Origin of the sequence: Streptomyces sp. NPDC057010 (assembly GCF_042673805.1) — a bacterium.
In the GTDB taxonomy this organism is placed as follows: domain Bacteria; phylum Actinomycetota; class Actinomycetes; order Streptomycetales; family Streptomycetaceae; genus Streptomyces.
Map to the genome: position 1 here is coordinate 14992 of NZ_JBHUSC010000039.1, position 53122 is coordinate 68113.

The 53122-nt window shown below is 71.4% G+C and carries 46 protein-coding genes; 21 read left to right on the forward strand and 25 right to left on the reverse strand.

Annotated elements, in window-relative coordinates:
- Positions 1–151 precede the first annotated feature (151 nt).
- The 7 genes from ACFTXQ_RS26700 to ACFTXQ_RS26730 all read right to left on the reverse strand — a co-directional run bounded on the left by ACFTXQ_RS26700 (position 152) and on the right by ACFTXQ_RS26730 (position 11076).
- The gene (locus ACFTXQ_RS26700) at positions 152–1198 is read right to left on the reverse strand and encodes an ABC transporter ATP-binding protein (RefSeq protein WP_382644971.1); all 1047 of its coding nucleotides are present in this window, start codon (positions 1196–1198) and stop codon (positions 152–154) included.
- The gene (locus tag ACFTXQ_RS26705) at positions 1191–2246 is read right to left on the reverse strand and encodes an ABC transporter ATP-binding protein (RefSeq protein WP_382644973.1); all 1056 of its coding nucleotides are present in this window, start codon (positions 2244–2246) and stop codon (positions 1191–1193) included. The genes ACFTXQ_RS26700 and ACFTXQ_RS26705 overlap by 8 nt, the downstream gene beginning before the upstream one ends.
- A gap of 13 nt (positions 2247–2259) precedes the next feature.
- Positions 2260–3225, reverse strand: coding sequence for an ABC transporter permease (locus ACFTXQ_RS26710; protein WP_382644975.1), 966 nt, complete (start codon positions 3223–3225; stop codon positions 2260–2262).
- The gene (locus tag ACFTXQ_RS26715; RefSeq protein ID WP_382644977.1) at positions 3218–4162 is read right to left on the reverse strand and encodes an ABC transporter permease; all 945 of its coding nucleotides are present in this window, start codon (positions 4160–4162) and stop codon (positions 3218–3220) included. The genes ACFTXQ_RS26710 and ACFTXQ_RS26715 overlap by 8 nt, the downstream gene beginning before the upstream one ends.
- 93 nt (positions 4163–4255) lie before the next feature.
- Positions 4256–5875, reverse strand: a complete 1620-nt coding sequence (locus tag ACFTXQ_RS26720) for an ABC transporter substrate-binding protein (protein ID WP_382644979.1) — start codon at positions 5873–5875, stop codon at positions 4256–4258.
- 451 nt (positions 5876–6326) lie between these two features.
- On the reverse strand, positions 6327–8231 hold the full coding sequence (gene typA, locus ACFTXQ_RS26725; protein WP_382644981.1) for a translational GTPase TypA: 1905 nt from the start codon (positions 8229–8231) through the stop codon (positions 6327–6329).
- Positions 8232–8565: 334 nt separating this feature from the next.
- On the reverse strand, positions 8566–11076 hold the full coding sequence (locus tag ACFTXQ_RS26730; RefSeq protein ID WP_382644983.1) for an ABC transporter family substrate-binding protein: 2511 nt from the start codon (positions 11074–11076) through the stop codon (positions 8566–8568).
- Positions 11077–11420: 344 nt separating this feature from the next.
- Between ACFTXQ_RS26730 and ACFTXQ_RS26735 the strand changes: the two genes are divergently transcribed.
- The 7 genes from ACFTXQ_RS26735 (at position 11421) to ACFTXQ_RS26765 (ending at position 21320) form a co-directional block, all read left to right on the forward strand.
- A complete protein-coding gene (locus ACFTXQ_RS26735; RefSeq protein ID WP_382644985.1) occupies positions 11421–11642 on the forward strand; it encodes a hypothetical protein in 222 nt (73 codons plus the stop codon).
- Between the two features lie 125 nt (positions 11643–11767).
- Positions 11768–12592, forward strand: a complete 825-nt coding sequence (locus tag ACFTXQ_RS26740) for a hypothetical protein (protein WP_382644987.1) — start codon at positions 11768–11770, stop codon at positions 12590–12592.
- 1 nt (position 12593) lies between these two features.
- Positions 12594–14492 (forward strand): fumarate reductase/succinate dehydrogenase flavoprotein subunit, encoded by a 1899-nt coding sequence (locus tag ACFTXQ_RS26745; protein WP_382644989.1) that lies wholly within the window; start codon positions 12594–12596, stop codon positions 14490–14492.
- Positions 14492–15268 (forward strand): succinate dehydrogenase/fumarate reductase iron-sulfur subunit, encoded by a 777-nt coding sequence (locus ACFTXQ_RS26750; RefSeq protein WP_382644991.1) that lies wholly within the window; start codon positions 14492–14494, stop codon positions 15266–15268. Before ACFTXQ_RS26745 ends, ACFTXQ_RS26750 begins: the two co-directional genes overlap by 1 nt.
- 64 nt (positions 15269–15332) lie before the next feature.
- On the forward strand, positions 15333–18365 hold the full coding sequence (locus ACFTXQ_RS26755; protein ID WP_382644993.1) for a protein kinase: 3033 nt from the start codon (positions 15333–15335) through the stop codon (positions 18363–18365).
- Positions 18366–18420: 55 nt separating this feature from the next.
- Positions 18421–20559: a TPM domain-containing protein gene (locus ACFTXQ_RS26760; RefSeq protein WP_382644994.1), complete on the forward strand. Its 2139-nt coding sequence runs from the start codon at positions 18421–18423 to the stop codon at positions 20557–20559.
- A 41-nt stretch (positions 20560–20600) separates the two neighbouring features.
- Positions 20601–21320, forward strand: coding sequence for a PspA/IM30 family protein (locus ACFTXQ_RS26765; RefSeq protein ID WP_382644996.1), 720 nt, complete (start codon positions 20601–20603; stop codon positions 21318–21320).
- Positions 21321–21429: 109 nt separating this feature from the next.
- Here the strand turns inward: ACFTXQ_RS26765 and ACFTXQ_RS26770 are convergent, their stop codons facing one another.
- The 7 genes from ACFTXQ_RS26770 to ACFTXQ_RS26800 form a co-directional block, all read right to left on the reverse strand.
- A complete protein-coding gene (locus tag ACFTXQ_RS26770) occupies positions 21430–24039 on the reverse strand; it encodes a SpoIIE family protein phosphatase (RefSeq protein ID WP_382645048.1) in 2610 nt (869 codons plus the stop codon).
- Between the two features lie 158 nt (positions 24040–24197).
- Positions 24198–24626, reverse strand: coding sequence for an ATP-binding protein (locus ACFTXQ_RS26775; protein ID WP_382644998.1), 429 nt, complete (start codon positions 24624–24626; stop codon positions 24198–24200).
- Between the two features lie 153 nt (positions 24627–24779).
- Entirely contained in the window at positions 24780–25187 is a 408-nt protein-coding gene (locus tag ACFTXQ_RS26780) for a (deoxy)nucleoside triphosphate pyrophosphohydrolase (protein WP_382645000.1), read from the reverse strand.
- 27 nt (positions 25188–25214) lie between these two features.
- Positions 25215–25400: an SPOR domain-containing protein gene (locus ACFTXQ_RS26785; protein WP_030029543.1), complete on the reverse strand. Its 186-nt coding sequence runs from the start codon at positions 25398–25400 to the stop codon at positions 25215–25217.
- A 534-nt stretch (positions 25401–25934) separates the two neighbouring features.
- On the reverse strand, positions 25935–26687 hold the full coding sequence (locus ACFTXQ_RS26790; protein WP_382645002.1) for a GntR family transcriptional regulator: 753 nt from the start codon (positions 26685–26687) through the stop codon (positions 25935–25937).
- 137 nt (positions 26688–26824) lie between these two features.
- Complete coding sequence (locus ACFTXQ_RS26795; protein WP_382645004.1) at positions 26825–27997, reverse strand: DUF4190 domain-containing protein; 1173 nt, start codon at positions 27995–27997, stop codon at positions 26825–26827.
- Positions 27998–28145: 148 nt separating this feature from the next.
- Positions 28146–29738, reverse strand: coding sequence for a S8 family peptidase (locus ACFTXQ_RS26800; RefSeq protein ID WP_382645006.1), 1593 nt, complete (start codon positions 29736–29738; stop codon positions 28146–28148).
- Between the two features lie 241 nt (positions 29739–29979).
- Here ACFTXQ_RS26800 and ACFTXQ_RS26805 point away from each other — a divergent pair, with 241 nt between their 5' ends.
- From ACFTXQ_RS26805 to ACFTXQ_RS26815, 3 genes are all read left to right on the forward strand, one after another.
- Complete coding sequence (locus tag ACFTXQ_RS26805; RefSeq protein WP_382645008.1) at positions 29980–31092, forward strand: pyridoxal-phosphate dependent enzyme; 1113 nt, start codon at positions 29980–29982, stop codon at positions 31090–31092.
- A 442-nt stretch (positions 31093–31534) separates the two neighbouring features.
- Entirely contained in the window at positions 31535–32353 is an 819-nt protein-coding gene (locus tag ACFTXQ_RS26810) for an isocitrate lyase/phosphoenolpyruvate mutase family protein (RefSeq protein ID WP_382645010.1), read from the forward strand.
- A 53-nt stretch (positions 32354–32406) separates the two neighbouring features.
- Complete coding sequence (locus ACFTXQ_RS26815; RefSeq protein ID WP_382645012.1) at positions 32407–33342, forward strand: EamA family transporter; 936 nt, start codon at positions 32407–32409, stop codon at positions 33340–33342.
- Positions 33343–33394: 52 nt separating this feature from the next.
- On the opposite strand, the gene ACFTXQ_RS26820 is transcribed toward ACFTXQ_RS26815, so the two are convergent.
- From ACFTXQ_RS26820 to ACFTXQ_RS26835, 4 genes are all read right to left on the reverse strand, one after another.
- On the reverse strand, positions 33395–34186 hold the full coding sequence (locus tag ACFTXQ_RS26820) for a trypsin-like serine peptidase (RefSeq protein WP_382645014.1): 792 nt from the start codon (positions 34184–34186) through the stop codon (positions 33395–33397).
- A complete protein-coding gene (locus tag ACFTXQ_RS26825) occupies positions 34183–35277 on the reverse strand; it encodes an alpha/beta hydrolase (RefSeq protein WP_382645016.1) in 1095 nt (364 codons plus the stop codon). Before ACFTXQ_RS26825 ends, ACFTXQ_RS26820 begins: the two co-directional genes overlap by 4 nt.
- Positions 35278–35449: 172 nt before the next feature.
- Positions 35450–36628, reverse strand: a complete 1179-nt coding sequence (locus tag ACFTXQ_RS26830) for an alpha/beta hydrolase (RefSeq protein WP_382645017.1) — start codon at positions 36626–36628, stop codon at positions 35450–35452.
- 144 nt (positions 36629–36772) lie between these two features.
- The gene (locus ACFTXQ_RS26835) at positions 36773–37210 is read right to left on the reverse strand and encodes a MarR family winged helix-turn-helix transcriptional regulator (RefSeq protein WP_382645019.1); all 438 of its coding nucleotides are present in this window, start codon (positions 37208–37210) and stop codon (positions 36773–36775) included.
- A 78-nt stretch (positions 37211–37288) separates the two neighbouring features.
- Between ACFTXQ_RS26835 and ACFTXQ_RS26840 the strand changes: the two genes are divergently transcribed.
- Positions 37289–38296, forward strand: coding sequence for an SMP-30/gluconolactonase/LRE family protein (locus tag ACFTXQ_RS26840; RefSeq protein ID WP_382645021.1), 1008 nt, complete (start codon positions 37289–37291; stop codon positions 38294–38296).
- A 22-nt stretch (positions 38297–38318) separates the two neighbouring features.
- Here the strand turns inward: ACFTXQ_RS26840 and ACFTXQ_RS26845 are convergent, their stop codons facing one another.
- From ACFTXQ_RS26845 to ACFTXQ_RS26860, 4 genes are all read right to left on the reverse strand, one after another.
- A complete protein-coding gene (locus tag ACFTXQ_RS26845) occupies positions 38319–38996 on the reverse strand; it encodes an ABC transporter ATP-binding protein (protein WP_382645023.1) in 678 nt (225 codons plus the stop codon).
- Between the two features lie 70 nt (positions 38997–39066).
- Complete coding sequence (locus ACFTXQ_RS26850) at positions 39067–41211, reverse strand: hypothetical protein (protein ID WP_382645025.1); 2145 nt, start codon at positions 41209–41211, stop codon at positions 39067–39069.
- A gap of 131 nt (positions 41212–41342) precedes the next feature.
- Entirely contained in the window at positions 41343–41630 is a 288-nt protein-coding gene (locus tag ACFTXQ_RS26855; protein WP_382645026.1) for a lactococcin 972 family bacteriocin, read from the reverse strand.
- 279 nt (positions 41631–41909) lie between these two features.
- Positions 41910–43088, reverse strand: a complete 1179-nt coding sequence (locus ACFTXQ_RS26860) for a S8 family peptidase (RefSeq protein ID WP_382645028.1) — start codon at positions 43086–43088, stop codon at positions 41910–41912.
- Between the two features lie 191 nt (positions 43089–43279).
- On the opposite strand from ACFTXQ_RS26860, the gene ACFTXQ_RS26865 reads away from it, so the two are divergent.
- From ACFTXQ_RS26865 to ACFTXQ_RS26885, 5 genes are all read left to right on the forward strand, one after another.
- Positions 43280–43924: a hypothetical protein gene (locus ACFTXQ_RS26865; RefSeq protein ID WP_382645030.1), complete on the forward strand. Its 645-nt coding sequence runs from the start codon at positions 43280–43282 to the stop codon at positions 43922–43924.
- A 25-nt stretch (positions 43925–43949) separates the two neighbouring features.
- The gene (locus ACFTXQ_RS26870) at positions 43950–44531 is read left to right on the forward strand and encodes a Uma2 family endonuclease (RefSeq protein ID WP_382645032.1); all 582 of its coding nucleotides are present in this window, start codon (positions 43950–43952) and stop codon (positions 44529–44531) included.
- Between the two features lie 158 nt (positions 44532–44689).
- Positions 44690–44953, forward strand: a complete 264-nt coding sequence (locus ACFTXQ_RS26875) for a type II toxin-antitoxin system RelE/ParE family toxin (RefSeq protein ID WP_382645034.1) — start codon at positions 44690–44692, stop codon at positions 44951–44953.
- A gap of 247 nt (positions 44954–45200) precedes the next feature.
- Positions 45201–45470 (forward strand): type II toxin-antitoxin system Phd/YefM family antitoxin, encoded by a 270-nt coding sequence (locus tag ACFTXQ_RS26880; protein ID WP_019434848.1) that lies wholly within the window; start codon positions 45201–45203, stop codon positions 45468–45470.
- Entirely contained in the window at positions 45463–45726 is a 264-nt protein-coding gene (locus ACFTXQ_RS26885) for a type II toxin-antitoxin system RelE/ParE family toxin (protein WP_171153185.1), read from the forward strand. The genes ACFTXQ_RS26880 and ACFTXQ_RS26885 overlap by 8 nt, the downstream gene beginning before the upstream one ends.
- A 133-nt stretch (positions 45727–45859) precedes the next feature.
- On the opposite strand, the gene ychF is transcribed toward ACFTXQ_RS26885, so the two are convergent.
- The gene (gene ychF / locus ACFTXQ_RS26890) at positions 45860–46948 is read right to left on the reverse strand and encodes a redox-regulated ATPase YchF (protein WP_382645036.1); all 1089 of its coding nucleotides are present in this window, start codon (positions 46946–46948) and stop codon (positions 45860–45862) included.
- Between the two features lie 135 nt (positions 46949–47083).
- On the opposite strand from ychF, the gene ACFTXQ_RS26895 reads away from it, so the two are divergent.
- Positions 47084–47599, forward strand: a complete 516-nt coding sequence (locus ACFTXQ_RS26895) for a DUF6542 domain-containing protein (protein ID WP_382645038.1) — start codon at positions 47084–47086, stop codon at positions 47597–47599.
- Here the strand turns inward: ACFTXQ_RS26895 and ppgK are convergent.
- Positions 47596–48351 carry a polyphosphate--glucose phosphotransferase gene (gene ppgK / locus ACFTXQ_RS26900; protein WP_382645040.1) on the reverse strand — a complete coding sequence of 252 codons (756 nt, stop codon included), beginning with the start codon at positions 48349–48351 and terminating at the stop codon, positions 47596–47598. The genes ACFTXQ_RS26895 and ppgK overlap by 4 nt on opposite strands.
- Positions 48352–48372: 21 nt before the next feature.
- Positions 48373–49365 (reverse strand): 4-hydroxy-3-methylbut-2-enyl diphosphate reductase, encoded by a 993-nt coding sequence (locus ACFTXQ_RS26905; protein ID WP_382645042.1) that lies wholly within the window; start codon positions 49363–49365, stop codon positions 48373–48375.
- An 86-nt stretch (positions 49366–49451) separates the two neighbouring features.
- Between ACFTXQ_RS26905 and ACFTXQ_RS26910 the strand changes: the two genes are divergently transcribed.
- From ACFTXQ_RS26910 to ACFTXQ_RS26925, 4 genes are all read left to right on the forward strand, one after another.
- Entirely contained in the window at positions 49452–50831 is a 1380-nt protein-coding gene (locus ACFTXQ_RS26910; protein ID WP_382645049.1) for an APC family permease, read from the forward strand.
- Positions 50832–50905: 74 nt separating this feature from the next.
- A complete protein-coding gene (xseA, locus tag ACFTXQ_RS26915) occupies positions 50906–52120 on the forward strand; it encodes an exodeoxyribonuclease VII large subunit (RefSeq protein WP_382645043.1) in 1215 nt (404 codons plus the stop codon).
- Between the two features lie 45 nt (positions 52121–52165).
- A complete protein-coding gene (locus ACFTXQ_RS26920; RefSeq protein ID WP_382645044.1) occupies positions 52166–52387 on the forward strand; it encodes an exodeoxyribonuclease VII small subunit in 222 nt (73 codons plus the stop codon).
- A 108-nt stretch (positions 52388–52495) separates the two neighbouring features.
- Positions 52496–53086 carry a malonic semialdehyde reductase gene (locus ACFTXQ_RS26925; RefSeq protein ID WP_382645046.1) on the forward strand — a complete coding sequence of 197 codons (591 nt, stop codon included), beginning with the start codon at positions 52496–52498 and terminating at the stop codon, positions 53084–53086.
- Positions 53087–53122: the final 36 nt, after the last annotated feature.

A 53122-nucleotide genomic window follows, 5' to 3' on the forward strand; every position in this document is an offset into this window, starting at 1 on the left:
GCCCCCCGCCGGGGGGGGGGCGCGGGGCCCCGCCCCCCCCCCCCCCGCAGCGGCGCCGCACACGTCCACGGTCCCCGCGGGAAACGGCAGGGCGCCCGGCACCGGAGGATTCCGGTGCCGGGCGCCCTGAACGCCGTACGGCGAGGGGGGATCAGACCGCCAGAACGGCCTTCTCCTCCGCGAAGTGGCACGCCGACTCGTGCGCGGCCGGGCTGCTCACGCCCTGGAACCGCGTCGGGATCGCCAGCACCGGCTCCTCCGTGGCGCACTTGTCCTGCGCCTTCCAGCACCGGGTGCGGAACCGGCAGCCCGACGGCGGGTTGGCCGGCGAGGGCACGTCACCGGTGAGGATGATGCGCTCGCGCCCTTCCCGAACCTCCGGGTCCGGCACCGGCACGGCGGAGAGCAGTGCCTGCGTGTACGGGTGGGTCGGGTGGTCGTAGATCTCGGCGTCGGAGCCGATCTCGGCCATCTTGCCCAGGTACATGACGCCCACGCGGTCCGAGATGTGCCGGACGATCGAGAGGTCGTGCGCGATGAAGACGTAGGACAGGTTGAACTCGTCCTGCAGCTTCCCCATCAGGTTGATGACCTGCGCCTGCACCGACACGTCGAGCGCGGAGACCGGCTCGTCGCAGATGATGATCTCCGGGTTGAGCGCGAGGCCGCGGGCGATGCCGATGCGCTGGCGCTGGCCGCCGGAGAACTGGTGCGGGTAGCGGTTGATGTACTCGGGGTTGAGGCCCACGACGTCCAGGAGTTCCTGGACCTTGCGGCGCCGGTCGCCCTTGGGAGCCACCTCGGGGTGGATCTCGAAGGGCTCCCCGATGATGTCGCCGACCGTCATGCGCGGGTTCAGCGAGGTGTACGGGTCCTGGAACACCATCTGGATGTTGCGGCGGACGGCCTTGAGGGCCTTGCCGGACAGCTTGGTGATGTCCTGGCCCTTGTAGAAGACCTCGCCGGCGGTGGCCTTCTCCAGGCTCATCAGCAGCTTGGCGACGGTGGACTTGCCACAGCCGGACTCGCCGACGATGCCGAGGGTCTCGCCCTGGTAGAGGTCGAAGGAGACCCCGTCGACGGCCTTGACCGCGCCGACCTGCTTCTTGAACAGGATTCCCTGGGTCAGCGGGAAGTGCTTGACCAGGTTGCGCACCTGGAGGATCGGCTCGCCCTTGGGCTTGGTGAGCTCAGCCATGGATCTGCTCCTTCCAGAAGTGGCACGCGCTGCCGCGGCCGGGCAGCTCGGTGCCGTCCTGCTCGGTCACCTGGTGCAGGACGGGAACGTCCGTGCGGCAGATGTCCTGCGCCTTGGGACAGCGCGGGTTGAAGGCGCAGCCCGAGGGGATGTTGAGCAGGTTGGGCGGCAGGCCCTTGATCGCGTAGAGCTCCTGGCCCTTCTGGTCCAGGCGCGGGATCGAGTCGAGCAGGCCGCGGGTGTACGGGTGCGCGGGGCGCTTGTAGATCTCGTGAACCGGGGCGTTCTCGACGATCCGGCCGCCGTACATGACGGCGATCTTGTCCGCGACGTCGGCGACGACGCCGAGGTCGTGGGTGATCAGGATCAGGCCCATGTTCATCTCGCGCTGGAGCTCCGCGAGGAGGTCCATGACCTGGGCCTGGACCGTCACGTCGAGAGCCGTGGTGGGCTCGTCGGCGATGATCAGGTCGGGCTCCAGGGCCATCGCCATGGCGATCATGATGCGCTGGCGCATACCGCCGGAGAACTGGTGCGGGTAGTCGCCCACGCGCGCCTTGGCGGCGGGGATCTTCACCCGGTCCATGAGCTCGACGGCCTTGGCCGTGGCGTCCTTCTTCGACATGCCGCGGTGCACGCGGAACATCTCGCCGAGCTGGGCGCCCACCGTGTGCACGGGGTTCAGCGAGGACAGCGCGTCCTGGAAGATCATGGCGATCTTCTGGCCGCGGACCTTGCGGAACTCCTCGGCCGGGAGCTTGAGCAGGTCGGTGCCCTGGAACAGGATCTCGCCGGACGGGATCTTGCCCGGGGGCATGTCGAGGATGCCCATGATGGCCTGCGCCGTGACGGACTTGCCCGAGCCGGACTCGCCGAGGACGGCGAGGGTCTCGCCGGCGTTCACGGAGTACGAGACGCCGTTGACGGCCTTGGCGACACCGTCGCGGGTGTGGAACTCGACGTGCAGGTCGCGCACTTCGAGCAGGGGGGTCCCCTCGGGCGCCGAGCGGGGCGCGGGGACGGTCGAGGTCTTGTCGATGATGGTCAACGTACGCCCTTCCTCAGCGCAGCTTCGGGTCGAGGGCGTCGCGCACCGCGTCGCCGACCATGATGAACGCGAGCACGGTGATGCTCAGCGCGGCGGCCGGGAAGAGGAGCACGTGGGGTGCCTGGAGCCAGCGGTCCTTGGCATCGCTGACCATGAGGCCCCAGGAGATCTCCGGCGCCTGGACGCCGATGCCGAGGAACGACAGGGCCGCCTCGGCGGAGATGTACACACCGAGGCTGATCGCGCCGACCACGATGACGGGGGCGACGGCGTTCGGCAGGATGTGCCGCAGGGTGATGCGCAGGGTGCCGGCGCCGAGGGCGCGGGCGGCGACCACGTAGTCGTTGTTCTTGTTCTGCAGCACCGAGGACCGCATGATGCGGAAGATCTGCGGCCAGCCGAGGGTGGCCAGCACGACCGCGACGGTCCAGGCGTTGCCCTTGCCGAGGCCCGACATGATCAGCATGCCGCCGAGGAGCAGCGGGATGGCGAAGAAGATCTCGGTGAAGCGGGACAGGACGCTGTCCACGAAGCCTCCGGCCCAGCCGGCCAGCAGGCCGAGCAGACCGCCGACGATCAGCACCAGGCTGGTGGTGACCGTACCGACGATGACCGAGTTGCGGGCGGCCCAGATGGTACGGGTGTAGACGTCGCAGCCCTGGATGTCGAAGCCGAACCAGTGGTCGCCGCTCGGCGCCTTCAGGGAGTCCTGGAGCTGACAGGCGCCGGCCGCGAACGGGCTCCCGGAGGTGAACCAGCCGGGTACGGCCGACAGGACGAGCAGGAACAGCACCACTGCGGCGCCGATCAGGAAGATGGGATTGCGGCGCAGGTCCGAGACGGCGTCCGACCAGAGGCTGGCCTCGCGGTCCTTCTTGGGCTTCTTGCCCCCGCCCTGGGCGACCGTGCCGCTCGCGGAGGGAGCTCCGGCGGTCTGGGTGTCGGTCAACTCATCCCCCACCGTAGTTGTGTCACGCATAGCGGATCCTCGGGTCGAGCACGGCGTAGAGCATGTCCACGATCAGGTTGGCGACGAGATACACGATGATCAGGAGCGAGACGACGCCCACGATCACGGTGCCTTCCTTGCGGTAGACCGACTCGGCCAGCAGGCCGCCGATCCCGTGGATGTTGAAGATCTTCTCCGTGATGACCGCGCCGCCCATCAGCGAGCCGAGGTCGGCGCCGAGGAAGGTGACGATCGGGATGAGCGCGTTGCGCAGCGCGTGGTTCACGACGACGCGGCGGCGCGGCAGGCCCTTGGCGGTCGCGGTGCGCACGTAGTCGGAGCGCATGGTCTCCATCAGGCTGGTACGGGTCAGTCGTGCCACGTACGCGAGCGAGGTCGAGGCGAGCACCAGCGCGGGGATGAGGTAGGCGATGAGCCCGTCGTTCTCGTTGAAGGAGACCGGGAACCAGTCGATGCCCCACTCGGTCTTCAACTTCACGCCGAGGGCCAGCTGGAGCACGAAGCCGCTGACGAAGACGGGGATGGAGATGACCAGCAGCGTCGAGAGGAGGACGAGCTGGTCGAGGAACTTGCCCCTGCGCAGCGCGGCCATGATGCCGGCCACCACGCCGATGACGGCCTCGATCAGGAAGGACATGAGGGCGAGGTTCACCGTGTACGGGAAGGCCTCGGTGATCTTGTCCCAGACGGAGCGCCCGGTCAGGGTCTCGCCGAAGTTCCCCTGGAACAGGTTGGTGATGTAGTTCCAGTACTGCGCGAGGAAGGAGTCGTCGAGGTGGTACTTCTCGCGCAGCATCGCCGCGACGAGCGGGTCGGCCTTCTTCTCGCCGGCCAGTGCCTGAATCGGGTCACCGGGGAGCTTGAAGGACAGCCAGTAGATAAGGAACGTGGCACCGATCAGAACAGGGATCGCCTGTATGAGTCGGCGGATGAGGTAGCGGCCCATCAGACCTCCAGCAAGAGCAGGGGGAAAGGGCAGGCAGACGGAAACCTGATTCCGTCTGCCCGCCCCCGGGTTCCCCTTAAGTGAAGAGGGGTGTTAGTTGAGCTCGACCTTGGCCAGGTCCATGCGGCCCTGGGCGTCGACCTCGACGTTCTTCACGGACTTGGAGTAGGCCGAAGAAGACATGTAGGTGAAGACGGGGATGTACGGCAGGTCCTTGACGAGGATGTCGTCGGCCTGCTGGTACAGCTTCAGGCCCTCGGCCGCGTCGGGGGCCTGGTCGGCCTTGGCGAGGAGCGCCTCGAAGTCCTCGTTCACGTAGTGGCCGTAGTTGGAGCCCTGCTCGATCGCGACCTTCGAGAAGATCGGACGGAGGTAGTTCTCCATGGCCGGGTAGTCCATGACCCAGCCCATACGGAAGGCGCCCTTGTACTTCGAGGCACCCAGGTCGTCGAGCATCTCGCCGAACTTGGTGAACGGCTTGGCGGTGACCTCGACGCCGAGGTTCGTCTTCAGCTGGTTGGCGACGGCCTCGATCCACTCCTTGTGGCCGCCGTCGGCGTTGTAGCCGAGCTCGATCTTGTTGCCGGGGACGCCGCCCGCCTGGGTGAAGAGTTCCTTCGCCTTGGTCGGGTTGTACTGGCCGGAGTCGCCGAGCGCACCCTTGCGGTAGCCCGGGATGATCGGGCTGACGAAGTCGTCGGCCGGCTTGCGGGTGTTGTTGAAGATGGTCTTCGTGATGGCGTCCCGGTCGATGGCCATCGAGATCGCCTTGCGGATCTCGACCTTGCCGAACGCCTCGGGGTTCTGCGCGAGCGGCAGGCCGATGTAGCCGACGCCGGACTCGGGCTTGTAGATGTAGCGGTCGCCGAACTCCTGCGAGACGCTGGCCATCGCGGAGACGGGGAGCTTGTCCGTGATCTGGATGGTGTCGGCGCGCAGGTCGTTGTACGCCGTGTCCAGGTTGTCGTAGATCCGGAAGGTGACGCCCTCGAGCTTGGCGCGACCCTCGGCCGGGTACTTGTCGTACCGCTTGACCTTGATCTGCTTGTTGTGCTCCCAGGCACCGTCCATCTGGAAGGGGCCGTTACCGATCGGCTTCTCGCCGAACGCCTTCGGGTCCGCCTCGAACGCCTTCGGCAGCGGGTAGAAGGCGTTGTAGCCGAGCATCGTCTTGAACTGCGAGAAGGCTTCCTTCAGCGTGACGGTGAAGGTCATCTCGTCGACGATCTTGAGGCCCTTGAGCTCCTTGGCGGTGGGCTTCTTGTCCTTGCCCGGCGCCAGCTCCTCGGAGCCCTCGATCTTCGAGAAGAACGGCATGCCCTCGGCCGCGTTCTCCTGGTTGGCACCCCAGTTCCAGGCGCGGACGAACGACTGCGCGTCGACCTTCTCGCCGTTGTGGAAGGTGAAGCCGTCCTTGACCTTGATGGTCCAGGTCTTCGAGTCGGTCGTGTTGATCGACTCGGCGGCCGCCAGCTGGACCTCGTTGGTCTTGTTGTCGTACGAGACCAGCGCGGTGAAGACCGCGTTCAGGACCTCGGCGCCCTCGGACTCGGCGGTGTTCTGACCCACCAGGCCGTGCTGGGGCTCACCGAGCTGCACGGTGATGTTGCCGCCGCCGCTCTTGGCGTCGTCCTTGCCGGTACCACAGGCCGTGGCGGCCATCGCCACGATGACGGCACCCGCGACCCACTTGGCGCTCGTTGCTCCGCGCATGGGTATTTGCCTCCTCAGGAGTCACTGTCGATACGTGAAGGGCCCGGCGCCCGCTGACACCCCTGACAGCGAATTCCGGCCCCATCGTGTGTGCTCGTGAGTCGGCGCTCCCCACAGCGCGTGACCCATTGACCCGAGCTCAATGGAGCCATCCTCAGGGACGCCCAGACCGTAAACCACACTTAAGTGGTCTCGTTTTCACAACATCACCCCATGCCGAAAACCCGAAATCCGGACAAACGGATAGGAGACAGACACGTGCGAAACGGACGGTTAGCTCAACTTCCGGTGCGTCACGGTCGGTATGCGGACACCAGAACGCAACAATCCGCTTGACAAAAGCGAACAGCCCCTCCGGTCACGGACTCCGTGACGGGAGGGGCTGCTGTGCTCTGAGAGGTTTCGGCCAACCCAGCCGCCGCCCTAGCGGCGACTGGGCCCAAGCCGGGTACTACTTCGCGGACTTGGCGCGCGACGCGGTGCGCGAGCGCTCCTTCTGGTCCAGGACGACCTTGCGGATGCGGACGGCCTCCGGCGTGACCTCGACGCACTCGTCGTCGCGGCAGAACTCCAGGGACTGCTCCAGGGAGAGCTTGCGGGGCGGAATCACGTTCTCCGTGTTGTCCGCGGAAGCCGCTCGCATGTTGGTGAGCTTCTTCTCCTTGGTGATGTTCACGTCCATGTCGTCGGAGCGCGAGTTCTCGCCGACGATCATGCCCTCGTACACCTCGGTGCCGGGCTCGGTGAACAGGACGCCGCGCTCCTGCAGGTTGATCATCGCGAACGGCGTGACCGCACCCGCGCGGTCCGCGACCAGCGAACCGTTGTTGCGGGTGACCAGCTGGCCGAACCACGGCTCGTGGCCCTCGTGGATGGAGTGGGCGATACCCGTACCGCGGGTGTTCGTCAGGAACTCCGTACGGAAGCCGATCAGACCGCGCGACGGGACGACGAACTCCATGCGGACCCAGCCGGAGCCGTGGTTCGACATGTTGTCCATGCGGCCCTTGCGGACGCCCATGAGCTGCGTGACCGCACCCATGTGCTCCTCGGGGACGTCGATCGTCATGCGCTCGACCGGCTCGTGGGTCTTGCCGTCGATCTCCTGCGTGACGACCTGCGGCTTGCCGATGGTCAGCTCGAAGCCCTCGCGGCGCATCTGCTCGACCAGGATGGCGAGCGCGAGCTCACCACGGCCCTGGACCTCCCAGGCGTCCGGACGGTCGGTGTCCAGGACGCGCAGCGAGACGTTACCGATCAGCTCACGGTCCAGACGGTCCTTGACCTGGCGGGCGGTGACCTTGCGGTCCTTGACCGCGGCCTTGGCGTCCGCGCCCTTGCCGGTGCCGCCGCGGCCGACCATCGGGGAGGTGTTCGTACCGATGGTCATGGAGATCGCCGGCTCGTCGACCGAGATCAGCGGCAGCGCGATCGGGTTCTCCGGGTCGGCCAGGGTCTCGCCGATCATGATGTCGGGGATACCGGCGACCGCGCAGATGTCACCCGGGCCCGCCACCTCGGCCGGCTTGCGGGTGAGCGCCTCGGTCATCATCAGCTCGGTGATGCGGACGTTGGAGATCGAACCGTCACGCTTGATCCACGCGACCGTCTGGCCCTTGCGCAGCTCGCCCTGCTCGACGCGGAGCAGCGCGATGCGGCCGAGGAAGTTGTCGGCGTCCAGGTTGGTGACGTGCGCCTGGAGGGGGGCCTCGTCGTCGTAGACCGGGGCCGGAACGTGCTCCAGGATGGTGGAGAAGAACGGCTCCAGGTTGTCGCTGTCCGCGGGGACGGTGCCGTCCTCCGGCTTGGTCAGCGAGGCGACGCCGTCACGGCCGCAGGCGTAGACGATCGGGAACTCGATCTGGTCCTCGTCGGCGTCCAGGTCGAGGAAGAGGTCGTACGTCTCGTTGACGACCTCGTCGATCCGGGAGTCCGGACGGTCGGTCTTGTTGATGCAGAGGATGACCGGCATCTTCGCCTGCAGGGCCTTGCGCAGGACGAAGCGGGTCTGGGGCAGCGGACCCTCGGAGGCGTCGACCAGCAGGACGACGGCGTCCACCATCGACAGACCGCGCTCGACCTCACCACCGAAGTCGGCGTGGCCGGGGGTGTCGATGATGTTGATCGTGATGGGCGCCCCGCCGTCCTTGGGGTGGTACTTCACCGCCGTGTTCTTGGCGAGGATCGTGATGCCCTTCTCACGCTCCAGGTCGTTCGAGTCCATCATGCGGTCGTCGAGCTGCTGGTGGGCGGCGAAGGCACCGGCCTGCTTGAGCATGGCATCGACGATGGTCGTCTTGCCATGGTCGACGTGGGCGACGATGGCGACGTTACGGATGTCGTGGCGCGTGGGCACTTCGGCGCTTCTCCCGGGATCGTGGATGGCGTCGCGTACGGTCCGGCACGCGCGCCTCGACCGGGCGAAAACCTGCCACGGCCTTACCCCATGGTACGTCGCGCAGCGGGAACCGCCTGCCGGGGGGTCTGTCAAGAGGCCGTACGAATGAGTGCGGGCCCGTGCGGGGTGGGGTGCGCGGACCGCGGGTTCTGCCGGTAATCATGCGGGTCAATGGGTATCCACGACCTTGCCCGCCGGGGGTCCGGCGGGCAAGGAAATTGAGTCACATCTGAGGTTGTGACCCTCCGGTCAACCGGACAGGCACCCGTATGTCACCACTTCTTCCGCCGGACTACTTCTTCTTGCCGTCCTTGGCGGTCGGCGGCTTCTTCCAGCCGATGTCCTGGTAGCGGGGGGCGCCGAGGCCGAAGGCTCCCGCGTTGGCCAGGGCCGGCTTGACCGCCACCAGCTCCGGGCGCTGGTAGAGGGGGATGGAGCCCGCGGCGGCCCAGATCCGGGCGTCCGCCTTGCGCATCAGCTCCCGGGACTGCTCCTCGTCCAGCTCGCCGACGGCCTGGTCGAAGAGCTGGTCGATGTGGTCGGTGCCGACCCGGGTGTAGTTCTGTTCGACGAGGAGCGAGCCGTCCGCGGCCGGCTCCGGCTTGGCGAAGATCGGCCGGGCGTCGGTGGCCGGGTAGGCCGTCGCCGGCCAGGAGTAGAGGGCCAGGTCGTACTGGCCCGAGGCGATGTGGTCCTTGAAGAAGCTGTCGTCGGCCACCTTGGTGATCTCGGTGTTCACCCCGATCTTGTGGAGCATCTGCGCGATCCGCTCGCCGACGGCGCGCAGGGCCTCCGAGCCGGGGCCCGACGGGAGGACGAAGCGCAGGCTGAGCGCCTTGCCGTCCTTGGCGAGCATGGATCCGGAGGTGCGGACCGCCTGCTTGGCCGGGGCCGGGGAGCCCTTGGCGGGCCCGTCCCCGTCGCGGGCCGGGCTGCGCTTGCCGTCGTCCACGGCGCCGGCCGCGGCCGCCGGGTCCGCGGCGTCCGGCGCGGCCTTCGGGTCGGCTGCGGCCGCCTTGCCCGCGGCCGCGGCCTGGGCCAGCAGGGAGGCCCGCTGCTCGGCCGCGAAGGGGGCGGGGGCCAGCACCGGGGAGGTCCGGTCGCGGTCCGCCGCCCCCGCGGCGAACGCGTCGGCGTCCACGATCTCGCCGTCGGGTCCGCTCACCGGGATCCCGCCGAGCACTCCGTCGCCGCTGTGCCCCTCGGGGCCCTCGGGGCGGCTGCCGAGCGTGCCCTGCCGGGCGCCGGGGCCCGCCTTGGCCCGGCCCGCCTTGCCCACGGCCGCCCGCAGGTCGGCCGTCGCCGAGCGGAGCTCGCCGTTGCGGCCGTCGTCCTGGCCGACGATGTACAGGCCGTCGTTGCCGGTGCCGGGGCCCGTGGGGGTCTTCGAGTCGTCCTGGCTCTCGCTCTCCGGCCCGGCCTTGGCGCCCGGCGGCTCGGTGAGCTTGCCGCCGCGCCGCCAGCCCGCGTCCGCGAGGAGGGCCTGGGCCGCCTGGGTGTCCTGGCCGCCGAGGGCCTCGCTGTTGTCGGCGTACGCCTGCTGCCCGGCCAGCGCCAGGTGGCTGCCGACCGGCTTCGCGGGCAGGCCGAGGGGCTTCAGTACGATCTCGGCCAGCGCCTTGCGGTCCAGGGCCCGGGCCACCGCCCGGCGCACCCGCTCGTCGGACAGCGGGCCGGAGGCCCCGTTCAGGGCGAGCTGGGTGTAGGCCGGCTCCAGGGACTTGCGCACGGTGAAGCCCCGCAGGGCGTCCTGCTCGGAGGCGTACCGTTTCACCGCCTCGGCCTGCTTCTGCCGGGTCTCCTTCTCCGTCGCCGCCTTGGCCTCGTCGGCGCCGAAGGCGATCGCCCACGACAGGGTGGCCTGGGCCGGGGTCATCGCCGCGCCCGGGCCGTGCGCCGGGGCCCCGCCCGAGCCCGCTCCGCCCCGGGGGGCCGCGTCCCGGTGGGCCAGCGCGATCCGGTCGGCGCCCGCGCGGTCGATCTCCGCCAGGTCCAGCTTCCCCGCGGCCAGCGCGGCCGGCCGCTCGGCCCTCGGCACCGCCGTCAGCACCAGCGAGTCCAGCTTGGCCGGCCGTCCCCACCAGCGCGGATTGCGGTTCAGGGCGGCAGTGCCGGTCTTCTTGTCGATCGCCCCGAGACCGAAGGGGCCGGCGGTGACCTTGAGGGCGCCCCGGGCGCCCTCGTTGAAGGCGTCCGGGGTGCCCATGACCTGCTTGGGGTAGAGCGGGGTGAAGAGCGAGCGCCAGTCCGCGTACGGCTTGGCGAAGGTGACCTTGACCTCCAGGTCGGTCTTGCCCCGCTCGATCTTCTCGATGCGCTCGTAGCCGGCGTTGCGGGCCGTCCAGTACGCCGAGTCCTTGCCGTTCAGGGCCCGCCACTGGGCGACGAAGTCGGCGGCGCCGATCTCCCGGCCGTCGCTCCACACCGCCTGCTGGTTCAGCTTGTACAGGACGACCTGCTTGGGCTCCCGCTCGACGACCTCCGCCTTCTCCAGGTAGTCGGGATTGGCCACCGGCCGCCCCTTGGCGTCCAGCACGAACAACTGCGGCAGCACGGCCCCGGCGATCCGGTTGGTGGCCGCGTCCGCATCGGCCTGGAAGGTGTTCAGGGTCTCCGGAAGGGTGTCCACCGCCCAGCGCAGCACACCGCCGTCGGCCACCTTGTCGCGGGCCGTCGTCGCGATGTCCTGCCCGGCGGCGACCGGACCGCCCTCGTCGTCACCCGCGCCGCAGCCCGTGAGGAGCGGCAGTGCGAGGACTCCCGAGGTCAGGAGCGCCAAGGACCTGCGCCTTCTCTGGGACATGGGTGGTACCTCCGGGGCGGGCGTGGGGGAAGCATGATCACGTTCGGCGGTATATGGAGCTGATCACACCGGTTGCCGGAACCCACTGAAATCGACGCCCGGCCACACCCTCCGCAGCCGCCTCACGCCACGCCGCGAACCCCACCCGTGCGGACCAATCCCACTTGCACGCCGAGGGGCGTTCCCCCGGGAGAGGGATGAGAATGGGGGGCAGGGAGGGGCGCACAGTTCACGCCTGCGCGCCCGCAATCGCTGCACGTCCCTTCACAACCGGGGACGGGAAGCGCGACACTCGCAGGCGCACATGAGCGTTGCCACCGCACCCGCGGAAGTGAGGGCAAATCATGTCCCTGCAAGACGACCTGAGTGCCGTACGGCGCAACCTGGACGAGCTGACTCGCAAGGTCGAGCGGCTGGAACAGCAGGCCATGCGCCAGAAGCAGGCGCCGGCCGCGCCGCCGGACCCGTCCCGGATGGTCACCATCCCGGACACCCCGTACGACAACGCGCTGTGGACGGACACCGACGACGAGGGCCTGGGCGCACGCGACCGCCGCGCCCCCTGACCCCGGCCGCCGCCCTCGGCGCAGCCATCCGACCCCGCTGAACCCATCTGGCCCGGCCGTCCGCGAGCCCTCGCAGTCGGCCGGGCCTCCTGGGCCACCCCTCATCACTCCACCCGGAGTCCCCTTTGGCCACAGGCACCCAACCACCACAACAGCGGCCCGGCGGCGTCCACGACGCCTCCCGGGCCGCGATCGCTGCCCGGCACCTTCGGACCGACCGGTGGTGGCTGGCCCCCGCCGGCACCGCGGCCGGGCTGCTCGCCTTCATCGTCTACTCGACCTGGCGGGCCTTCGCGAACGCCGACTACTACGCGGCCCCGTACGTCTCCCCCTTCTACTCCCCGTGTCTCGCGGAGAACTGCGTTCCGATGCGGGGCGGGCCCAACTGGGAGATCTTCGGCAGCTGGTGGGGCCTCTCCCCCGCCCTGCTGATCCTGATCTTCCCGCTCGGCTTCCGGCTGACCTGCTACTACTACCGCAAGGCCTACTACCGGGGCTTCTGGGCCTCGCCGCCCGCCTGCGCCGTCGCCGAGCCGCACACGGCGTACACCGGCGAGACCCGCTTCCCGCTGGTCTTCCAGAACATGCACCGGTACTTCTTCTACGCGGCGGTCCCGGTCGCGGGCATCCTCACCTACGACACGGTGCTGACCTTCCGCGACGCGCACTACGAGTGGGGCCACATGGGCCTCGGGACCCTGCTGTTCGTCGCCAACATCGCGCTGATCTGGGCCTACACCCTCTCCTGCCACTCCTGCCGGCACATCATGGGCGGCCGGCTCAAGCACTTCTCGAAGCACCCGGTGCGCTACCGGCTGTGGGGCTGGGTCAGCAGGCTCAACTCCCGCCACATGCAGCTGGCGTGGGCCTCGCTGATCAGCGTCGCCCTCTGCGACTTCTACGTGTACCTGGTGGCCAGTGGCGCCTTCAACGATCCGAGGTTGTTCTGAGATGGCTCAAGTGGAACGGCAGCAGTGGGACGTGGTCGTGGTCGGCGCGGGCGGCGCGGGGCTGCGGGCCGCGATCGAGGCCCGCGAACGGGGTGCCCGTACGGCCGTGATCTGCAAGTCCCTCTTCGGCAAGGCCCACACGGTGATGGCGGAGGGCGGGATCGCCGCCTCCATGGGCAACGTCAACGAGGGCGACAACTGGCAGGTGCACTTCCGCGACACCATGCGCGGGGGCAAGTTCCTCAATCAGTGGCGGATGGCGGAGCTGCACGCGAAGGAGGCGCCGGACCGGGTCTGGGAGCTGGAGACCTGGGGCGCGCTCTTCGACCGCACCCCGGACGGGAGGATCTCGCAGCGCAACTTCGGCGGGCACGAATACCCGCGCCTCGCGCACGTGGGCGACCGCACCGGCCTGGAGCTGATCCGCACCCTCCAGCAGAAGATCGTCCAGCTCCAGCAGGAGGACTTCAAGGAGTACGGGGACTACGAGGCCCGGCTCAAGGTCTTCCAGGAATGCACGGTCACGCGGGTGCTCAAAGACGGGCAGCGGGTCTCGGGGACCTTCTGCTACGAGCGCGAGACCGGCCGCTTCTTCGTGCTGGAGGCCCCGGCGGTGGTCCTGGCCACCGGCGGGATCGGCAAGTCCTTCAAGACCACCTCGAACTCCTGGGAGTACACGGGCGACGGCCACGCGCTGGCCCTGCTCGCGGGCGCGCCCCTGCTGAACATGGAGTTCGTGCAGTTCCACCCGACCGGCATGGTCTGGCCGCCGTCGGTGAAGGGCATCCTCGTCACGGAATCCGTCCGCGGCGACGGCGGGGTGCTGCGCAACTCCGAGGGCAAGCGGTTCATGTTCGACTACATCCCGGACGTCTTCAAGGAGAAGTACGCGGAGTCCGAGGAGGAGGGCGACCGCTGGTACGAGGATCCGGACCACAACCGGCGTCCGCCCGAGCTGCTGCCGCGCGACGAGGTGGCCCGGGCCATCAACTCCGAGGTCAAGGCGGGCCGCGGGTCCCCGCACGGCGGGGTCTTCCTGGACGTCTCCACGCGCATGCCGGCGGAGAAGATCAAGCGGCGGCTCCCCTCCATGTACCACCAGTTCAAGGAGCTGGCGGACGTGGACATCACGGCGGAGCCGATGGAGGTCGGCCCGACCTGCCACTACGTGATGGGCGGGATCGCGGTCGACTCGGACACCGCCGCCACGGTCGGCGTCCCGGGGCTCTTCGCCGCGGGCGAGGTCGCGGGCGGGATGCACGGCTCGAACCGCCTCGGCGGGAACTCCCTCTCCGACCTGCTGGTCTTCGGCCGCCGGGCCGGCCTGCACGCGGCGCAGTACGCCTCCGGGGCCGGCGACCGCCCCGCGGTCACCCAGTCCGAGATCGACGCGGCGGCGGCCGAGGCGCTGGCCCCGTTCCACGCGGAGGACGGCGCGGAGAACCCGTACACCCTCCACCAGGAGCTCCAGACGACCATGAACGACCTGGTCGGCATCATCCGCCGGGAGGGCGAGATGGCCGAGGCCCTGGAGAAGCTCGCGGGCCTGCGCAAACGGGCCGCGCGCGCCGGGGTCGAAGGGCACCGGCAGTTCAACCCGGGCTGGCACCTGGCGCTGGACCTGCGCAACATGCTGCTGGTCAGCGAGTGCGTGGCCCGCGCCGCCCTGGAACGCACCGAGAGCCGGGGCGGGCACACCCGCGAGGACTGCCCGTCGATGGAGCGGAGCTGGCGCCCGGTGAACCTGCTGTGCCGCCCGGTCGACCCGCCCCCGGCGGACCCGGCGGCCGACCGGATCTCCCTGGTCCGCACCCGCACCGATCCCATCCGCCCGGACCTGCTCGCGCTGTTCGAAAAGGAAGAGCTGGTCAAGTACCTCGCCGAAGAGGAGCTCTTCTGATGGCCACCTACGACGCCCACTTCCGGATCTGGCGGGGCGACGCCGAGGGCGGGGAACTGCGGGACTTCACGGTCGAGGTGCACGACGGGGAGGTGGTCCTGGACATCGTCCACCGGCTCCAGGCCACCCAGGCCTCGGACCTCGCGGTGCGCTGGAACTGCAAGGCCGGCAAGTGCGGCTCGTGCAGCGCCGAGGTCAACGGGCGGCCGCGGCTGATGTGCATGACGCGCATGTCCACCTTCACTCGCGAGGAAACGATCACGGTGACCCCGCTGCGTGCCTTCCCGGTCGTCCGGGACCTGGTCACGGACGTGTCCTTCAACTACGTGAAGGCGCGGGAGGTGCCGGCCTTCGTCCCGCCGGAGGGGGTGGCCCCCGGCGCGTACCGGATGCAGCAGATGGACGTGGAGCGCTCGCAGGAGTTCCGCAAGTGCATCGAGTGCTTCCTGTGCCAGGACACCTGCCACGTGGTGCGTGACCACGAGGAGAACAAGACCGCCTTCGCGGGCCCGCGGTTCCTGATGCGGGTGGCGGAGCTGGACATGCACCCCCTGGACGCGGCGGCCGAATCGGGCCTGGACCGCAAGCGCACGGCCCAGGAGGAGCACGGGCTCGGCTACTGCAACATCACCAAGTGCTGTACGGAGGTCTGCCCCGAGGGGATCAAGATCACCGACAACGCCCTGATCCCGCTGAAGGAGCGGGCGGTGGACCGCAAGTACGACCCGCTGGTGTGGCTCGGAAGCAGGATCCGGCGGCGTTCCGACCCGCAGTAGTACGGGAGCGGTACACAATGCCCCCTGAAGGAACGCCGATTGACGTGACGTCAGGGGGCTTCGCGTGCAGACGGGGGATGTGCTGGACGGCCGGTACCGCCTGGACCGGCGGCTCGGGCACGGCGGCATGGGCGAGGTGTGGCGCGGGCACGACCTGAAGCTGGACCGGTCCGTGGCGGTGAAGGTGCTGCTGGGGGCGCCGACGCACCACGAGGCCGTCGCCCGCTTCCGGCGCGAGGCCACCATCGGGGCCCGGCTCCAGCACCCGGGAATCACGGTGGTCCACGACGTGGGGCAGCACGACGGCCGGCTGTTCATCGTGATGGAGCTCCTCGCGGGCGAGGACCTGAGGTCGCTGCTGACCCGTGAACGCGGCGGGCTGCCGGTCGACACCGCGCTCGGGCTGGCGGCCCAGACCGCAGAGGCCCTGGCGGCCGCACACGAACAGGCGGTGGTGCACCGGGACTTGAAACCGGCCAACCTCTTCCTCCTGCCGGGGGGCCGGGTCAAGATCTGCGATTTCGGCATCGCGCACTCCTCCGACGCGACGCTGGGCCTGACGCCCCCGGGCGAGCCGTTCGGCACGCCCGCGTTCATGGCCCCGGAGCAGGTGCGGGGCGAGCGCGTGGACGCCCGGTCCGATCTGTACGCATTGGGGTGCGTGCTGTACGCCCTGCTGAGTGGGCAGCCGCCGTTCGGTACGGCCGGTCCGGCATACGCACTGATGCACCGGCACCTCACGGAGGCACCGCGCCCGCTGGCCGTTTCGCCCGGGCTGCAGCGGCTGGTGCTGGCGCTCCTGGCGAAGGACCCGGCGGACCGGCCGGAATCGTCGGAGCTGGTGACCAAGACCCTGCGGGGGCTGCTGGGGCAGGGCGGCGCGGCCCCAGGGCCCGGGCCCATCGCGGCCCAAGGGGCAGGGGCAGGCCTCGGGGCCGTACCGGGCGCCGGAGGCGAGGCGGGCGCGACGGCCGATCCGGCACCCGCTGTACCACCGTCCTACGACGCGTTCCGACGGGCTCCCGCCGTGCCGCAGTCCTACGACGAGTTCCTGCGGGGACTGGTACTGGAGGTCGCGGCGGAGGCGTCACGCGACATCCCCGGCGCCGACGATCGCGTGCTGGCCCTGGCGACCGCCGCGGGCGCGGCGGCCCACTTCGACACGGGGCTCGCGCGACGGCTGCTGGCCGATGCCGAGCGCTGCGCCTGGATCCAAGGCAAGCGCCACCGGTCCCAGACCGCCGAGCTGCTGACCCTGCTGGCCCGGCACACCTCCCCGTACGCCCCGGCGCGCACGGAACGGTTGCTCACGGATGCCCAGCAGGCACTGTTCACGGTGCCCGCGTGGTACGGCGACCTCTCGCTGTGCTGGGTCGTGGAGGAGCTGGCCGTGGTCTCCCCCGCGCGTGCCGCCCAGCTGGCGCCGCGCCTCTTCGCCGGCCATCCGAGGGCCGACCGGGTCTGGGCCCGCATCGTGCTCGCCACCGCCCCCACCGACCCCGGGCTCGCCGAGGAGTACCTGCCCCGGATCGGCGACGCCGGTGTGCGCGCGGTCACCGAAGCGCAGCTCGCCGGGGTGATCGCGGCCAAGGACCTGGCCGCCGGGCTCCGCCGCACCGAGCTGATCGAGCACGGGAGCGCACGCGCGCTGGCCTGGCTCCTCCTGGCTCAGGCCCACGGGGACCTCATGGACGCGGAGGATTCGGCGCGGGTGGAGAACATGCTGTCGGCGGGCTTCGAGGGCTCCGGGGACGCGCAGACCGACGCGGTCGTGGCCGCGGTGGCCGAGGCCGGCCGGCGGATCACGCGGGGCACGGCGCCCTTCGTGGATCTGGCGACGGCGCGGGAGCGGGCCGCCGCGGCGCGGGCCGCGCACCCGGAGGGGCCCGAGCGTGCGCTCGCGCTGGCCCGGATCGCCTCGCAATGCGGGGAGGAGGGCCCCTGGCACCCGGAGCTGAGGGCCGATCCCGGACTCCCTCCGGACCACCCCGGGGCGCCGGCCCCGGAATCCGCCGCCCGTCCGGGCTCCCGGCGCCGGTGGCGCGCGGCGGTGAAGCCCGCTTCGCTCCGCCGGGCCGGGGACAGCGTGGCCTGGGCGGCGGGGGACGAGGTGGGCTCCGTATGGGCCGACACCGGGACGCGCCGCTGGACGGCGGCCGGCGACACGGGGGTCCCGGGGCCGCCGCCGGCCGGGCCGACGTCCGTGGCCTGCGCGGCGGACCCGGCGGGGATGGCCGTCTTCGTGGCGGTGGAGCGGCGGGGCGGGCCGGGGGTTCGGCTGCTGGCCCGGGAGCCGCGGGACGGCTGGGTGCGCTGGTGGCGGGATCTGCCCGGCGAGACGGCCACGGACGCACGGGACACCGCGCGGTTCACGGTGGCCGGGGACCTGGTGCTGTACGCGGGCCGGGAGGCGGTGAGGGCCTTCGACGCGGCCACTGGAGAGGAGGTCTGGCGGCATCCGGGCCGCTACGACGACCCGCCGGCCATGACGCCCGGCCCGGACTGCCTCGTCCTGACGGACCGGGAAGGGCTGACGGGCCTGCACCTGCTGACCGGCGCTCTCCTCTGGTCGCGGGGCGGTGCCCGACACCGCAGGGCGCACAACGCTCCGAGCGTGCCCGTCGGCCCCGTCCACGTGCTGGAGGGAACCGAGCTGCGTGCGCTGCACCAGCGCGAGGGCCGGCCGCTGTGGAGCGTCGAGCTGGGTGTCCCCGCCCCGGGCGTCCTGGCCGAGGGCGGAGTGGTGTACGCGGCGGGGGCGGATCCGCGGACGGGGGCGAACGCAGTGGTGGCCATCGACGGGAAGTCGGGCCGGGAGCTGTGGCGTCGGCGCGTCACGGAGCAGGCCGACTCCGCGGACTGCGTGCTCGAACTGCTCGGCACCCGCGCGGGTCTGCTCTACGTGAAGTCCGCGAGGGGCAACCCCGGTGTGTTCCGCCGCCGGTCCGGGACCCCGTTCCTGACCGCCCTGCACGTCGCCACCGGTGCGAGGCACTGGTACTGGGCCCAGCGCGGCATCGGCAGCCACGGCGCGCTCCTGTACGGGGACCGCGTCGTACTGGCTCAGCCCGAGCTCGCCTCGATCCCCTTGCCGTGAGGCCGGGCGGCGGCTCCGGGTGCGGCGGGCAGGAACCGCCCATACCCTCCCAAATGTGATCCCGCCGAAGAGCAAGTCGCGCAGCGCGATATCCGTACGGGCCGGGCTCCTCCTGGCAGCCGCGTTGCTGGCGCTCGGCGGGTGGGGGGTGGGCGGGGCGCCGGCCGTGCGGGCCGATGATCCCGTCACCCTTTCGCAGCAGGGGCAGATCACCGACCGGGTCGGGGCGCTGGGCGGCCGGCAGGGGGCCGTCACCGCCGCGCTCGACAGGCTGTACGCCGACCGGAAGATCCAGCTCTTCGTGGCGTACGTACGCGACTTCTCCGGGCGCTCGGCCCAGAGCTGGGCCGATGCCACGGCCGAGAAGAACGGTCTCGGCCAGGACGACGTCCTGCTGGCCGTGGCCACCGGGGCCCGGCAGTACGCCTACTCGGCCGCCGTCGACTCCGGATTCACCGAGGAGCAGCTGGCGGAGGTGGCGCGGACCGCCATCGAGCCGGCCCTGAAGCAGAACGACTGGGCGGGGGCCGCCATCGGCGCGGCCGACGGCTACGACGCGGTGCTCGGCGGGAAGCCCGTACCGGTACCCGCCATCACCCCCGGCCCGGCCGACCCCGGCGGCGGGGCGGGCGGCGAGAGCGGCGCCGGGGACTTCGTGCTGCCGGTGATCGCGGTCGGCGCGGCCGGGGTGCTGGGGGCGTACGCGTACACCCGCCGCAAGCGGTGGATCTCCTCGGGCGGACGGGCCACGCAGACCGGCCCGGGCTGGCCCGAAGGGGCCCCGGACCGGGTCCCTCTCCCGGAGCTGGACGCCAGGGCCAAGGAGCTGCTGGTGGAGACCGACGACTCCGTCCGTACGAGCACCGAGGAACTCGGCTTCGCGTCGGCGCAGTTCGGCGACGGGGCGGTCGTCCCCTTCACGGAGGCCGTGGAGTACGCGAAGGGCGAGCTGACGCTGGCCTTCCGGCTGCGCCAGCAGCTCGACGACGCCTACCCGGAGGACGATGCGACGCGGCGCCGGATGCTGGACGAGATCGTCGCCCGGTGCACGGAGGCGATGCGGCGGCTGGATGCGGAGTCGGCTGACTTCGACCGGCTGCGGGACCTGGAGAAGAACGCCCCGCAGGCCCTGGCGACCGTCGAGGAACGCTTCCGGGTGCTGACCGGGCGCACCACGACGGCCGAGGCGACCCTGACCGCGCTGGCCCGGCGGTACTCGGACTCCGCTTCCGCGCCGGTCGCCTCCAACCCGGAACAGGCCAAGGACCGGCTGCTGTTCGTCACCACCCACCTCGGCGAGGCCCACGCGGCGGTGGACGGCGGCGACAACGGCAGGGCGGCCGTGCACGTACGGGCCGCCGAGGGCGCGGTGGACCAGGCGGCGACCCTGGTCGACGCGGTCGAGCGGCGGGCGCAGGAGCTGGCGGAGGCGGCCGGGAAGCTGCCGGGCGCCGTCACCGAGACGGAGACCGACCTGGCCGACGCGGCCGGTCTGCTGAGCGGCACGTCGGCCGAGGTGTCCACGGCCGATCTGCGGGGCCGGATCGGCCGGGCGGAGGCGGTGCTGGCCGAGGTGCGCAGGGAGCAGGAGGCCGGCCGGTACGACCCGATCGACGCCCTGCGGCGCGTCGAGGAGGCGGACGCGGCCCTCGACGAGGCCCTGGCCGGGGCGCGGGAGCGGGAGTCGGGACGGCAGCGGGCGGCGGCCCTGCTCGACCAGGCCACGCTCGCGGCGCGCAGTGCGATCGGCGCGGCCGCGGACTACGTCACCACCAGCCGGGGCGCGGTCGGCAGTCAGGCCCGGACCCGGCTGGCGGAGGCGCAGCGGCACCTGGAGCGATCGGTGTCGCTGGCCGGGTCGGACCCGTCGGGCGCGCTGGCGGAGGCGCAGCGGGCGGACGCGCTGGCGCGGCAGGCGCAGCAGCTGGCGGAGCAGGACGTACGGGGCTACCGGGATCCGTACGGAGGCGGGCGCTCGGCGGGGGGCGGGCGGGGCGGTGCGGTGCTCGGCGGGATCATCCTCGGCGAGATCCTGCGGGGCGGCGGCCTCGGCGGGGGCGGCGGCCTCGGCGGGGGCGGCGGCCTCGGCGGGGGTGGCTTCGGCGGCGGCTTCGGCGGGGGCGGGACCCGCGGCCCGGGATCCTTCGGCGGCGCCGGGACCCGCGGCCGGATGGGCGGCGGCGGCCGCTTCTGAACCCCGCTCGGCACATCCATCCCCTGATCAGGAGAGCCCAGATGAGCAAGCAGACCATCCTCGGCCGCGTCACCCAGCTCGCCAAGGCCAACATCAACGCCCTGCTGGACCAGGCGGAGGACCCGCAGAAGATGCTGGACCAGCTGATCCGCGACTTCACGAACAACATCTCGGCGGCGGAGCAGGCGGTCGCCACGACGATCGGCAACCTGCGGCTGCTGGAGGCGGACCACAAGGAGGACGTGGAGGCGGCCGCGGAATGGGGCGCCAAGGCGTTCGCGGCGAGCCGGAAGGCGGACGAACTGCGGGCGGCGGGCTCGGCGGCGGACGCGGACAGGTTCGACAACCTGGCGAAGGTGGCGCTGGGCCGCCAGATCCAGTCGGAGAAGGAGGCGAGCACGGCGGAGCCGGCGATCGCCGCCCAGACGGAGGTGGTCGACAAGCTGAAGTCGGGCCTGGAGTCGATGAAGTCGAAGCTCGTGGAACTCCAGTCGAAGCGCGACGAGCTGGTGGCCCGTGCGAAGACCGCGCAGGCGCAGAACACGATGCTGGACGCGGTGAAGAACATCGACGTCATGGACCCGACGAGTGAACTGTCGCGCTTCGAGGACAAGGTCCGCCGCGAGGAGGCCAGGGCCCTGGGCAGGGAGGAGCTGGCCGCCTCCTCCCTGGACGCGCAGTTCGAGTCCCTGGACGACATGGCCAAGACCTCGGAGATCGAGACCCGTCTGGCGGCCCTGAAGTCCGGCAGGGCCGCCTGACCCGCGTCCGCGCTCGGCAAGTGCAGCTGAACGCGCTGCGGCGGGAGCCGAATCCAGCCCCGCCGGCGTTTGAGGCGCGGGGTCCGGGGCGGAGCCCCGGCAGCGGCGCTCAGCCGTACATGTTCAGCAGCTGCTCCGCCGAGAGCTCGGAGACGGCCTCCGCCGTCGCGCCCGGGAGCGGGAGCTCGAACCAGACCGTCTTCCCCCGGTGGGTGCGGCGCGTGCCCCAGCCCGCCGAGAGGAGGCCGACCAGCTGCAGGCCGCGCCCGCCCTCGTCCGTGTCCCGGGCGCGCCGGCGCCTCGGCTGGACCAGGTTGCCGTCCCACACCTCGCAGACGAGGGTCCGGTCGAGCAGGAGGCGGAGCCGGATCTCGCCCTCCCCGTACCGCAGGGCGTTGGTGACGAGCTCGCTGACCAGGAGTTCCGTCGTGTCCAGCAGCCCCTCCAGGCCCCACGCCGGCAGCTTCGCCCGCGCCAGCTCCCGTGCCCGGCCCACCGAGCGGGCCTCGCGTGGCAGCTGCCAGTCGCCGACGGCGTCCACCGGCAGGCCCTGCACCCGCGCCATCAGCAGCGCGATGTCGTCCTCCCCGTGCCGGGTGTCCAGGGTGTTCAGGACGTGGTCGCACACGTCCTCCAGCGGGCGGACCGGGTCGGCGAGGGCCTCCCGCAGCCCGCGCAGGCCCTCCTCCAGGGGGTGGTCGCGGGATTCGACCAGCCCGTCGGTGTACAGGGCGAGGAGCGCGCCCTCCGGCAGTTCCACCTCGACCTCCTCGAAGGGTTCCCCGCCCACCCCCAGCGGCATCCCGGGCGGCACCTCCAGCAGCAGCGCCGGCCGGGGCGCGCCGCCCTCGTCGGGGGGTTCCACCAGCACCGGCGGCATGTGGCCGGCGTTGGCGATCGTGCAGCGCCGGGTCACCGGGTCGTACACGGCGTACACGCAGGTGGCGAGGTACACCTCCGAGCGGTCCGCGTCCCGCGAGTGCAGGGCCGCGCGGGAGGCCTGCTGGGAGCCGCCGGGGGCGCCCAGCCCGCGGGCGATCTCGTCCAGCGCGCCCAGTACCTCCGCCGGTTCGAGGTCCAGCAGCGCCAGGGTCCGTACGGCGGTGCGCAGTTCGCCCATCGCGACGGCGGCCCGCAGTCCGCGCCCCATCACGTCGCCGACGACCAGCGCCGTGCGGTGCCCGGGCAGCTCGATGACGTCGAACCAGTCCCCGCCGACCTCGGTGGCCGCGTTCCCCGGCAGGTAGCGGCAGGCGATGTCCAGGCCGGCGGCCTCGGGGTCGCCGGGCGGCAGCAGGCTGCGCTGCAGGATCAGCGCCCGCTCGTGCTCGCGCCGGTAGAGGCGGGCGTTGTCGATGCAGACGGCGGCCCGGGCGACCAGTTCGACGGCGACGGCCCGGTCGCGTTCGCCGAAGGGCTCGCTGCCCTTCGTACGGGAGAACTGCGCGAGCCCGACCACGGTGTCGTGGGCGACCATCGGCACGACCAGCGTGGACTGGACGAGGCCTTCCGGTCCGCCGCCCTCGATCAGCCGCGGCCGCGCCGTCCGCAGCGCGAGCGCGCCGGGCGAGGCCGCCGGATAGCGGTGGACGTCCCCCACGGCGACCGGCGCGCCCGGCCCCGACAGCGGGGCGTCCGACACCGCCGAGGCGAAGGCGACCCTGCGCAGCGGCGCGGAGGGGGCCCGCCCGGGGCCCTGTCCGGGCAGTGACGGCACCCCGGGGCCCTGCGGCCGGGCGGGCCGGTCGTCGTCGCCGAGCAGCAGCCCCTGGTAGAGGTCGACGGCGGCCAGGTCGCAGAAGCCCGGGACGGTGACGTCGAGGAGTTCGCGGGCCGTGGTCTCCAGGTCGAGGGAGTTGCCGATGCGGTGGCCGGCGGCGTTGAGGAGGGCGAGGTTGCGGCGGACCCCGGCGGCCTCGCGGGCGGCGAGGTGGCGGCGGGTGACGTCGGTGCCGATGCCGGCGATGCCGACGGGGCGGCCGGTGCCGCCGTGCACCCGGTAGAGGTTGATGGACCAGTGGCGGTCCTCCCGGCTCCCGGGGGCGGCTCCGGTGATCCGCAGGTCGGTGACCGAGTCCCCGGTCTCCAGCACGCGGCGCAGGGCCTCGGCCATGCGGTCGGCCTCGTGCGGCGGCAGGTAGTCGTGGACGGTGCGGCCCCGGTGCTCCTCGGCGGCTCCGCCGAAGACGGTGGCGAAGCGGCGGTTCGCCCGCTGCACGGTGAGGTCCGTGCCGAAGAGCAGGAAGCCGAAGGGGGATTGGCCGAATATGGCCTGCGAGGCCGCGAGATCGGATTCGATCCGGCGCAGCGCGCGTACGTCGACGACGACGCACAGCGCGGCCCGCTCGGCGGTTTCGGTCTGGGTGGGCATCACGTAGATCTCGGCCACGCCGTGCGCGCCGTTCCCGCCCGGGATCCGGAAGGGGATCAGGCCCGTCCACTCCTTGCCGTCGAGAATCTCGGCGACTCTGCGGTGGGCGTCGGCGCGCAGCTCGGACGGCATGAAGGCGTCGACCGGATCGCGTCCCACGGCCTGCGCGGCCGTCAGTCCGAAGAGCTCCTCGGCCCGCAGGCTCCACTGGTCGATGAGCCCGTCAGGCCCGATCGAGAACGATGCGACCTTTATGTAGTCATATATCGAGCCAGGCGGACTGCTGTGCCACAGGGAGTCGTGCCATGTCTCCCGAGGCACGTCGGCCTGATGTGCCTGCGCAGGTATCTCGCTCACGCGACCGTCCCCTCCAGCTCACCGCAACCGGACCGGCCATGACCGCAGTATTCAGCACCACGGCCCCTGACGGCACGGCGTTCACGATCACAAAAAGGTCCCGTTAGTTTTTAGCCACCTCGTGCGACGGACGGCCACCCTTCCCCTTGTTACTCACCAGGAAGTGCCAACTCGAACCACACAGTCTTGCCCGACTTCCCGTGCCGGGTCCCCCAGCGCTGAGAGGAGACGGCGACGAGGTGCAGTCCGCGACCGCCCTCGTCGCTGGGCTTCGCGACGCGTTCACGGGGCGGATCCGGAAGCGGATCGGAAACCTCCACGAGCAGCGCGGGCCCGCCCTGTGTGCCGTCGGCGGCTGGATTCCGCCGTTCCAGCCGGACCCCGATGGGGCCGGACGCGTACCTCAGGGAGTTGGTGACGAGCTCGCTGACCAGCAGGACGGTCACATCTCCGACGGAGTCCAGGCCCCAGGCGCGGAGGGTGCCGCGGACGGCGTGTCGGGCGGTGCGGACGGCACCGGGCTCGGCGGGGAAGGCCCACTCGGCGCATTCACCGTCTGTGTCGATCACGCCGATCACTTCCCGGGCCAGCAGCGACCCCAGTCCGGTTCGTCTGTGACGAAAGGGGGACGAGATAGGGATTAATAGCGACATACCCGATATTCGAGGCGTCGTACCACTCGATCCCCCGGCACCGGCGCACTGTGGCGCAGACGGCCTACAGCGAGAGCGTCACGCGCCCCCGGCGGCTGCGCGCAGCCGGCGCCCGGCCTCGGCGACGGCGGGCCGGTCCTGGTCGAGCCAGTCCACCGACTCCAGGTCCTCGGGCCCGAGCCAGCGCAGCTCGTCGTGGTCCTCCAGCGGGGCGGGCACTCCGGAGAGCAGCCGGGCGGTCCACACGTGCAGCACGAGGCCGGGCTTCAGCGGCCACTCCCCCGGGATCCGCTCCAGCGGCTCGGTCTCGACGCCGAGCTCCTCGCGCAGTTCGCGCACCAGCGCGTCGGGGACGGATTCACCCGGCTCGGCCTTGCCGCCCGGAAGCTCCCAGCGCCCGGCCAGTTCCGGGGGTGCGCTGCGGCGGGCGGCCAGCAGGCGCCCCTCATGACAAAGGGCTCCGCCCACGACCACTCGTACCGTCATGGGCGGAGCCTATGTCAACGCTGATGCTCAGTTCATCGTGGCGGTCTGACCGATCCGCTCGACCCAGTAGAGCTGCTTGTGTCCTCGGTCGTCGAGGCTGTCGACGACCTTCTGGGCCTCGGCCCGGGTGGCGTACCGGCCCACCCGGTAGCGGTTGCCGTTGTCGTCCTGACGTATGACCAGCCACGGGAGCAGGGCACCGCTGTCGTTCATCGCGTTTCACCCTCCGCCGACGTACCTGCCCGGGAAACCGCATTGCGCATATGCCTGAGCTTACGCCCGACCTTTACGCACCGGATACGGTTTTTCACAAAGAGGTACCTAGGGGGCGTACGCATCCGGCCACGTGTACGAGCGGGCCGTGCGCGCCGGTTCAGAACCGGCGCGCGGTGGGCGCGGGCGTACACGCGGTTCGGGCCTGCCCGGTGGCACTTCGCCCTGGTCATCCGGGCGGTCAACGGGCACAGGAGAAGGGCGAGTCCGGGCGCGCGATGAAGGCGAGAAGGCCTCGGCGCAGATGCCGGGCAGCCCGGAGAATGCGAGCATCAGGAGGGTGGAGGCGACCACGATCGCGCCGAAACCCACCGGGTTGAACCCGTGGGTGCCGGCGGGCCCGGTCCCGACGGAACGCAGGCCCGTCATGACGACGCGTCATGACGGCCCGTCAGCCCTGGTTTGTCCGCTCACCGGTACGGTCCGCTGCCGGGGCTCCGCGCCCGCGGAGGGGGAGCCCCGGGAGCGGGGCCGTCAGCGGACCGGCAGGTGGTACGACAGGCGGTAGCGGTCCGCCGGGACCACGACGTCGGCGGTTTCGACGGCGCGGCCGGAGGCGAAGTACGTGCGGCCGATCACCAGCACCACGTGCCCCGGCACCCCGCCCAGCAGCACCAGTTCCTCCGCCAGGCCCGGTCTCGCGCCGACCTCTTCCACCACGTTGTCCACGACGACGTCGATCGCAGCCATCCGGTCGACCACCCCGGAACCGCCCAGCGGCCCCTCCTCCGGCAGCATCACCGGGGTCCGGCCGGTCACGGCGAGCGGCTCCCAGGAGGTGGACAGCATCATGGCCTCCCCCGCGTCGCGGAAGACGTACCTGGTCCGCATCACCCGTTCCCCCGGCTCGATGCCCAGCCGCTTCGCGATCTCCGCCGGCGCGCACCGCTGCTCGCTGTTCGACTCCCACGTGCCCCGCACGCCCGATTCCGCCTGCTCCTGCCGGAACGGCGTGGACGCGCCGCCCGTGCGGTAGCCGGAGCGGGCGACCCGCCGCGGTACCGGCTGTTCCCGTACGTACGTACCCGACCCGGACCGGCCCTCGACCAGGCCCTCCGCCATGAGGACCTTGCGCGCCTCCAGCGCCACGGTGTCGGAGACCCCGTACTCCTCGCGGATGCGGGCCTGCGAAGGGAGCCGGGCGTGCGGGGGCAGGGAACCGTCGACGATCTTCCGTCGGAGATCCCCGGCCACGCGCAGGTAGGCCGGCTGCTCACCGAAAGTCACTGGCCACTCCCATCAGGTTGACAGACAGCTACACCCTGGCAACCGACGGTTGTACGCCGCAAGCAAGGGCCAGAGTTTCACCCGAAGTGATGAAGCCAGGTCACTCAAACCCGTTACCGCGCGTTACGGGGACGACGTCACGCCGCCTCGGTGGAAGGAGCGCGTCCGGGCCCGCTGCCGGGACCCCCGCCCGGCCCGCCCGGAGAGTCCTCCAGCCATTCCGGAACCGTGGTCGCCAGCCCGTACGCCCCGCGCAGCGACTTCTCCGTCTGCACCGACAGCGCACCCACGGCCAGTTCCCGCTGCCGGTCGAACTCCGCCGCCGTCCGCGCCTGCGAGGCCTTCACCCAGAGCCTGCGCGCCGCGTCGATCTCCTTGAGCGCGGCCGCGGCCGCCGCCTCCATGCCGGGCCGGCCCCTGTGACCCTCCAGCACCTTCGCCTCGTCGCCCAGCGCGCCGTATACCTTCCGGGCCCACGCCTGGTGCTCCGCCAGCGCGTCCTCGACGTCCTCGTCCGGCGAACGGCTCAGGAGGAATTCGAGCGCGTTCGCCGCCTTCAGGAACTCCACCTGCGCGGGCGCCAGTTCCGCCTCGCCCCGGCGCAGGCTGCCGCGCTGCTCCTCCTCGGTCGTCGCGATCACGCACAGCAGCCGCCGGTCCCCCTGGCGCCAGGCCTCGCGGGAGGGCGCGAAGTAGAACATCTCGGCGGTGGCGGGCAGCGCCCAGGTGTCCATCGCGTAGGCGTCCTGGGCCTGCCAGCAGGCGTCCTCCGTACCGCGGTTCGCCTCCCGCGAGCCGGGGACGCCTTCCTGTTCCACCGGCGCTGAGTGGGTGACCTCGCCGTGGTGCGGCTGCGCGCAGTCGATCCGGTAGGTCAGGGGCCGGTCGTCCATCATGTCCCCGCCCGGGACGTTGAAGCAGTCCCCCTTGCGCAGGTCCTCCATGTCCGTCAGCTCACCCTCGGCCTCGGTCACTTCGCCGATCCGGTGGAACCGTTCGCCGAGCGCCGACGCGACCCGTCCCGCGGTCACGACCAGTACGACGGTCATCACCACCGACACCGCCAGGCCCACGATCGCCAGCACCTTGCCGCGCTGCCGCTTGTTCGCGATCTGTACGAGGGCCACGATCCCGAAGACGACGCCCAGCGGCGGCAGGCACAGCAGACCGACGAGGAGCGAGGCGAGCGCGAAGCCGTTGAGCACCGGCGGGAGCTGTCCCTGGGCGGGCGGCGGGCCCCACGGGGACCGCGGGGAGGGCGGGGGCCAGGAGTGGCCCGGTCCTGCGGGAGGGCTCGGCGGGGTGGTCACGGGGCGGCGGACTCCATCACAGGGGGCGCGAACGAATGCGCGAATAGTACGCAGCGGGGGCGACCGCCCTGTCGGTCGCCCCCGCCTGTTCACCGCGGCTCAGCCGTGCGCTCGTACGGCCGGAACCGTACGGTCGTGACCCGTAGGGTCAGAACTGGAGCGCCCAGGAGTCGATCTTTCCGGTGTCGATGTTCGCGTTGTCGTTCACCCGGAGCTTCCACACCCCGTTGGCGACCTCGGCGGAGGCGTTCACCGTGAAGGTCTTGATGATGTTGTCCGCGCTGCCGCCGGCCCGGTTGTGCAGGGTGTAGACGGTGCCGTCGGGCGCGACCAGGTCGACCTTGAGGTCACCGATGTAGGTGTGCTTGATGTCGACCGCGACGCTCAGCGTCGCCGGCGCGTTGCCGGGGACCCCGCTGACGGTGACCGGCGATTCGACGGTCGCGTTGTCGTTGATCGCGTAGTCCGCGGTGTTCTCGAAGCGCTTCCCGGGCGGGGTGGTGCCGCCGGCGCCCACGTAGAGCAGCCGGTTCGGGGAGCCGGATCCGGGGCCGGTCACGACGTTCGGGGTGGCCGCGTTCACCAGGCCGTCGCGCACCTGGGCCGGGGTGCTCGACGGGTTCTGCGACAGGTACAGCGCCGCCGCGCCCACGACGTGCGGCGTGGCCATCGAGGTGCCGGAGATCGTGTTGGTGGCGGTGTCGCCCGTACCCCACGAGGAGGTGATGGAGGAGCCCGGCGCGAAGATGTCCAGGATGGAGCCGTAGTTGGAGTAGCTGGCCTTCGCGTCGGTGTTGGTGGTGGCGCCGACCGTGATGGCCTCGGCGACGCGCGCCGGGGACTTGGTGGAGGCGTCCGTGGACTCGTTGCCGGCGGCGACGCCGTAGGTGATGCCGGAGGCTATGGAGTTGCGTACGGCGGTGTCGAGCGCGGAGTCCGCGCCGCCGCCGAGCGACATGTTGGCGACGGCCGGCTTGACGGCGTTGCGCGTCACCCAGTCGATGCCGGCGACGACCTGGGCGGTCGTACCGGAGCCGTTGTTGTCGAGCACGCGCACGCCGACGATCTTGGCCTTCTTGGCCACGCCGTACGAGCCGCCCGCGACGGTGCCGGCGACGTGCGTGCCGTGGCCGTGGCCGTCCTGGGCGGTGTTGTCGTTGTCGACGGCGTCGTAGCCGTCGGAGGCGCGGCCGCCGAAGTCCTGGTGGGTCTTGCGGACGCCGGTGTCGATGATGTAGGCGGTGACGCCCTCGCCGGCCTTGTCCGGGTAGGTGTAGCTCTGGTTCAGCGGGAGCGCGCGCTGGTCGATGCGGTCCAGGCCCCAGGACGGCGGGTTGGGCTGGGTGGCGTCGGCGGCGGCGTCGGCGGCGTCGATGGTGAAGACACGGTTCTGCACGACGGACTTGACGGCCGGGTCGGCGGCGAGCTTCCTGGCCTGCGCCTCGGAGACCTGGATGGAGTAGCCGTTGAGGGCGGCGCTGTAGGTCCGGTCGATCTTCGCGCCGTACCGCTTGGCGACGGCCTTGCCGCTGTCGGCGGTGGAGCGGGCGGCGGAGTCGTTCAGGGTCACGATGTAGCTGCCGGGGACGCTTCCGGCGGCGCCGGCGTTCTCGATGACGCCCTGCGCGCCGGTGTCGGCCGCCGAGGCGGGTAGCGCGGCGGCCGCGCCGAGCGCGAGGGCCGCGACGGCGGTCGCGCTGATGCCGGCGATCCTCCGGCGGGTGTGACGCATCACGGACATGTGAGGGGTCCTCCTCATAGGTGGTGCGCTGCGGGGGGTGGGGCGGGGCCTGACGGGCACTCACGCGCATGCCGGGTGAAAGGAACAGGGCGGAGATAGGCATGCTCATGTCAAAGCAATCGGCCCAACGGGCTGTCGCCTCCGAAAGGTTGACCCACGGCCGCCGCCTGCCACAAGAGGACGGCCGACGCGTAACATCCGTGCCATACCCCGGCCATGATTGAGCAAAGGCGCTCCGCACATGACGCACGCACTGCCCGGATATGTCTGCCCAGAGGACGACACGCGTGCGGACGCCCGCACGGCCCCGTGGTGCTGCCCCGTCTGCGGCGGCCCGTGGGACCTCGATTTCACGCCGGATCCGGCCGCGGCGCTGGATCCGGCCGCGGGGCCCCATTCGCTGTGGCGGTACGGGGCCGCGCTGCCGCTGCCGGGGGCGTTCTCCGTCACGCTGGCGGAGGGGCACACTCCGATGGTGCCGCTGGGGGAACGGGTTCACGCCAAACTCGACTTCCTGATGCCGACGCTGTCCTTCAAGGACCGGGGCGCGGTGATGCTCGCAGAACTGGCCCGGCGGCTGGCTCCGCAGCGGGTGGTGGCGGACAGCAGCGGCAACGCGGGGACGTCGGTGGCGGCGTACTGCGCGCGGGCCGGGCTCGATTGTGAAGTTTTCGTGCCCGAGGGCACCTCGGAGAAGAAGACCGAGCAGATGCGGGCGCACGGGGCGGTCGTACGGGTGGTCGCGGGCGGCCGCGAGGCCGCGGCGGAGGCGGCGCGGCGGGCCGCCGACGAGCCGGGGGTGTTCTACGCGAGCCACGTCTTCAACCCGTACTTCCTGCACGGGACGAAGACGTACGTGTACGAGGTGTGGGAGGAGCTCGGCGGTCGACTGCCGGAGGCGCTGGTCGTGCCGGTGGGCAACGGCACGCTGCTGCTGGGGGCGGCGCTGGCGGTGGCGGAGCTGGGGCGGCGCGGGGTGCGGGCGCCGGCGCTGATCGCCGTGCAGGCGGAGGCGGTGTCGCCGCTGGCCTCCGCCTTCGCGGCGGGCGCGGAGGAGCCCTCGGCGGTGCCGCAGCTGCCCACCCTGGCGGAGGGGATCGCGATCCCGGCGCCGCCGCGGGGGCGCCAGATCCTGGCGGCGGTGCGGAAGTCCGGGGGCACGTTCCTGACGGTGCCGGACGGCCGCCTCCGCGAGGCCCAGCGGGACCTCGCGCGGCGCGGCCTGTTCGTCGAGCCGACCGCTGCGGCGTGCTGGGCGGCCGTGGGCCCCGGCGCCCCCGACGACCCCCTGCAGGGCCGCACCGCCGTCCTCCCCCTCTGCGGCGCGGGCACCAAATCGGGCCTGGCCCCGTAACGCCGGCGCGGCCAACCCCCTGGGGCTCCGCCCCAGACCCCGCGCCTCAAACGCCGGCGGGGCTGTATTCCGGCTGACGCCGCCCGCCTGGCGCGCCTTGCTCACGCCCGGCAGTCCGCTGCAACCGCAGACACCCCCGCCAGCCCCCGGCATTTGAGGCACGGCGGCACAACCAGCCCCGCGGGCAACTGAGGCACGGGGGCACCCCCGCGGGCAACTGAGGCACGGGGGCACATCCAGCCTCGCCGGCGTTTGAGGCGCGGGGTCCGGGGCGGAGCCCCGGGGCGGCCGGCAGGCCGCTGCCCGAAGCCGCAGGCAGCCGGCCACGGCAGGCACAACCAAGCCCCGCCGGCGATTGAGGCGCCGGGGGCGAGGACGGGCAGCGGGGGTACACGTCGGAAATCCGCGAGCCCCGGCTCCCCCGGTCTGCTGAACTGGGGCCATGGCCAACCACCTTGACCCCACCGCAAAGGCCCGCGCGTTCGCGGATCTGCACGTCCCCGCCACCCCCCTCCCCCTCGCCAACGCCTGGGACGTCGCCAGTGCGCGCCTCGTCGAGGCCGCCGGGGCGCCCGCCGTGGCCACCACCAGCGCCGGCGTCGCCTGGTCGCTCGGGTCGCCCGACGGGGACGCCCTGGCCCGCGACCGGGCCCTCGACCTCGTCGCCCGCGTGGCCGCCTCCGTCTCCGTGCCCGTCACCGCCGACATCGAGGGCGGCTTCGGCGCCGACCCCGCCGGGGTCGGGGAGACCGTCGCGGGCGTGCTCGCCGCCGGCGCCGTCGGCATCAACATCGAGGACGGCAGCCGCACCCCCGCCGAGCACGCCGAGCGCGTGGCCGCCGCCCGCGCAGCCGCGACGGCCGCCGGGGTCCCGCTGTTCATCAACGCCCGCGTCGACACCTACCTCCGCGGCCTCGGCGACCCCGCCACCCGCCTCGACGAGACCCTCGCCCGCGCCGCCGCCTACCTCCGCGCCGGCGCCACCGGCATCTTCGTACCCGGCGTCACCGACCCGGCCGTCATCACCGAGCTCGCCAAGGGCATCGACGCCCCGCTCAACATCCTCGTCGGCCCCGGCGCCCCCACCGTCGCCGAGCTCGGCGCCCTCGGCGTCGCCCGCGTCAGCCTCGGCTCCTGGGTGGCCGAAGCCGCGTACGCCGTGGTGCGCCGCGCCACCGAGGAACTGCTCTCCGGCGGCACCTACGGCTCCCTCGCGCACGCCCTCCCGTACGGGGAGCTGAACGGGCTGCTCAAGGGCTGAGACACCGGGGATATCCAGAAGCCTGCATGGGCCAACGACCCTAGGATCCGGACATGCGCACATCAACCGCCGCCGGGAAGGCCCCCGTCGGCACCCCGCACCGCCGGATCACCGGGGCCGTCTGGACCGCCCTGGCCCTCGTCTACGTGCTCTGGGGCTCGACCTACCTCGGCATCCGGATCGTCGTCGAGACCATGCCGCCCTTCCTCTCCGCCGGCGCCCGCTTCATCACCGCCGGCCTGCTCCTGGCCGCCGTCGTCGCCTGGCGCTACGGCCCGGCCGCACTCAGGGCCACCCGTGCGCAGGTCGGATCGGCGGTCCTGGTCGGCCTGCTGCTGATCCTCGGCGGCAACGGCCTGGTCGTCCTCGCCGAGACCTCGGTGCCCTCCGGCCTCGCCGCACTGCTGGTCGCCGCCGTGCCGATGTGGGTGGTGCTGCTGCGCGGGGCCACCGGGGACCGGCCGCCGCGGCGCACCCTGGGCGGGGTGCTGGTCGGCCTGGCCGGGCTCGCGGTGCTGACCAGCCCGGGGCTCAGCGGTGCGGTTCGGCTGTCGGGGGTGCTGCTGGTGGTGGGGGCCTCGGTGCTGTGGTCGCTGGGCTCGTTCTCGGCGTCGAAGCTGGACCTGCCGGGCAATCCGTTCGCCGGGAGCGCGTACCAGATGCTGGCGGGCGGGGCCGCCGGCGTCCTCGTCGGCCTGCTGCGCGGCGAGCACCGTGGCCTGGACCCGGCGTCCTTCTCCACCGCCTCCTGGCTGGCGCTCGGCTACCTGGTCGTCTTCGGCTCGCTCGTCGGTTTCACCGCGTACGTGTGGCTGCTCCAGGCGGCGCCGCTGTCGCTGGTGTCCACGTACGCCTACGTCAATCCGGTCGTCGCGGTGGCGCTCGGCGCGCTCATCCTCGACGAGGCCCTGACCTGGCCGATCCTGCTCGGCGGGGCGATCGTCGTGGCGGCGGTCGGCGTGATCGTCAGCACGGAGCGCAAGAAGTGAGGCGGGGGCACACCCCCTGGCCCCCGGCCGCCCCTCGGCCACCGGCCGCGCCCTATCCCTGGGCCGCCCGCTCGTAGAGGGCCTTCGCGCGCTCGTCGAACAGCGCGGCCGTGGAGTCCACGTCCGTGTCCCCGCCGCTCAGCACCCCGATCAGCCGTCCGGCCCGGTCGGCCCCGCCCCGGTCGGCGATCCAGGGGCTGCCGCTGGTCCCGGTCCAGAACCCGGCGCAGCTGATGTAGAGCATGTCGGGGTCGTCGTCGTCGTGGCGGGTCTGCGTCGTGCAGGAGACGGGCTTGTTCTGCGGGTTGTGCTCGGACTCCGGGTAACCGACGACGGTCACCTCCCGCTCGTAGCCGGAGGTCCAGTCCGGTTTCGGGGCCTCGGCCCGCCCGCCCGCCGCCTCCTGGACGCTGCGCCCGTCGGAGTCGGGCGCGATGGTGAGGAAGGCGAAGTCGGCGGTGTCGTCGCCCCACTTCGTCCAGCGTTCGTCCACGTGGATCGAGCTGACCTTCCACACCCCGAGGGGCTGGCTGCCGGAGCCCTCGCCGGAGAAGGCGGGGGCGAAGGCGAGCTCGCCGATGGCCAGGCCGTCGTGGGCGACCTCGCCCGGCCGCCCGTCCTCCCCGGCGGGGGCCACGCAGTGCGCGGCGGTGGCGACGACGTTGCCCCGGGGGCTGTCGACGACGCTGGCCGTGCACCAGTGCTCCCCGTTGGCCATGAGCACGCCGACGGTGGGGAAGGGGTGCACCGGCCGCTCGCCCGGCGCCTTGAGGAACGCCACGGCGCACAGCGCCGCGATCCCCGCGGCGGCGGCCGCCGACGCCCCCTTCACCACCGTGCTCATCGCACGTCGGGGTCGGGTGTCGGCGCCGACATCACCTTGCTGATCCACTCCAGAGCGCCCTCCCGCATTCCGCGTACGTACGACTTTCCGTTGTGCTCACCATCCTGGATCACCTGCAGCTTGGTGTGCACGGGACCCTTGCCGTACTCCTGCATGAACTTCTCGGCCTTTTCGCGGCCGCTCTCCCTGGTGCCGATCTGGAAGTTGATGTAGACGTCGGGACCGCCGTCCTCGATCAGCTTCGCGGCGAGCTTCTCGGGGTTGTTCTCGTCCATGGCCTGCGTGTTCCCGTTCCACAGGGGGGAGTCGGGGACGATGTCGACCCCGCTCGCGATGGCGGCCTTGAAGCGGTCGGGGTACTTCAGGAGGTGCTTGAAGGCGCCGAACCCGCCCGCCGAGGAGCCCATGAAGGCCCACCCGTCGCGGGAGGTGAAGGTCCGGAAATTGGCCTTCGCGAAATCCGGGATGTCATCGGCCATCCAGGTGCCCATCTTGGGCTGCCCGGGGATGTCCGAGGCGTCGAAGTGGTGCTTGGTGTCGGCGTTGTGCACCGGCATGATCAGGATGAAGGGCAGGCTGGTGCCGGCCTTCGCCCCGTCGCTGACGGCCTTCTGGAGGCCGAGGCCGGGGCCGGTTCCCCAGTAGTTCGTGGGGTAGCCGCGGCCGCCGGGCAGGGAGATCAGGACGGGGAAGGCGCTCTTGGCGTACTTCGGGTCGTCGTACTCCTTGGGCACCCACACCCACACGTCGCCCGTGAACCCGGACTTCTTGCCGGTCAGGGTGGTCTTGGCGATCTGCGTGCCGTCCGGCAGCCGGCTGGTGCGGACGAACTCGGCCTTCGGCCCGGTGGGCATCAGCACGCCCGGCCGGACGTCGGAGGTCTTGGATGCCTTGGAGGCGTTCTCCTGGACCTTCCCGAAGGAGACCGGATCCCCTATGTCCGAGAAGAGCCCGTATTTGTACGCTGCCGCGCCGCCGCCCGCCGCGAGGGTGAGCGCGAGCCCACCGCCGATCAGCGTCATGCGCAGGCGCTTGGGGCGACGGCCGCCCTTGGTCGTGGGGCTGCCGTCGCCTTGCTGGTCATGCTGCACGGAATTGTCCCGTTCCTTCTCCGGCGCTCGGTCGGAGCGCGGGTCGGACCGATCGGTCCCCCTTACACCCTTTACAGAGGTATGAACGAGGGGATGGGTTGCCTGGGACGGGGGTGACGTGGCGAGTGCCACGCGCCGTGCGGGGCGTGCGGGGCTTACGGGCGTACGGGCGTCAGCCGGCGGTGTCGGGCTTGGGGGCCTTGAGCACCTTGCTGATCCACTCCAGGGAGCCTTCCTTCATGCCCCGGACGTAGTGCCAGCCGTTGTGCTCGCCGTTCTGGATGTCGCGGATGGTCATCTTGATCGGGCCCTTGCCGAACTGCTGCTGGAACTTCGTCATCCGCTCCTTCCCGCTCTCCTTGGTGCCGACCTGGAAGTTGATGTAGACCTCCGGGCCCTTGGTGTCGATCAGCTTCTGGGCGAGCTTCTCGGGGTTGTTCGCGTCCATCTCCGCCTGGTGGCCCTTCCAGAGCGGGGAGTCCGGGACGATCTCGCCGCCGCTGGCTATCACGGCCTTGAACCGGTCGGGGTACTGCAGGAGCGTCTTCATGCCGACGAAGGCGCCGGAGGAGGAGCCCATGAAGGCCCAGCCGTCGCGGGACTTGTACGTACGGAAGTTGGCCTTGGCGAAGGCCGGGATGTCCTCGGCGATCCAGGTGCCCATCTTGGGCTGGCCGGGTATGTCGGCGCCGTCGTAGTAGTACTTGTTGTCCGGGTTGAGGACCGGCATGACCACGATGAAGGGGAGGCTGGTGCCCGCCTTGACGCCCTCGCTGATGGCCTTCTGGAGGCCGAGGCTGCGGTCGGCCCAGTAGTTGTCGGGGAAGCCGTTGCCGCCGGGGAGCGCGATCAGGACCGGGAAGCCGCTCTTGGCGTACTTCGGGTCGTCGTACTCCTTGGGCGCCCACACCCATACGTCGCCCTCGAAGCCGGACTTCGCACCCGCCAGGCGGGTCTTGGCGATGATCGTGCCGTCGTCGAGCTTGGTGGTCTGCTTGAAGTCGGACTTCGGCCCGGTCGGCATGAGCACGTCCGGATCGCCGGAGGGCTTGGGGGCCTCGCTGGGGGTGGTCTTCTTGTCCGCGGCGGGGGGCGGGGTGGCCGCGCCGAAGGTCACCTTCTCGCCGTTGCCGGAGAACCAGTCGAGCTTCCAGGCCGCGAACCCGCCGCCGCCGAGCAGGAGCGCGAGGGCGACCGCCCCGCTGATCCATATCGCGCGGCGGGAGCGCCGGCGCTGCGGGGGCTGCCGGTACTGCTGCTCCTGGTACGGGGGCTCCTGCGGGTACCGCTCCGAACGGTCCTGGTACGGCGACGGCTGGTCAGGCCGCGGGCTCTGCTGGTACTGGTGCACGAACTTCGCTCCGAACGTTCACGGCTGCCCCCGAGGGCAGAACGACTGGGCATCCCCTAGTCCTGATGTACGAATACCTCGGACAGTTCCAAATCCCGGCAAAAACATGACGGGGATCTCAGGGGATCTCATCGGAACAGCGGCCTAACGCTGGGCGTCGAGCACGTCCGCGCACCGCCCCAGCAGGTCGATGAGCAACTCCCGCTCCTCCCCGCTGAACGCCGCGGCCAGCGCCCGCTCCACGCGTACGGCACCCGCGTCCGCCAGCTCCAGCGCCGCCCGCCCCTCGGCCGTGAGCCGGGTCTCCAGCACGTTGCGGTGCCACTCGTGCGGGGTCCGCTCGATGAACCCGCGCTCCTGGAGGTTCTTCAGGACGGTGTTCATGGTCGGCGGCGTCACCCCGCACAGCCGGGCGAGCGCGGCGGCGGAGATGCCGGGCTTCTCGGCCAGCCAGAGCAGGGCCGCGTACTGCGGAACCGTTACTGCGGCCGGCTTGCACGCGGCGTTCTTCGCCGCGACGAGTGCCTGTTCAGCGCGCTTCAGATGAGAGCCGATGCGCTCCTCGGGGGCCATGGAGGTCATGCCCGCATCCTAAAGCCCCTTGCAACCATTAGAGCTCTAACTTAGATTCGTCCACACCTAGACAGTAGAGGACACCTGATGAAGCTTCTGGCCACAGCCCTGACCATCGCCGTGACCACCACCCTGACCGGGGCCCTGACCCTGGGGGCGACGACTCCGGCCCTGGCCGCGGGCGAGGGCGCCGCCCGCACCGATGCCCGCATATCCACGGCCTTCTCCATACCGGGCGCGAAGGTCTACCCGGAGGGCATAGCCACCGACCCCCGTACGCACACGGTCTACGTCGGCTCGTACGCGGACGGCACCGTCTACCGGGCCCGCCCCGGCCGGTCCGAGGCGGAGGTGTTCCTCCCCTCCGGCACCGACGGCCGCCACACGGCGAACGGCCTGCGCGTCGATGCCCGCGGCCGCCTGTGGGTGACGGACTCCACCGCCGGCGTCTCGGTGTACGACGCGGCGACCGGGGCCCGTCTGGCCCGCTTCGACGTGGCCGGGACCGCCCCGCGCTTCGTCAACGACCTGACCGTCACCCCGGACGGCACCGCGTACCTGACGGACAGCGTGCGCGGGGTGGTCTACCGCGCGACCCCGGACGATCTGGCCGCCGGCGGCGGCACGCTGAACGTGGCCTTCGACCTCAACCCGGTCCTGCGCCCGCGGCCCGAGGGCACCTTCACCCTCAACGGGATCGTCTCGGACCGGGCGGGCCGCTACCTGCTCACCGTCGACATGACGGGCGGCGACCTCTACCGCGTCGACCTGCGCAGCGGCGCCGTCGTCCGCGTCGCCCTCTCCGGGGCGGACCTGAAGGCCGCCGACGGCCTCGACCTCGCCGCCGACGGGACCCTGCGGGTGGCGCAGAACGTAACCAACACGCTGACCCGCTGGCAGCTCACGGCGGACGGCACCCGCGCCCGCCTGGTCCACACGATCACGGACCCGTCCCTCCAGATCCCCACGACCCTCGCCCACACCCCGGGCGGCCGCACCCTGGTGGTCCGCTCGCAGTTCGACAAGGGCGGCCCGCTCGGGACGGACGGCGGCACCCCCACCACCTTCACGGTCGCCTCGGTCCGCGGGCTCTGACGCGGGCTCCGGCCTGTACGGCCTATACGGCCTGAGCGGCGCGTGCGCCCTGTTCGGCCCGTGCGACGGTGAAAACGGCGTCGCACCGGTCGCGCACGTAGTCGTTGTGGGTGGCGATGACGACGGTGCAGCCGGCGTCGCTCATCTCGCCGAGGATGTCGACGACCATGGCGGCGTTGTCCTGGTCGAGGGCGCCGGTCGGCTCGTCGGCGAGGACGAGGGCCGGCTGCTTCACCATCAGCCGCGCCAGCGCCACCCGCTGCTGCTCGCCGCCGCTGAGGTGGTGGATCTTCGCCTTCTCCCGCCCGGCGAGCCCCACGCGGTCGAGGGCTTCGGCGACGGTGACGCGCCCGGCCGGCGCGGCGCCGCCGCGCGAGCGCCTCGGCCGGACGGCCACCTCCAGGTTGGCCGCGACCGTGGCGTTCTCGATCAGGGCGTAGTTCTGGAAGAGGTAGCCGAGCACGTCGCGCCGGAAGCGGCGGATCCCACGCCGGTCGAAGCGGGTGATGTCCGTCCCCTCGTAGCGGATCGCCCCGCCGCTGGGCGTGTCGAGCAGGCCGAGGCAGTTGAGGAGGGTGGACTTGCCCGAGCCGCTGGGGCCGACGAGGGCCAGCATCTCGCCGCGCCCGACGGTCAGGTCGACACCCGACCACAGGGTCCGGGGTCCGAAGGACTTCGACAGGTTGTCGATCTCGATCACTGCGCTGCTCCTGCTGAAGCCGGGGACGTACGGGGGGTTGCGGGCGGGGGGACGAGGGCGGAGCCGCGGCTCACCCCTCGCTCGCCCCTTCCCTGACGATGCGGCGGTGGAAGACGGCTAGGGCGATGACCACCGCCGCGACCTCGATGACGACCAGTCCTGCGGTCAGGCCCAGGTCCAGCGAGGTGATCCGGGCGGGCGGGCGGGGCGCCGGGATGCCGAGGGCCGCGTAGCGCTGCAGGTCCTGGTTCTGCTGCCACGTGTGGAAGGGCACCCACGCGGCGAGGAGGAGCGCGAGCAGCCCCTCGACGGCGAGGACCGAGCGGTGGGTCGCGGCGAACCGCCAGCCGCTGATGTGCTTGACGAAGATCGCCTGGGCGTTCTTGCGGGAGTGGACGATGCAGACGCCCACGCCGGTGATGAGGAGGACCGCGACGGCCACGATGAGGTTGAAGAGCTGGAGGCGGAAGTCGCCCACGACGTTGCGCAGTTCCAGGGCGGCGTTCTGCCCGACCGGGCGCATGGCCTTCACGTAGGTCTGCAGCTTGTTCGCCGCGATGCCGTCGAGGACGTCGTCGGGGCGGGGGAAGACCACCCCGCCCTGGGTCGCGAAGGCGGTGTAGGCGTTGTCGGTGAGGAAGGTCGAGCCGTTGGGGACCACGAGCAGCACCGGGTCGCGCACGAGGGACCGGTCCTGGTTCGGGTTGCTGCCGGCGCTGCGGGTCCGGTCGCCGGGGTTGTACGTGAACACGCGCTGGCCGCTGCGCGCCGCGAGGGTCTGCACCTGGTCGGGGCGGATGAGCTCGGGGTTGGTCGGGCTCAGGACGCCGGGTATCCGTGCGGCGATGGTCTGCGCGTGACCGGCCAGGGACTCGGGGACGAGGAGGCGGACCGTGCCGGTGCCGGTGCCCGGGTTCGGGCCGATGCCGGGGACCTTCCCGTCGCGCGGGGCGGGGGCCGCGGTGTAGCGGCGGCCGGCGGGGTCGAGGATCGGCTGCGCGGCGAGGAAGGACTCGTTGACGATGAGGAACTCGCCCTGGGGCAGGCCCGAGCCCGGAGGGGCGAGGTAGCGCAGCTCGCGCCGCCCGGCGAGCACGGTCTTCCCCTCGCCGTCGGCCTTGCGGAGCCACTGGCCGACCCGTGTCTCCATCTGCGCCGACTCGCTGCCCAGGCTGCCGTTGAGGAGGATGGCGGTGGCGTCGCCCACCTTGGCGTAGGCCGCGCGGCTGTCCTGGCGCGTGGCCACGTCCTGGCCGGCGAGGACGACGGATCCGGCGATGGACAGGGCCAGCAGCAGGGCGGGGACCCGTACGAGGTAGGCGCTCAAGGAGGCGGCGCGGGCGGGCAGTTCGCCCTTGAGGGCGCGCAGCACCTCGGTCTTGAAGGTCAGGGCGAGCACGCCGGCGTGGGCGGCCAGCATCAGCAGGACGAGCAGGGCGGCGATGCCGGCGGCCACCGAGGCGAAGAAGCCGAGCCAGGCCAGGCCGTTGTAGAACCCGAGGAAGGCCGTGGCCGCCGCGGCGACGACGCCGGCCGCGCACGCCCAGAACACGGCGAGCTGGCGCAGGTCGCGCAGGAGGATCTCCCCGAGGGACTTGCCCTGGAGGCGCAGGACGCCGTAGGCCTTGGCACCCAGCAGCACGCTCGCGCCGGTCATGGTCACGGCGGCGAGTGCGACGACGAGGACGGACCAGTAGAGGGCGCCGCCGGTGTAGAGGGGGGCCAGCTCGGCGAGGGAGAGCGGGTGGCTCACGCTCGCGCGCATGCCGAGGGAGGCGAACTCGGCGGCCAGCGCGTCGGCGTCGTGGTCCGAGCCGAAGACGTAGTAGAGGCCGCGGGGGTCCAACTGGCCGACCTGGCCGATCGGGTGGACGTCCGTACGGTATTCGCGGCCGAAGGCGGGGTAGCCGTCGCTCAGCCACTGCGACGCCTCGGAGCCGGGCCCGCCGGAGGCGAGGTACAGGTGCCGGCGTCCGTAGGGGTCCTTGAGGTCGGGCAGTTCGCGGGTCACCGTGACCTTGTGGTCGGCTGCGAACGCCGCGACGGCCTGGGCGACTTGCTCGCCGCCGGCCGAGTTGTCGGACTCGGACACCCAGACCAGGGCGGAGTGGCCCAGCACCCAGTCCTCGTCCAGTCCCCGCACGAACAGAAACGCCACCACGGCCGAGAAGGCCAGCACGGCGGCGTGGACGAACTTGATACCTCGGTGAAGCAATCGATTACCTAGGTAGGTGGGAGCGGGGTGGGAGGGCAGGAAGACCGGACCGGAGCGCCGACCGTCCGGTCAACGAACCGCCGGGAAAGCGGAGTTGCCCCGCTCGCCCGGCGACTCACCGCGTCTGCGAATCAGCAGGTGGTGCGGTAGTACGACTTGTTGCCGGACAGCTTCACCGGCGCGGAGGCGAAGGCCCAGCTGCCCGCCGAGACGTTGCCGCTCGCGTCGTAGTACTCACCCTGGACGGAGGAACCGTGGCACTTGCTGCCGTGGTAGTAGTCCGACCACACGGTCGCGGTGCCCGCGCCGTAGTCCCAGGTACCGCCGCCGACGCTCACGGTCGTGGCCAGGGCCGGGGCGGCACTGGCGGCGATGACGGCACCGGCCACGAGGGCAAGCTTGATTCCGCGCTTCTTCACCAACAACTCACTTTCAGGTCAAGTGGCTTGAACGAGTAGGAGGATGGCAGGTGAGCAGGTTCATGATCAAATTATCGGACTGCGATTGACATCACATAAACCGTGCGCTATCCCCCGTATCCGTTAAGTAGCGGTAGGGACAGGCTTGTTCACCCTCCTCCACTCCAATTGGCCACCCCTGAAGGCCTGATGAAGGCGGGGAGGGGGCACGGCAGAAGGGGCCGGACAGCGTTCACCGCCGCGGTCCGACCCCTCACCGTCCAGCCACCCGCCAGGGGGTCAGAAGCGGGAGTACAGGAGCCGGTTCGGGGAGCCGGGACCCGGGACGACGACGGCGCCCGCCGTCGCGTTGGCCACGACCGCGTCCCTCACCTGGACCGGGCTCGCGGCCGGGTGGGCCGCCAGGTAGAGCGCCGCCGTGCCCGCCACGTGCGGGGCGGCCATCGAGGTGCCGGAGAGGCTGTTCGTGGCGGTGTCGCCCGTGTTCCAGTCCGAGGTGATGCCGACGCCCGGGGCGAAGAGGTCGAGGCACGAGCCGTAGTTCGAGAAGGAGGCGCGGGCGTCCCAGCGGAGGGTCGCGCCGACGGTGATGGCCGACGGGGTGCGGCCGGGCGAGTAATTGCAGGCGTTCGCAGCGGAGTTGCCCGCCGCGATCGCGTAGGTGACGCCCGAGGAGATCGACCGGGCGACGGCGCCGTCCAGGGCCGAGCTGATGCCGCCGCCGAGGCTCATGTTGGCCACGGCGGGCTTGGCCGCGTTGGCCGACACCCAGTCGACCCCCGCGATCACCCCGGCGGTGGTGCCGGAGCCGCTGCAGTTCAGCACCCGCACGGACACGAGGGAGGCGCCCTTCGCCACGCCGTAGGTGGTCCCGCCCACCGTCCCGGCGACGTGCGTGCCGTGCCCGTTGCAGTCCTGGCCGTTGCCCCCGAAGGCGTCGAAGCCCACGCGCGCCCGGTTGCCGAAGTCGGCGTGCGTGGTGCGGATCCCGGTGTCGATGACGTACGCGGTCACGGTCGAGGCCGTGGAGTCGTACGTGTACGTCTGCGACAGCGGCAGCGCCCGCTGGTCGATCCGGTCGAGGCCCCACGGCGCGTTCGACTGCGTGTCCGAAGCCCGCACCTCCGCGTCCTGCTCCACGTACGCGACGCGCGGGTCGGCGGCCAGCTCGGCGGCCCGGTCCTGCGAAGCCCGGACGGAGAAGCCGCGCAGGGCGCTGCGGTAGACGTGCCCGACCTCCCCGCCCGCCCCGGAGGCCATGGCGTGGGCCCCGGACACGTCCGTCCCGTCCTTGAGGACGACGATCCAGCTGTCCGGCACGGCGGTCGCGGCCGGCGCGAGCCGCAGATCACCGGGCGGCGGGGCGCCCTGCGCGGCGGTGGTCGCGGCGAACTGCAGGCCGGCCACGAGGAGCGCGGCGGACAGCACTGCGCTGAGGCGGATTCTCATCAGGTGCACCTGGTCTTTCGTCGGCCCGTCGGGGCACGGCACGTACGGCTTACAGGTGCCGATGCTGAGCGATCCCGCCCCACCACCCCCACGCCCCACGACCCACGTCGGCCGACTGGATGCACAAGACACCACGTCCGGGGTGGCCCCGCGAGGCGCGGCGGCGCCGGCTTGTCAGCAGCGGCTGCCTCCATGACCCCATGAGCACTGTGTACGAGACCGCGACCCTCCTCCCCGACCCCGCCGAACTCCACGCGCACCTGCGCGCGCTGGCCGTTCTGGACGCAACGATGGGCGACGATCCCCGCTTCTGCCGCTACACCTTCGATGCCGCCTGGGGCCCGGGCCAGGAGGCGGCCCTGATGGAGAACGGCTCGGGGGACGATTTCAGCGTCGTCTTCACCCCGGCCGGCGTCCTCATACGCGGCTTCGACCACGAGTCGGAGATGAGTCCGTACGGGACGGACGACGAGCAGGTCTGGCCCGGCGTCATCGACGAAGTCCCCGCGGCGCTGCGCCCGCTCCTGGAGGAGCCCGCCTTCTACGACGAGCACACGGGCGCCACCCGTGTCACGGCCTGCCTGTGGCGGGAGACCGGCGACACCGCCTGGCGCGCCGGCTCCGCCATCGACTTCCCCTCGGGCAGCAAGGACCCGGACAGCTCCGGCTTCCTCTTCCGCCTGCTCACCGACCGCTCCCCCGAGGCCGTCCAGGCCCACTTCGAGGACCACTACGAGCGCCCGGTCCCCCTGACCGCGATCCGCCACGTCCTGGCCGGCCACCCCTCACCCCTGCGATCACCGCGACCCTCAACCCGGCCGCCCGCTAGACCCCGCCCTGCCTGACGGCCGCAATCGCTAGGGTTGGCTCATGACCGGACTGCCCGACTGGATGCGCCCGCCGCGCGCGGAAGGCTGGTTCGCGGAGGACCTGGACCGCCTCCCCGAGGCACCCCGCCACACCGAGCTGATCGATGGAGCCCTCGTCTTCATGATGTCGCCCCAGAGGTGGTGGCACGGCCACCTCGTCACCATGCTCACGGTCGCACTCATGGAGCAGGTGCCCGCCGACACCAGAGTCGGCCGCGAGATGACCATCAAGCTCGACCCGCGCAACCGTCCCGAACCGGACCTGCTCGTCACGACGGCCGACTTCGACGGCGACCGCACCTGGTTCGCGCCGGAGGACGTGCAGCTCGTCATCGAGGTCGTCTCCCCCGAGTCCGCCCATCGCGACCGCACAGTAAAGCTCCGCAAGTACGCGGAAGCCGGCATCCCCCACTACTGGTGCATCGAGGACGAGGACGGAGCACCCGTAGTCCACGTCTACGAGCTGGACGAGCCCACCGGCGCCTACGCGCCCGCCGGTATCTTCCGCGGCACCCTCCAGCGCCCCGTGCCCTTCGAGGTCAGCCTGGACCTCAACAAGCTCACCCCGCCCCGAAGCGGCTGAGAAGTCAGCACCAAGTCAGCGCGGGAATGCAGAAGGAGGGCAGGCCGCCCGCGACGTTGTGTACACGCGCGAGATCAACCGGATCATCGACGAGCGCATGGCCAACCCCGCCCCCGGCATCCCGATCGAGGACATCATGAGGGAGACACTGGCGCGCGGTGAGTGAGTACCGGACCGCCTTCCGCCCTGAGGCACAGGCCGAGCTTCGCAAGATCCCCCGCGACATGGCACTGCGCATCCTGGCCAGGCTGACCGAGCCGGAGACCGACCCTCTCGGCTTCAACACCACCGCACTCGTATCCCAGCCCGAACGACGCCGTCTGCGCGTCGGCGACCACCGCGTCGTCTACACGATCGACAACGGAGAGCTGGTGGTCTGGGTCGTTCACGGGGGACACCGGTCCACCGTTTACGAGACCTGATCACGGCGACGACGAAGGGGTCGGACTCGTCAGAATCCGACCCCTTCTGACGTGCAGTAGCGAGGCTGCTACACGTTGAAGCGGAACGTTCAGCACAGCGCTCCCACCTGCGGAAACGTGATTTTCGGAGCCCTCATCCAGCACCGATCCAGCACGGTGCGAGTTCATCCAGCACGCACGAGCGCGACGAACGCCCGTCGCTCGCGACGCGTTGTGTACACATGGGACACTCGGTACTCTTGAGCGCATGACTCAGCCACTGCCCATAGAGTCCATCCGCGACGTGCGCGCCCACCTGGCGGAGGTCGTGGAGCGTGCGGACCGTGACGACGTACCCACGGTGATCACGCGCCGCGGCAAGGAAGTCGCCGCAGTCGTCTCCATCGAGGTACTACGCAAGTACCAGGAGTGGGAAGAGCGCGAAATCAATCGGATCATCGACGAGCGCATGGCCAACCCGGCGCCCGGCATCCCGATCGAGGACATCATGAGGGAGACGCTGGCGCGCGGTGAGTGAGTACCGAACCGTCTTCCGACCCGAGGCGCAGGCCGAGCTTCGCAAGATCCCCCGCGACATGGCACTGCGCATCTTGGCCAAGCTGACCGAGTTGGAAAGCGATCCTCTCGGCTTCAACACCACCGCACTCGTATCCCAGCCGGACCGCCGCCGCCTGCGAGTCGGCGACTACCGCGTCGTCTACACGATCGACAACGGGGAACTGGTGGTCTGGGTCGTTCACGTGGGACACCGATCCACCGTTTACGACACCTGATCGCCTCTGACCGCACGTCAGAATATCCAGCACCCATCCAGCACGGTGACGACGAAGGGGTCGGACTCGACAGAGTCCGACCCCTTCCGACTTGCACGTTTGACTCAACACCTAACGTGCAGTATGCGCACGACTACACGTTGAAGCGGAATTCGACGACGTCGCCGTCCTGCATGACGTAGTCCTTGCCCTCCATGCGGGCCTTGCCCTTCGCGCGGGCCTCGGTGACCGAGCCGCATTCGACCAGGTCCGCGAAGGAGATGACCTCGGCCTTGATGAAGCCGCGCTGGAAGTCGGTGTGGATCACGCCGGCGGCCTCGGGGGCGGTGGCGCCCTGCTTGATGGTCCAGGCGCGGGTTTCCTTCGGGCCGGCCGTCAGGTAGGTCTGCAGGCCCAGGGTGGCGAAGCCGACGCGGCCGAGGGTGGCCAGGCCGGGCTCGTCCTGGCCGACCGACTGGAGGAGTTCGAGGGCCTCCTCGTCGTCCAGCTCCGCCAGGTCCGCCTCCAGCTTGGCGTTCAGGAAGATCGCCTCCGCCGGGGCGACCAGGGCGCTCTGCTCCGCCTTGAAGGCGTCGTCCGTCAGCTCGTCCTCGTCCACGTTGAAGACGTAGAGGAAGGGCTTGGTGGTGAGGAGGTGCAGCTCGTGGAGGAGGTCGCCCTGCTCGGTGCCCTTGGTGATGCCCTTGGAGAAGAGGGTGTCGCCCGCTTCGAGGATCTTCTTGGCCTCGACGACGGCCGCGAGGACCGCGACCTTCTCCTTCTGGAGGCGGGACTCCTTCGCCAGGCGCGGTTCGGCCTTCTCGATGGACTGGAGGTCGGCGAGGATCAGCTCGGTGTTGATCGTCTCGATGTCGTCCTTCGGCGAGACCTTGCCGTCGACGTGTACGACGTTCTCGTCCTTGAAGGCGCGGATGACCTGGCAGATCGCGTCGGACTCGCGGATGTTCGCCAGGAACTTGTTGCCCAGGCCCTCACCCTCCGAGGCGCCGCGCACGATGCCCGCGATGTCGACGAAGTCGACCGTGGCCGGCAGGACGCGCTGCGAGCCGAAGATGCCCGCCAGGACGGCCAGACGCGGGTCCGGGACACCGACGACGCCGATGTTCGGCTCGATGGTGGCGAACGGGTAGTTGGCCGCCAGCACGTCGTTCTTGGTCAGGGCGTTGAACAGGGTCGACTTGCCGACATTCGGCAGGCCGACGATTCCGATCGTGAGCGACACGTTGGCGACTTCCCGTAGCTGGAGGGGGCGGCGGCCCGGGAGTGGGCCGTCGGACAGTTTACTTTCCGATGAGTGGCAGTGGATGTACGCGTGTCCGCGCCCGGATCCGGCGGCCTCCCCGCCTAGTTTGGTGGGGTGGAGCAATACAGGACGCAACCGGCACCTCACCCCCGGCGACCCCCGGCCCAGCGGCGGGGCGCACCGGCCTCCGCCGTACCCGCCCAGGGCGGCGGCCGGCCCCGGCCCCCGCTCGCGCGGCGGCTGCCCCGGCCCCGGCTGACCGGGCTCGGCGGCGGGCTGTTCGCGTGCGCCTCCATGGTGCTGGCGGGCGGGATCTCCTGGCTGCTGTTCGGGTCCTCGCTCTTCGTCTACGGGCTGCTCTTCCTGCCCGCGGCGGCCGCCACCGCCCTGTGGGTACGGCCCGCCGACCTGATCACCGCGCCGATCACCGCCCCCATCGCCTTCGCCGCCGGAGCGTGGCCCATCTCGGGCGGCTCCGGCGGCTTCGGCGGGCAGCTGATGGGGCTGGTGTCCGTCCTGTCCCTGCACGCCGGCTGGCTGTACGCGGGAACGCTGGTCGCCGCCCTCATCGCCGTCGTCCGCAAGGCCGTGCTCATCGGGCGGCGCAGGCTTCCCCGCCGCGTGCTCTAGCCGCCCTGCCCGTTCGCCTTCTTCGCCGCCATCGCCGCGCCCACGATGCCCGCGTTGTTCTGGAGCTTCGCCGGGACGATCTCCGCCCGGATGCCCTCGATCAGCGGCAGGAACTTCTCCGGCTTGCGGCTGACGCCGCCGCCGATGATGAACAGGTCGGGGGAGAACAGCATCTCCACGTGGGCCAGGTACTTCTGGACGCGGTGCGCCCAGCGCTCCCACGTCAGGTCCCCGTCCTCCTTGGCCTTCACCGACGCCCGCGTCTCCGCGTCGTGGCCCTTCAGCTCCAGGTGCCCGAGCTCCGTGTTCGGGACGAGCCGCCCGTCCGTGAACAGGGCGCTCCCGATGCCCGTGCCCAGGGTGAGCATGAGGACCGTGCCGCCCCGCCCGCGCCCGGCCCCGTACGTCATCTCCGCGACCCCCGCCGCGTCGGCGTCGTTGAGGAGCGTGACCGGCAGGCCGCCCAGCTCGCGCGAGAGCAGCGCCGCCGCGTCGGCCCCGACCCACGCCTTGTCGACGTTGGCCGCCGAGCGGGTGACGCCGTTCGTGACCACCCCCGGGAAGGTGACCCCGACCGGGCCCGACCAGGAGAACGCGCCGACCACCTCTGCGACGCAGCCGGCCACCCCCTCGGGGGTGGCCGGCTGCGGTGTCAGTACCTTGTGGCGCTCCTGCGCCAGATCGCCGCGGTCCAGGTCCACGGGAGCGCCCTTGATCCCGGAACCACCGATGTCCACACCCATGATCTGCATGGACATACCGTACGAAAGGACTTACTCGTCGGCGACCAGTTCCGCCGCTTCGGCGCGCAGGTCGCGGCGCAGTTCCTTCGGCAGGGAGAAGACGATCGACTCCTCGGCCGTCTTCACGATCTCCACGTCCTCGTAGCCGCGCGCCGCCAGCCACTCCAGGACCTCCTCGACCAAGACCTCCGGCACCGAGGCGCCCGAGGTCAGGCCGACGGTGCCGACGCCCTCCAGCCAGGCCTCGTCGATCTCGCTCGCGAAGTCCACCAGGTGCGCGGCGCGCGCGCCCGCGTCGAGGGCGACCTCCACCAGCCGGATGGAGTTCGAGGAGTTCTTCGAACCGACGACGATCACCAGGTCGGAGTCGGCGCCCATCACCTTGACGGCGGCCTGCCGGTTGGAGGTGGCGTAGCAGATGTCGTCGCTGGGCGGGGAGACGAGCAGCGGGAACTTCTGCTTCAGCGCGTCGACCGTCTCCATCGTCTCGTCGACCGAGAGGGTGGTCTGCGACAGCCAGACGACCTTCGACTCGTCGCGCACCTCGACCTTGGCCACGTCCTCCGGGCCGTCCACGATCGTGATGTGCTCCGGGGCCTCGCCGGAGGTGCCGATGACCTCCTCGTGGCCCTCGTGGCCGATGAGGAGGATGTCGAAGTCCTCGTTCGCGTAGCGGATGGCTTCCTTGTGGACCTTGGTGACCAGCGGGCACGTCGCGTCGATCGTCGCGAGCCTGCCGCGCGCGGCCTCCTCGTGGACCACCGGGGCCACGCCGTGAGCGGAGAACATCACGATGGAGCCGGGCGGCACCTCCTCCGTCCGCTCGACGAAGATGGCGCCCTTCTTCTCCAGCGTCTGGACGACGTACTTGTTGTGCACGATCTCGTGCCGGACGTAGACCGGCGCGCCGTACTGCTCGAGAGCCTTCTCGACAGCGATCACGGCTCGGTCGACGCCCGCGCAGTAGCCGCGAGGGGCGGCGAGCAGGACACGGCGGGAAGCGGCAGCAGTCATGCCCTCCATCGTACGGGGGCCCCCAGCAGGCCGTTCGTCCCCCGTACGGCACACACTTGATCGCAAGCGTGTCCACAGCATCCCTCGGAGGGTCGATGGCGTCCGGTGCGGAATCCAGTACGGCGGCGCCGGTACCGGAGCGGGGCCGTGACGGCCTGCTGCGGCGGAGCCTCGGATTCCGGGACCTGGTCGTCTACGGGCTTCTCTTCATCGCGCCCATGGCCCCGGTCGGGGTCTTCGGCACCCTGGACGCCAAGTCGCACGGCGCCGTGGCCCTGGTCTACCTGGTGGCGACCGTGGCGATGGCCTTCACGGCCTTCTCGTACGCGCAGATGGTGCGGGTGGCCCCGCAGGCCGGCTCGGTCTTCACCTACGCCCGCAAGGGCCTGGGCGAGGGCCCCGGCCTGATCGCCGGGTGGATGGCGATGCTCGACTACCTGCTGATCCCGGCGGTCGCGTACCTGTTCTCCGGGATCGCGATGAACGCGCTGGTGCCGGAGGTCTCGCGCTGGGTGTGGACGGCGCTGGCCGTCGTGATCACCACCCTGCTCAACCTGTGGGGCGTACGGGCGGCCGCGCGCGTGGGCTTCGCCGTGCTGGCCATGGAGATCCTGGTGCTCCTGGTCTTCCTGGTCGCGGCCGTGACCGTCCTGGTGCGGGACGGGGCCCAGCGCGGCTGGCTCTCCCCGCTGACCGGCGACGGCTCGCTGGGGTTCAGCGTGGCGGCCGTGCTGGGCGCGGTGTCGGTCGCGGTCCTCTCGTACCTGGGCTTCGACGCCATCGCCTCCTTCGCGGAGGAGGTGACCGGAGGCTCGGCGCGGGTGGCGCGGGCGGTGCTGTTCTGCCTGGGGCTGGCCGGGGTGCTGTTCATCGCCCAGACCTACCTCGTGGCGCTGCTCAGCCCGGTGACGGCGGCGGAGCTGGCGGCGGACCCGGCGCAGCAGGGCCCGGCCTTCTACAACGCGCTGGAGGTCTCCGTCGGCTTCTGGCTGCATGACCTGGTGGCCATCAGCAAGGCGATCGGGGCGGCCTTCGCGGCGCTGGCCGGGCAGGCGGCGGCCGGGCGGCTGGTGTTCGCGATGGCCCGGGAGGGGCGGCTGCCGCGCGTGCTGGCTCGCACCTCCGACGGAACCCCGCGGCCCGCGCTGCTGGTGGCGGCGGTCATCACGCTGGTCGCGGCGGTGTGGGCGGCCCGGCGCGACGACGGGCTGGACCACCTGGTGTCGGTCGTCGACGTCGGGGCTCTGGTGGCGTTCACGCTGCTGCACGCCTCGGTGGTGGGATGGTTCGTGGTCAAGCGGATGGAGGGCGTCCCGAACTGGTGGAAGCACCTGGTCGTCCCGGTGCTGGGCGCGGCGGTGACCGTCGCGGTGATCGTCGAGGCCTCGTGGACGGCGCAGGTGGTGGGCGCGGTGTGGCTGGCGGTGGGCCTGGGCGTGCTCTTCGCTCAGCGCGGGCGAGGCGTGTCGTCCTGAGCGGGCGGCGACCGGACCGCGACACCGGTGCCGGAGCCTGAGACGCTGTCAGCGGAGCCCGTTAGCCTGCCTGCATGGGTCTGAATACGTCGGCCGAGGCGCCGCTGCCGGTAGGCCAGGTGTCCCGGCTCATCGGGGGCTGGATCGAGCGGCTCGGTCAGGTGTGGGTGGAGGGGCAGATCACGCAGCTCTCGCGGCGGCCGGGGGCGGGGGTGGTCTTCCTGACGCTGCGCGACCCCTCGCACGACATCTCGGTCAGCGTGACCTGCTTCCGCCAGGTCTACGACGAGGTCGCGGACGCCGTCACGGAGGGCTCGCGGGTCGTCCTGCTGGCCAAGCCCGAGTGGTACGCCCCGCGCGGGCAGCTGTCGCTGCGGGCCACGGAGATACGGCCGGTCGGCATCGGCGAGCTGCTCGCCCGGCTGGAGCGGCTCAAGCGGTCGCTGGCCTCCGAGGGGCTGTTCGCGCTGGAGCGCAAGAAGCCGCTGCCCTTCCTGCCGCAGCTGATCGGGCTGGTCGTCGGGCGGGCCTCGGCGGCCGAGCGCGACGTGCTGGAGAACGCCCGGCGCCGCTGGCCGGCGGTCCGCTTCGAGGTCCGCAACGTCGCCGTGCAGGGGGTGCACGCGGTACCCCAGGTGATCCAGGCGGTCAAGGAGCTCGACGCCCTGGACGAGGTCGACGTGATCATCGTGGCGCGCGGCGGCGGCAGCGTGGAGGACCTGCTGCCCTTCTCCGACGAGGAGGTCGTACGGGCCGTCGCGGCGGCCCGTACCCCGGTGGTCTCGGCGATCGGCCACGAGCCGGACTCCCCGCTGCTGGACCTGGTCGCGGACCTGCGGGCCTCCACGCCCACGGATGCGGCGAAGAAGGTCGTCCCGGACGTCGGCGAGGAGCTGGAGCGCGTGCGCCAGCTCCAGGGCCGGGGGCTGCGGGCGGTGCGCGGGCTGCTCGACCGGGAGGAGCGGGGCCTCGCGCACGCCCTGGCCCGGCCGGTCTTCGTCCACCCGCAGCGGATGGTGGAGACGCGGGAGGACGAGCTGGAGGCCCTCCTCGCCCGCAGCCGGCGGACGCTGGGGCACCTGCTGGACCGGGCCGATTCGGAACTCGCGCACACCCTGGCCCGGGTGGTGGCGCTGTCGCCGGCGGCCACCCTGGAGCGCGGGTACGCCGTACTGCAGCGCGCCGACGGGCACGTGGTGCGCGCGCCGGAGGAGGTCTCCGCAGGCGAGGTGCTGCGTGCGCGGGTGGCCGAGGGAGAGTTCCCCGTACGGGTCGCCGCCCCCGAATAGCGGGCACACAAGTCGTTGTATTACACACGGAGGGTGGAAATGGGAATGGCAGAAGCAGATACTCCACTGGGGTATGAGCAGGCCCGCGACGAACTCATCGAGGTCGTCCGCAAGCTGGAGGCCGGCGGGACGTCGCTGGAGGACTCGCTGGCGCTCTGGGAGCGCGGGGAGGAGCTGGCGAAGGTCTGCCGGCACTGGCTGGAGGGGGCCAGGGCCCGGCTGGACTCGGCGCTCGCGGCACGGGACGCCGCCGACGAGGAGGAGTGACGTTGATCACCACCACCGAATTTAGTTGAAAATTCATCTACTTTCGTCGTAGGGTCGGAGACATCGGTTCACGCTTCACCTCCGTTCGCATGGAAGAAGGCTTTCCGCATGTCTCTCGTTCTTGACTCCGCCGCACAGGACCTGCTGTTCCGCGAGGCCCGCACGGCCAACTCGTTCTCGGACGAGCCGGTCACCGAGGAGCAGGTCCAGGCGATCTACGACCTGGTGAAGTTCGGCCCCACCGCCTTCAACCAGACCCCGCTGCGCATCACCCTGGTCCGCTCCCCCGAGGCCCGCGAGCGCCTCGTGAAGCACATGGCCGAGGGCAACCAGGCCAAGACCGCCGCCGCCCCGCTGGTCGCGATCCTCTCCGCGGACAACGAGTTCCACGAGGAGCTCCCCCAGCTGCTGCCGCACTTCCCGCAGGCCAAGGACGCCTTCTTCGCCGAGCGCCCGGTCCGCGAGCAGTCCGCGCTGCTCAACGCCGCGCTGCAGGCCGCCTACTTCATCATCGGCGTCCGCGCCGCCGGCCTGGCCGCCGGCCCGATGACCGGCCTGGACTTCGGCGGCGTCCAGAAGGAGTTCCTGGACGCCGACCACACCCCGCTGATGGTCGTCAACATCGGCAAGCCGGGCGAGAACGCCTGGTTCCCGCGCTCCCCGCGCCTGGAGTTCGACCAGGTCATCACCACCGTCTGAGCGGCACCACGCGAAGAGGCCGCGCACCCCTCGGGG

Excerpts from the sequence above, each read along its gene's own strand:
- ACFTXQ_RS26880 (WP_019434848.1), top strand. The coding sequence starts at position 45,201 with ATGACTCAGCCACTGCCCATAGAGTCCATCCGCGACGTGCGCGCCCAC.
- ACFTXQ_RS26800 (WP_382645006.1), bottom strand. The coding sequence starts at position 29,738 with ATGTCCGTGATGCGTCACACCCGCCGGAGGATCGCCGGCATCAGCGCG.
- ACFTXQ_RS26720 (WP_382644979.1), bottom strand. The coding sequence starts at position 5,875 with ATGCGCGGAGCAACGAGCGCCAAGTGGGTCGCGGGTGCCGTCATCGTG.
- ACFTXQ_RS26715 (WP_382644977.1), bottom strand. The coding sequence starts at position 4,162 with ATGGGCCGCTACCTCATCCGCCGACTCATACAGGCGATCCCTGTTCTG.
- ACFTXQ_RS26820 (WP_382645014.1), bottom strand. The coding sequence starts at position 34,186 with ATGAGCACGGTGGTGAAGGGGGCGTCGGCGGCCGCCGCCGCGGGGATC.
- ACFTXQ_RS26700 (WP_382644971.1), bottom strand. The coding sequence starts at position 1,198 with ATGGCTGAGCTCACCAAGCCCAAGGGCGAGCCGATCCTCCAGGTGCGC.
- xseA (WP_382645043.1), top strand. The coding sequence starts at position 50,906 with ATGGGTCTGAATACGTCGGCCGAGGCGCCGCTGCCGGTAGGCCAGGTG.
- ACFTXQ_RS26810 (WP_382645010.1), top strand. The coding sequence starts at position 31,535 with ATGGCCAACCACCTTGACCCCACCGCAAAGGCCCGCGCGTTCGCGGAT.
- ACFTXQ_RS26905 (WP_382645042.1), bottom strand. The coding sequence starts at position 49,365 with ATGGAGGGCATGACTGCTGCCGCTTCCCGCCGTGTCCTGCTCGCCGCC.
- ACFTXQ_RS26925 (WP_382645046.1), top strand. The coding sequence starts at position 52,496 with ATGTCTCTCGTTCTTGACTCCGCCGCACAGGACCTGCTGTTCCGCGAG.
- ACFTXQ_RS26710 (WP_382644975.1), bottom strand. The coding sequence starts at position 3,225 with ATGCGTGACACAACTACGGTGGGGGATGAGTTGACCGACACCCAGACC.
- ACFTXQ_RS26765 (WP_382644996.1), top strand. The coding sequence starts at position 20,601 with ATGAGCAAGCAGACCATCCTCGGCCGCGTCACCCAGCTCGCCAAGGCC.
- ACFTXQ_RS26780 (WP_382645000.1), bottom strand. The coding sequence starts at position 25,187 with ATGACGGTACGAGTGGTCGTGGGCGGAGCCCTTTGTCATGAGGGGCGC.
- ACFTXQ_RS26735 (WP_382644985.1), top strand. The coding sequence starts at position 11,421 with ATGTCCCTGCAAGACGACCTGAGTGCCGTACGGCGCAACCTGGACGAG.
- ACFTXQ_RS26865 (WP_382645030.1), top strand. The coding sequence starts at position 43,280 with ATGAGCACTGTGTACGAGACCGCGACCCTCCTCCCCGACCCCGCCGAA.
- ACFTXQ_RS26840 (WP_382645021.1), top strand. The coding sequence starts at position 37,289 with ATGAAGCTTCTGGCCACAGCCCTGACCATCGCCGTGACCACCACCCTG.
- ACFTXQ_RS26730 (WP_382644983.1), bottom strand. The coding sequence starts at position 11,076 with ATGTCCCAGAGAAGGCGCAGGTCCTTGGCGCTCCTGACCTCGGGAGTC.
- ACFTXQ_RS26805 (WP_382645008.1), top strand. The coding sequence starts at position 29,980 with ATGACGCACGCACTGCCCGGATATGTCTGCCCAGAGGACGACACGCGT.
- ACFTXQ_RS26750 (WP_382644991.1), top strand. The coding sequence starts at position 14,492 with ATGGCCACCTACGACGCCCACTTCCGGATCTGGCGGGGCGACGCCGAG.
- ACFTXQ_RS26920 (WP_382645044.1), top strand. The coding sequence starts at position 52,166 with ATGGCAGAAGCAGATACTCCACTGGGGTATGAGCAGGCCCGCGACGAA.
- ACFTXQ_RS26870 (WP_382645032.1), top strand. The coding sequence starts at position 43,950 with ATGACCGGACTGCCCGACTGGATGCGCCCGCCGCGCGCGGAAGGCTGG.
- ACFTXQ_RS26745 (WP_382644989.1), top strand. The coding sequence starts at position 12,594 with ATGGCTCAAGTGGAACGGCAGCAGTGGGACGTGGTCGTGGTCGGCGCG.
- ACFTXQ_RS26910 (WP_382645049.1), top strand. The coding sequence starts at position 49,452 with ATGGCGTCCGGTGCGGAATCCAGTACGGCGGCGCCGGTACCGGAGCGG.
- ppgK (WP_382645040.1), bottom strand. The coding sequence starts at position 48,351 with ATGCAGATCATGGGTGTGGACATCGGTGGTTCCGGGATCAAGGGCGCT.
- ACFTXQ_RS26815 (WP_382645012.1), top strand. The coding sequence starts at position 32,407 with ATGCGCACATCAACCGCCGCCGGGAAGGCCCCCGTCGGCACCCCGCAC.
- ACFTXQ_RS26785 (WP_030029543.1), bottom strand. The coding sequence starts at position 25,400 with ATGAACGACAGCGGTGCCCTGCTCCCGTGGCTGGTCATACGTCAGGAC.
- ACFTXQ_RS26835 (WP_382645019.1), bottom strand. The coding sequence starts at position 37,210 with ATGACCTCCATGGCCCCCGAGGAGCGCATCGGCTCTCATCTGAAGCGC.